The organism is Variovorax paradoxus (assembly GCF_009498455.1).
Taxonomy (GTDB): Bacteria; Pseudomonadota; Gammaproteobacteria; order Burkholderiales; family Burkholderiaceae_C; genus Variovorax; species Variovorax paradoxus_H.
In genome coordinates, this window is sequence record NZ_CP045644.1 from 6,907,031 (window position 1) to 6,962,797 (window position 55,767).

The following is a 55,767-nucleotide window of genomic DNA, read 5'->3' on the forward strand; positions in this document are numbered from 1 at the left end:
GATGGACATGGCGAACAAGATGCAGGGCCCCTCGGCCACGCACTGGCTCGGCACCGATGCCTTCGGACGCGACGTGGCCTCGCTGCTGCTCGTGGGTGCGCGTGCGTCCATCCTCGTCGGCGTGATCGCCGTCGGCATCGGCCTCGTGGTCGGCACCGCGCTGGGCCTGCTCGCTGCTGCGAGACGCGGCTGGGTCGAAGAGGCGGTGATGCGGCTCTCGGACTTCACGCTCGCCTTCCCCGCCATCCTCTCGGCCATCATGATGACCGCCGTGTTCGGCGCCGGCATCGTCAACGCGATCGTCGCGATCGGCATCTACAACATCCCGACGTTTGCACGCATCACGCGCGCCTCGGCCAACGCGATCTGGTCGCGCGAGTACGTAGCCGCCGCACGCGCCTGCGGCAAGGGATCGTTCGCGATCACGATGCAGCACGTGCTGCCCAACATCTCCGCCGTGCTGATCGTGCAGATCACGATCCGCTTCGCCATCGCAATCCTGGCCGAAGCGGCGCTGTCGTATCTCGGCCTCGGCACGCAGCCGCCCCAGCCCTCATGGGGCCGCATGCTCAGCGAAGCCCAGACCCTCATGTTCCAGCAGCCGCTGCTGGCCGTCTTCCCGGGCATGGCCATCGCCTTTGCGGTGCTCGGCCTCAACCTGCTGGGCGACGGTCTGCGCGACCTGCTCGATCCGCGCCTGGCACGCGCAAGGTAGACCGCCATGCCCCTCCTCGAAGTCAACGACCTCCACATCGGCCTGCAGACGCAACGCGGGCCGGCCGAAGCCGTGCGCGGCATTTCCTTCTCGCTGGAGCGCGGCGAAACGCTGGGCATCGTCGGCGAATCGGGCTGCGGCAAGTCGATCACCGTGATGTCGCTCATGGGCCTGCTGCCCTCCACCGCCAAGGTCACGGGCAGCATCAAGCTCGACGGCCAGGAACTCGTCGGCCTGCCCGAGAAGCAGCTGTGCCAGTTGCGCGGCAACCGCATCGGCATGATCTTCCAGGAGCCGATGACGGCACTGAACCCCGTGCACACCATCGCGCGCCAGGTCGGCGAGCCGCTCATGCTGCACCGCGGCTTCAGCAAGGCGCAGGCGCGCAAGGAAGCATTGAACCTGCTCGACCGCGTCGGCATCCCCGACGCCGCCTCGCGCCTCGACGCGTATCCACACCAGTTTTCCGGTGGACAGCGCCAACGCATCGGCATCGCGATGGCACTGGCCTGCGGGCCCGACCTGCTGATCGCCGACGAGCCCACCACCGCGCTCGACGTGACGATCCAGAAGCAGGTGCTCGACCTGATCCAGAGCCTGGTCAAGGAGATGGGCATGGCCCTGATCCTCATCTCGCACGACCTCGGCGTGATCGCCAGCAGCGTGCAGCGCATGCTCGTGATGTACGGCGGCAGTGCGGTCGAAAGCGGCCCGACCGACGCGGTCTTTGCCGACCGCGCCCACCCCTACACGCGCGGCCTGTTCGCCGCGCGCCCCGCGCTCGGCGCCGTGCGCGCGGGGCGCCTGCCCACCATCCGCGGCAGCGTGCCCGAGCTCGTCGACATTCCCCGCGGCTGCGGCTTCGCGGGCCGCTGCGACTTCACGACCGACGCCTGCCACACCACGAAGCCGCCGGTGGTCCGCCAACCCAACGGCCATGCGGTGAGCTGCCTGCATCTCGACGCCGTCGCCGCGCACGCAACATTGGCCGCCGCATGAGCACCCCGATGACTTCGACGTCTTCCTCTCCCCCGCTGCTGCAGGTGACCGACCTCGTGCGGCACTACGCATTGCCGCGCGAAAAGCTCTTCGGCCCGCCGCCCACGGTGAAGGCGCTCAACGGCGTGAGCTTCGAGGTGCAGGCCGGCAAGAGCCTGGGCATCGTCGGTGAATCGGGCTCGGGCAAGTCGACCATCGCGCGCCTCGTGATGGCGCTGGACACGCCGACCTCGGGCAGCGTCGCGCTCGAAGGCCGCAACCTGCACACGCTCTCGAAGCCCGACCTGCGCACCGCACGACGCGACTTCCAGATGGTGTTCCAAGACCCGTACGGTTCGCTCGACCCGCGCCAGACCGTCGCGCGCATCGTTGCCGAGCCGCTCGAAGCGCTGGCCCAATCAAGCCGCGCCGAGCAACGCGAACGCGCCGCCGAAGCGCTCGCCGCCGTCGGCCTGCGCACCACCGACCTCGACAAGTACCCGCACGAGTTCTCCGGCGGCCAGCGCCAGCGCATCGCGATCGCACGCGCCCTCATCACGCGCCCCAAGCTCATCGTCGCCGACGAGCCCGTGAGCGCGCTCGACGTGTCCGTGCAGGCCCAGGTGCTCAACCTCATGCAGGACCTGCAGCAGCAGTTCGGCATCAGCTACCTGCTCATCAGCCACGACCTCGCGGTAGTCAACCACCTGTGCAACGACGTGTGCGTGGTGTTCAAGGGCCAGATCGTGGAACGCGGCCAGCCCGCCGAACTTTTTGCCCACGCACAACACCCATACACACGCACCTTGCTGTCGGCCGTGCTGCACACGCCGTCCCGATAGGCCCGATCGGTCCGAACCGGTCGCCCTGCTTTTGTCTTCCAGGAGAACCACAGAATGTTGAAGCGTCGCACCCTCATGGGCACCGCCATCGCCGCCGCGATCCCCGGCGCCTTTCCGCTGTTCGCGCAGGCCCAGACCGGCAAGAACATGCTGACCATCGGCATGCCGCTGGAACCGCCGGGCCTGGACCCCACGACCGCCGCCGCCTCGGCCATCGCCGAGATCGCGCACTACAACATCTTCGAGACGCTGACCAAGATCAACGCCGACGGCAGCGTCACGCCGCTGCTGGCCGAGAGCTGGACCGTGTCGACCGACCTCAAGACCCACACCTTCAAGCTGCGCAAGGGCGTGAAGTTCGAGAACGGCGAGGCCTTCGACGCCGCCGCCGTCAAGTTCAGCTTCGAGCGCGCGGCCGGCGAGAAGAGCACCAACAAGGACAAGCGCTTCTTCAGCGAGATCAGCCTGAAGACGCCCGACGCCGACACCGTGGTCATCAGCACCGCGCAGCCCAACCCCGACCTGCTGTTCATGCTCGGCCAGGCCACCGCCTGCATCGTCGAGCCCAAGAGCGCCGACACCAACGCCACCAAGCCCGTGGGCACCGGCCCCTACAAGCTCGACAGCTGGCAGCGCGGCTCGGCCTGCGCGCTGGTCAAGTCGCCGACGTACCGCAACCCGGCGCTGGCCAAGGTCAACAAGTTCGTCTTCAAGTTCATGTCCGACTCGGCCGCGCAGACGGCGGCGCTGATGGCCGGCGACATCGACATCTTCCCGCGCGCCGGCACGCGCAGCGTGGGCCAGTTCCGCGCCAACCCGCGCTTCCGCGTGCTCGAAGTGGGCACGCGCAGCAAGGTGATCCTGGCGATCAACAACAAGCGCAAGCCGCTGGACGACGTGCGCGTGCGCCGCGCCATCCTCGCCGCGGTGGACCGCAACGTGGTGATCCAGGGCGCGGCCGACGGCTTCGGCAAGGCCATCGGCAGCCACTACCCGATCGGCGCGCCGGGCTACGTCGACACCACCGCCATCAACCCCTTCGACATCGCCAAGGCGAAGAAGCTGCTGGCCGATGCGGGCGTGAAGACGCCGCTCGAACTGCGCATGACGCTGCCGCCGCCTTCGTACGCACGCCAGGGCGGTGAGGTGATCGCGGCCCAGCTCGCGGCCATCGGCATCAACGTGAAGATCCAGAACGTCGAATGGGCCCAGTGGCTCAGCGGCACCTTCGGCGGCGGGCACGACTTCGACCTGAGCATCGTTGCGCACGTCGAGCCCTTCGATCTCGTGAAGTACACCGAGCCCGACTACTACTGGGGCTACGACTCGAAGAAGTTCCGCGACCTGTACGCCTCTGTCCAGAGCGAGCCCGACGAGAAGAAGCGCAACGCGCTGCTCGGCGAGGCACAGAAGATGCTCGCGAACGACGCCGTCAACGGCTTCCTGTTCCAGGCCGTGTTCCCCACGGTCGCGCGCAAGGAAGTGAAGGGCCTGTGGCCGAACATGCCGATCGTCGCGAACGACCTGGCTGCGATCTCGTGGGGTTGATGCAGTCATGACGAAGCCTTTGTATGCCCTGGGCGTGCAGGAACTGCACGCCGCCTACGCCGCCAGGGAACTCTCGCCGGTCGAGGTGACGCGCGCGGTCAACGAACGCATCGCGGCCTGCGAGCCGCAACTGCGCGCCACCTGGTTGTTCCGCCCCGAAGCCGCACTCGAACAGGCGCGCGCTTCCGAGGCGCGCTGGCTCGCCGGCACGCCGCGCGGCACGCTCGACGGCGTGCCCGTGACCATCAAGGAAAACCTCGCGACCGAGGGCGACCCGATGCCGCTGGGCACCGCCGCCTACGAGCTCGTGCCGATGACGTACGACTCGCCCCCCGCCGCGCGCCTGAAGGCCGACGGCACGGTGATGGTCGCCAAGACCACGATGCCCGACCTGGGCATGCTGTCGTCGGGCCTGTCGAGCTTTCACGACCTCTCGCGCAACCCGTGGGACACCTCGCGCACGCCGGGCGGTTCCAGCGCCGGCGCCGGCGCGGCTGCTGCCGCAGGCTACGGCCCGCTGCACGTGGGCACCGACATCGGCGGCTCGTTGCGCCTGCCGGCGAGCTGGTGCGGCATCTTCACGCTCAAGCCCAGCTTCGGCCGCATTCCGCTGAGCTCGCCCTACATGGGCCGCTGCGCCGGCCCCATGACGCGCACCGTGGCCGACGCGGCGCTGATGATGGCGTCGGTCGCGCAGCCCGACGACCGTGACTACTCCGAGCTGCCGGCACCCGGCATCGACTGGACGGCCTTCGAAGTCGATCCGTCGTTCCTCAAGGGCAAGCGCGTCGCGCTGCACATGGACGCGGGCTGCGGCCTGCCGCTCGATCCGCAGATCGCACAGGCGGTGCGCGATGCCGCTAAGCGCATCGAAGCGGCCGGTGCGCACGTCGAAGAAATCCCGGCCTTCATGACGCCGAAGATGCTGGAAGGCATGGACCACTTCTGGCGCATGCGCTCCTGCCTCGACATGCAGGCGATGAGCGCCGAGCAGCGCGCGAAGATCCTGCCGTACATCCGCGAATGGGCCGAGAGCGCGGCCGGCTTTTCGGGCGCGCACGTCTTCGACGGCTACAGCCAGTTCGTCGCCACGCGCGCCGCCACGGTCGCCGCCACCAAGGCGTACGACTTCGTGATCTCACCGGTGTCGCCGAACATGCCCGCGCCCGCGGACCACGCCTCGCCCACCAACGACCCGATGCGGCCGCTGGAGCACATCGGCTTCACGGTGCCCTACAACATGTCGGAGCAGCCCGCGGCGTCGGTCAACTGCGGCTACTCGGCCGAAGGCCTGCCCATCGGCCTGCAGGTGGCTGGCCGCCGCTTCGACGATCTGGGCGTGCTGCAGTTCAGCCGCGCCTTCGAGCAGATTCGCGACGCACAGAAACCCTGGCCCGAACCGATCTGATCCGACCTGATCCGCCACACGGAGACACACCTTCCATGAACGCCACCCACTACATCGACGGCCGCCGCGTGGCGTCCGAAACCGACGCCACCATCGACGTGATCGACCCGAGCGATGGTCAGAAATTCGGCGCCATTGCACGCGGCACCGCCGCCGACATCGACGCCGCCGTGCGCGCCGCGCGCCAGGCCATGGGCGAACATTTCGACGGCCCCTGGGGCGCCACCACCGCGCTCGAACGCGGCCGGCTGCTCGCCAAGCTCGGCGCCGCCGTGCTGCAGCACCACGAAGAGCTGGCCCAGCTCGAGGCGCGCGACACCGGCAAGGCGCTGCGCGTGGCGCGCAACGACGCGACCGCGCTGGCGCGCTACTTCGAGTACTACGCCGGCGCCTGCGACAAGCTCCACGGTGACACCCTGCCCTACGAGCGCGGCTACACCGTACTCACCGTGCGCATCCCGCACGGCGTGACGGGCCACATCATTCCCTGGAACTACCCGATGCAGATCGCGGGCCGCAGCGTGGGCGCCTCGCTCGCCGCGGGCAATGCCTGCGTGGTCAAGCCGGCGGAAGACGCGAGCCTGTCGCTGCTGCGCCTGGCCGAGATCGCGACCGAAGTCGGCTTTCCGGCCGGCGCACTCAACGTGGTGACGGGCTACGGCAAGGAAGCCGGCGCGGCGCTGTGCGCGCACCCGGGCATCGACCACATCTCGTTCACCGGCTCCACCATGACCGGCCGCAGCGTGGGCCTGGCCGCGGCCGAGCGCCACTGCCCGGTGACGCTGGAGCTGGGCGGCAAGTCGCCGCAGATCGTGTTCGCCGACGCCGACCTCGACGCGGCCGAGCCCGTGCTGCTCAACGCCATCATCCAGAACGCCGGCCAGACCTGCTCGGCGGGCAGCCGCGTGCTGGTCGAACAGTCGGTGTACGAAGAGGTGGTGCAGCGCCTCGCCAAGCGCTTCACGGCCGTGCGTGCGGGCACGCCCGCCGAAGACCTGGACATGGGCCCGCTCATCAACGAGAAGCAGTTCCGCCAGGTGCGCGACATGGTCGCGACCGCCGAGGCGAGCGGCATGAAGGTGGCGGCGCGCGGCACGGTGTCGCCGCAGGCGCCCTCCACCGGCTACTACCAGGAGGCCGTGCTGTTCCGCGACGTGCCGCATGACAGCGACCTGGCCCAGCGCGAGGTCTTCGGCCCGGTGCTGGCCGTGATGCCCTTCGCCGACGAGGCCGAGGCCGTGCGCCTGGCCAACGGCACCGACTTCGGCCTGGTGGCCGGCGTGTGGACGCGCGACGGCGCGCGCCAGCTGCGCATGGCGCACAAGCTGCATTGCGGCCAGGTCTTCGTCAACAATTACGGCGCGGCGGGTGGTGTAGAACTGCCGTTCGGCGGCGTGAAAGCCAGCGGCTTCGGCCGCGAGAAGGGCTTCGAGGCCCTGCTCGGCTTCACGACCCTCAAGACCATCGCCATCAAGCACGGATGAAGACAACCCATGACCACCACTGAACAACAACAAACCCCGCGCAAAGTCGGCCTCGTCGGCGTCGGCCTCATGGGCCACGGCATCGCCAGCAACATCGTCAAGCACGGCCACCAGCTCACGGTGCTGGAGCACGCGGGCAACCAGCCGATCGACGACCTGCTGAAGGCCGGTGCCACCTCGGTGAAAGACGTGGCCGCGCTGGCCGCGCAGGTCGACGTGCTGATCCTGTGCGTCACCGGCACGCCACAGGTCGAAGCCGTGATGCTCGGCGACCAAGGCGCGCTGACCACCCTGCGCCCCGGCACCGTGGTCATCGACTGCTCCACCGCCGTGCCCGCCTCCACCGCCAAGGTCGCCGAGGCGGTGCACGCCAAGAGCGGCCACTTCCTCGACACGCCGATGACCCGCACCGCCAAGGAAGCCGCCGAGGGCCGCCTGAACCTGCTGGTGGGCGGCGATGCGGAAGTGCTGGCCTCGTGCCTGCCGCTGCTGCGCTGCTTTGCCGAGAACGTCACGCACGTCGGCGACGTGGGCGCGGGCCATGCGATGAAGCTGCTGCACAACTTCGTGTCGCTGGGCACCGTGGCGCTGCTGTGCGAAGCCGCAGCCTGCGCGCAGCGCGCCGGCGTGAAGCCCGAGGTGTTCGTGGACGTGCTCGCCAAGGGCGGCGGCAATGGCGTAGCGTTGGAACGCCTCAAGCCCAAGCTGCTGACGGGCAGCACCGATTCGCTGAAGTTCTCGATGGCGAATGCGAAGAAAGATTTGGGTTACTACAACGACATGGCGGAGCAGGCGTCGGCCAGCCATGGCATTGCGCAGGCTGTCGATGCGCTGCTGACGCAGGGCGTCGAGAAGTTCGGTGGCGACCGCATGGTGCTGGATCTGGTCGAAGCACTGCGCTGACGTTCTTCGGGGCGCCAGGCGGCAATTGCCGCCAGCCGCCTCACACACCAGGGACACGATCCGGACGCTTTGCGCCACACCCCGCTCACTGGCTAAACTCCGCTGCTTTTCCTTTTCGCAGAGGAGCGACCCGCGATGGCTGTGTCGGACACCGGTCCCTACTTCCACGGAACGCGGGCGGACCTCCAGGTGGGCGACCTGCTCACCGCAGGCTTCCGCTCAAACTACGACGGCCGCGTCGTCATGAACCACATCTACTTCACCGCGTGGCCCAAGGGAGCCGGGCTGGCGGCCGAAATAGCGAAAGGCGACGGCCGTGGCCGCGTCTACATCGTCGAACCCACGGGCGCTTTCGAGGACGACCCCAACGTCACCGACAAGAAGTTTCCAGGCAACCCCACACGCTCGTACCGCAGCCGCGAGCCGCTTCGGATCGTCGGCGAGCTGGAGACATGGGAGCCGTTCGATGCGGCGTACATCCAGCAGCTGAGGGAGCGCATACGCGTGGGCATGGGGGAGATCATCAATTGAATCGCACCCGCCATGCTGTGCCGGCGAACGCATCGCAGCGAACGCACAGTGTCCCCCTGCGTTTGATCGAGCAGGCATTCGGCCGCGATGAAGTTGATTCGGCCTGCGACGAGATTCTGGCTGCCGCACGCACCGCTTGCAGTGCTCCGCGGCTAAGTTGCAGCTTCTCTTTCGAGTGCGAACACCCCAACCCGTGGTATCACGCCGTGGCTGTCGTCATCGAAGGCATGCAGGATCAAGAGTACGAGCAATTTTTGTTGGCACTCGCCAGGCTCGGCCTGGTCGAAGCGGCCCAGGGTGGCCGGCAGTAGTCGGCCAGAACCGTAAACACAGGAGGAAATGCAATGGGATTACTTTCCGACTTCTTCGTTGCGAGCGAAGAAGAAGCCACGCGCTACGCGGACCGAATGAACGAGGACGATCAGGGCAAGGCCACTGCATCGCATGTGCGCCCGGCTGAGCACAAGGGCCTCACCGACCTTGAAGTAGGCACTCTGTGGGCCATCCTGGAAGGGAAGGAATGGGATGCTGACCTGCACGAGTTGGAAAGCGACGAGGGTGGCGACGACGAAGGCGACGCCTGGCTCTTTCGGTTCCCAGATCGGCTGGTCCAGCTTCTTGCTCACGCCGAACACTCGGCACTTGAGTCCGCATTGCATCCATGGGCCGCAACCGAGGAGCTTCAGGTCGATGCGGACGAACTGCGACCTGTGGTGTTGGATCTTCAAAGACTCGCCAAACAGGCCATTGCAGAACAGAAATCGGTGTATCTATGGGGTAGCTTGTGAACACCTCTCGGGTCTCTCACCATCACTCGAACCGTATCTCGGCCACGGTCGGCGCATTCGGCTCCCGGGTCTTGGCATTCGCAATGGCGCCGTCTTTTTCGTTCCTGAACCAGTAGCGGCACCCGGTTCGAGAAATCATGGTCACGCACATCGAGCCGTCGGTGTTGAGAACCCACGTGCCCGACGCCTTGCCGGGCCCGCTCTGGTTGGCAAAGTCGACGCGGCCGTCTGAATAGAACTGCCAGCGCGAGACCATGCCGCTCGACAGATTGCTGGAAACGATGGGCTTGCCGATCAAGGTGGTCTCGATCTCGGCTTTGCTCAGGAACATGCGGCCATGGATGGGTGCGGGCTCCTCGGAGATGGCGGGCACGGCGGCAATGCACAGCAGCGTGCGAATGGCGTAGCGGGTGAACATGACATTCCCCTCTGACGTAGCGCAGCCGGCATGCGTTCAGCCGTGCGCGTGCGTCCAAGCGCTGGGTTGGCCTGTCGGTAACGCCCCATGGCGTTACATGGCATTAACTAAAAAGCGCTACTTTTCTGCGCGCTGGGTACGGCCGGTGCACGCGAACGAGGCCTGCTTCTTCCTGCGCTCCACTGCCACACCGGGAGGCCGTGGCCCGAGATCGAGACGAGGAAGGCGGCGTTCTTTTTCTGTGACGACACGACGTGTGCTCCGAGGGCCCCTCGGCAAGGTGGCCGAAGGGCGTGGTGGGGTGGCTTGTGCAGACGCTTGGGCAGCGCGCCAGCGACGCCGCAAGAGCACTGTGAAGGCAACTGCGGCGTTGCTTGTATGGCGCTGTGTCGTGTGTACGGCGCTTGTAAGCGGTCGGGTGCTTTCCGCGCAGATGTGTGACCCACGTTTCGGCTGAAGCTCAGCCCTTCCCATACCTCGGAATGCTGGCTTGCGGTCCAGTGCATCGGCACGCGGATCATTGAAGCCCCGGCTTCAGGGTCGGGCCGACACGTGCAGCTCGGGTCGGTCGGAGTCAACTGATCACGCTCACCGACACAGCTCGGCCAACAGCGGTCCTTCGGCGTCGCCGCCATGCAGGCGTTTGTGAGTGGGCCAGGAGAACTGCACCGCACGGACAACCGACAACGGGCTCGTCACCACCGGCACGCAGGTCGCCAGGCGCGTAGACGACGTGTTCATCGATCAGGGCCTCTCGCACCAATCAGATCGCGCACGGCAATGGCCAGCACCAAAAGCGCCAAGCCGGCGGCGGTCAGGGTTGCCGCCGTGTAGAAGCCGATCAGGGCCCAGTAAAAGACGGGCTGCTCGGCTGCAACGATGTCAGGTCCTTTGCGGTTGTTGAGCACCCCGGTGCGCAGGCTTTCCACCACTTCGGTCGCTCCCATAAGGCAACCCCAGCCGATCAAGGCCGCGACGGCGAGGGCCTGCATTGACTGTAGCCACGGCCGTCGGCGGCTCGGGGCATCCGGACGGCCGGTCACGTGCTCACTGCGTTGGCAAAGGTCAAGCGATTCCCAAAGGTATGCCGCACTGTCACCTCACGCGTGCACCAGGTCACGAGGCAGATGGTTCGGGGCAATGTCTTAGGCATGGGTTTGCTGATGCTGGCGGGAAAAACGACTTTACTCGAATGTCCTCTTTCGAATTTAGCGGCCGGCTGCTTCGGGCCCCAATGCGCCGACGTGGCGACAGGCTACAGTCGGCCAAAACCAGCCATTTAGCTGGTCACTTAAATGAAACCCGTAACCCTTGGTCGAGGGCGGGACTTGTCGGTTTGCGCGTTTCGCTGCCCGCCAGCCTGCTCCAAGTACTCTACAAACCCGTCGAAGGCATTCAACAAAGGCTGGAACCTCGCCGCATCGCCTTCCAGTTGGCACAAGGCGTAGCAGGTCGCCTCCAGCGTGGACAGTTGGTCGGGCCCATGGGCTTTGCGGATACGGTAGTGCGAAGGCGGCAGGTTGCGCAGGGCCAAGCGGGGCAACTGTTGAAGTGGCGGGCTTTGGTAGAGCATCTTTCGGCTTTTGCGCCAGGTGCCGTCCAGCACGACCAGGCGCAGGCGCGACGGGGCTTGCGGCCACTCGGGCGGTAGCGGGGGTGGGCCCCGCAGGTCCGGGGCGGTATCTTGCAGACTGTCCGGGTACAGCAGCAGCGTGTGCTTGCCGTCCACCGGCCAGACGGGCACGGCAAATGCCTCACCCACCACCAAGCGGCAGTGCGCCAAGCTGAGGTGCAGCAGGCGGGCACTGCCTTTGGCCTGGTGTACCTCCAGCGGGTGCTGCAGCACCAGTACCTCCACCGCGTGGGCGGTGGGCGCGACCCAGCGGCAAATGCAGGCGCTGAGCGGGCGCAGGCAAGCGGTGCACTGGGGGCGTGGGACCAAAGCGGCGGACATGGATGAATTTTATTCAGCGTGCCTGATCAGTTTGGCAGGGCATGCCACCCTTGCGGCTGTGCAAGCGTGGTCGGCCGTCTTGACCCTGTCAGCTGTCGGGAACGCCGTCGTTCGAATAATTGCCATTTTTGAATGAGGAATCTCAAGATGAACATTGGAATCATTGGGTCGGGCAACATTGGCAGCACACTCGCCCGCAACCTCAAGGCCTTGGGCCACGAAGTGCAAATTGCGAACTCGCGGGGACCGGCCACGCTCGCGGCTTTCGCGGCCGAGACTGGGGTGGTGGCTGCAACGGTCGAGCAAGCGTCAGGTGCTGCGGACTTGGTCATCATCGCCATCCCGCAACTGGCGGTCGCCGACCTTCCCCATGACGTGCTGCGCAAGAACCCTGCTGTCGTCGTCGACGCAGGCAACTACTACCCCACCCGTGATGGTGTCGTGGCGCAGGTCGAGCAAGGGGCCACGGACAGCGAATGGATTGCTTCGGTAGTGGGCAGGCCCGTCGTCAAAGCCTTCAACAACATCCTGGCTGAGAGCTTGGCGACACGCGGCCACTCGGGTGGAAGCGCCGGACGCATTGCACTTTCAGTTGCCGGCGACAACACTGAAGCCAAGCACCTTGTACAAGACTTGGTCCGCGAGTTGGGGTTCGATGCCATTGATGGCGGAACACTCGCTGAATCGTGGAGGCAGCAACCCGGAACCCCCGCGTACTGCAAAGACCTGAACGCCGCGCAACTCAAAGAAGCATTGGCAAGCGCGAGCAAGACGGAGATACCGAGCTACCGCAAAGCCGCTGATAGCGCCGCGGCACCCTACCTGACGCCTTTCAAGGGCTGAGTCCCGAGGGCCATTCGCGATGCCCCCTTCCCGCAGCCCGCAGCCCGCAGCCCGCAGCTCTGCCGCTAACCGCCGGCCTCAGCCGCTCCGCGCCGCGCCTTCTCGCTCGCTTGAAACAACGCCCCCGCCTTACGCGCCAGTTCTGCCGCAAGCCACAGCAGGTTGTCCAGTTGCCGGGGCCCTTCGCCGCTGCACCAGTCGATGTCTTCCCCGTGGCAGACCCACAGCAGGGCTTCGAGTTGGGCGAGTGTGTTTTCGAGGAGGCTCGCCGGGTCTTGGTGGGCGATTCCGTCGGAGGATACCGGCGTGCGAGGCCGGGCTATAGTCTTGGTAGCCATTTTTGTGCGGTCCTTTAGAGGTGTTGCACGTCTTTGGTTAGACGGCTGGAGTGCTCGTAACACCCCGGCCGTCGCCTTTTGATACCTCGCATTTGCATCGCTGCTTTCGCACCGACAACCTGCCGCGAGGCAAGCAGCCTTTCAACATGTCAATGGCTGTGTGTGTGGCGTCTTCCGAGTCCCCTTGGTGGGGTTTTGAGTGGCAGGGGCAGCTACTTTAGAGAAGCGCGCGGCGCCGTGCCGATTTCGTGCGGCACGAAGTCTCGAAGCGCGCCAACAAATGCAGCTTCCGCCATGCGCCCTGCCGGACCGCAGCTGCGCTCAACACGCTCACGTCGATGGGGTGCCTTGCGCAGCGTAATCAAGGAGGAGCCCGAAGGGCGGGGGACATTCGCGGAGCAAGGCTCCCCGTCGGCGGGAGCGTCGCCCTGAAGGACTCTTAAGGCATGCCCCGCGCCAACAGATGATCCACCAACCGACGCTGCGGAAAACTCAACGCCTCCTGCCGCGTACACAGGTACATCCGACGTGAAGCCCACGCATCGGTGAGGTTGATGAAGCGCAGCTTCATCTCCTTGCGGTAAGTCACCGCCGCGCCCTCGGGCAGGATGCCCACGCCCATCCCCGCTTCGATCATCCGGCACACGGCTTCGAAGCTCTTCACGCGCACACGCAGCCGCAGCACCTTGCGCGCGCTCATCGCGGCGTCTTCCATGGTGCGGGAGATGGCCGAGTCATCTTCGAGCCCCACGAAGTCGAAGTCGAGCAGTTCTTCAAACGATACCTCGCGCCCGCGCCACGGATGCTTCTGGCGCACGATGGCCACGAGCCGGTCGGTGCGGTACGGAATGAAGTGCAGGGCCGGGTCGACCGCCTCGCTGGTGATCACGCCCACGTCGGCCTGGCGGTCGCGGATGGCCTGCACGATGTAGACGCTGCGGTGCTCTTCAACGCTCACGCGGATCTCGGGGTAGCGCAGCCGAAAGCTCGCCACGTCGTCGGGCAAGAACTGCCCCATTGCCGACGCGTTGGCATGCAGCCGCACGCGGCCGGTGGCGCCCTGCGCGTAGTCGGACAGGTCGGCGCGCATGCGGTCCACGTCGCGCAGGATCTGGCGCGCATGCATCGCCAGCGACTCGCCCGCGCCCGTGGGCGTCACGCCCTTCGAGGTGCGGTTGAGCAGCCCCACGCCGAGCTGGCTCTCGAGGATGGCCAGGCGCCGGCTCGCGGCCGACAACACCATGTGGCTCTCGGCGGCGGCCTTGGACAGGCTGCCGTGCTCAATGGCGCGCAGGAACAGCGCCAGCGAATCCAGGTCGGGTCTCATCGGGTCCTCGGTCGATCGGGCGGACATTGTCGGGCCTGAGCGCTGGCGCATGCATGACCGAAGGCCTTTCGGCGAATCGACGGTGGCGGCGATGGTTCTTCCGGAATGCGGGTTTCTCCGTCGAAACGAAGAAGCACTTTCGGGCCGGGGTGCGAAAGAATCGTCGCTGTCTCGGCGGCAACCCCGGCGAGGCGTTTCGCGGGCCGGCCCTCTACCGGGGTCACGCTCGCATTCCACGAGTCCTACCCGGAGTCTTTTTTTCTCATGGCAACCCACGAACTCGCCAGCGTTGCGCTGGACGACAAATACACGGCCACCGAAGGCCGGATCTACCTGAGCGGTATCCAGGCGCTGGTGCGCCTCATGCTCGTGCAGAAATGGCGCGACCAGCAGGCCGGCCTGAACACCGCGGGCTTTGTCTCGGGCTACCGCGGCTCCCCGCTCGGCGGCCTGGACGAAGCGCTGTGGAAAGCCCAGCCGCAACTCGAAGCCAATGCCGTCAAGTTCCTGCCCGGTGTGAACGAAGAGCTGGCTGCCACCGCGGTGTGGGGCACGCAGCAGGTGCACCTGACCGGCGAGAGCGCGGTCGATGGCGTGTTTGCCATGTGGTACGGCAAGGCGCCCGGCGTGGACCGCTGCGGCGACGTGTTCAAGCACATGAGCCACGCGGGCACCTCGCCGAAGGGCGGCATCCTGCTGGTGGCGGGCGACGACCACGGCGCGTCGTCCTCTACCCTGCCCAACCAGAGCGACCACCTGTTCGCGGCCTCGATGATCCCCATGCTCTACCCACAGAGCGTGGAGGAATACATCGAGCTGGGCCTGCACGGTTTTGCGATGTCGCGCTTTGCCGGCCTGCCGGTCGGCTTCAAGGCGCTGGCCGACACGGTGGAGTCGTCGGGCTCCATTGCCGCGGGCGCGCTCGACGTGCACACGCGCCTGCCGAAGGACTTCGTGTTCCCGCCCGGCGGCGTGCATGCGCGGCTGTCGACCGACACGCTCGGCGTGCAGGCGCGCAAGCAGGAAGCGCTGATGCAGGACTACAAGATCTACGCCGCCATCGCCTACGCGCGCGAGAACCGCCTGAACCGCGTGACCATCGATTCGCCGCAGGCGCGGCTGGGCATCGTGGCCTCGGGCAAGTCGTACCGCGACGTGCTCGAAGCGCTCGAAGAACTGGGCATCGACGCCGACGAGGCCGCGCGCATCGGCATCCGCCTGTTCAAGGTGTCGATGCCCTGGCCGCTGGAGCCGGATTCGATCCGCGAGTTTGCCGACGGGCTCGAAGAGATCCTGGTGGTCGAAGAGAAGCGCCAGATCGTCGAGTACCAGCTCAAGGAGCACCTGTACAACTGGCGCGAGAACGTGCGCCCGCGCGTGATCGGCAAGTTCGACGAACAAGGCGAATGGGGCGCGCACCCGCGCGGCCAGTGGCTGCTGCCGGCCACGGCCGACTTCTCGGTGGCGCAGATCGCGCGCGTCATTGCCGGGCGCGTGGCGCGCTTTCACACCAGCGACCGCATCCGCATGCGGCTGGCGATTCTCGACGCGAAAGACGTGGTGCTCGGCAAGGCCGTGGCCACGCCTTCGCGCCCGGCCTGGTACTGCGCGGGCTGCCCGCACAACACCTCGACCAAGGTGCCCGAAGGCAGCCTCGCGCTCGCGGGCATCGGCTGCCACGTGATGGCCACGGCGATCTACCCCGAGCACAACCGCACCACCACGCACATGGGCGGCGAAGGCGCGCCGTGGCTGGGGCAGGCGTGGTTCTCCAAGCGCAAGCACGTGTTCGCGAACCTCGGCGACGGCACTTACTACCACTCGGGTTCGCTCGCCATTCGCGCGGCCGTGGCGGCGGGCGTGAACATCACCTACAAGATCCTCTACAACGACGCGGTCGCGATGACGGGCGGCCAGCCGGTCGACGGACCGATCACCGTGCCGCGCATCGCGCATCAGGTCGCGGCCGAAGGCGTGAAGCGCCTCGCGCTGGTGGCCGAAGACCCGACGCGCTGGGCCGACCGCAGCCTGCTGCCGCCCGACCGTGACGGCTTTGCACTGAGCGTGCACCACCGCGACGACATGGACGCAGTGCAGCGCGAGCTGCGCGGCTTCGAGGGCGTGTCGGTGCTGATCTACGACCAGGTGTGTGCGGCCGAGAAGCGCCGTCGTCGCAAGAAGGGCGAGTTTCCGCAAGCCGCACGTCGCGTGTTCATCAACGACGCCGTGTGCGAAGGCTGCGGCGACTGCGGTGAGCAGTCGAACTGCACCGCCCTCCTGCCCAAGCCAACCGACCTGGGCCTGAAGCGCAGCGTGGACCAGAGCGCGTGCAACGCCGACGAGTCGTGCATCAAGGGCTTCTGCCCGAGCTTCGTGACGGTCGAAGGCGTGAAGCCGCGCAAGCATGCGCCCGTGGCCGCGAAGGCCGCCGAGGAACCTGCCCTGCCCGCGCCGGTGCCGCTCGCGCTGGAAGGCATGCACAACATCCTCATCACCGGCATCGGCGGCACGGGCGTGATCACCATCGGGGCGCTGATCGGCATGGCGGCGCACCTCGAAGGCAAGGGCGTGAGCGTGCTCGACATGACGGGCATGTCGCAGAAGAACGGCTCGGTCACGTCACACGTGCGCATTGCGCGCGATGCGGCGCAGCTGAAGGCGCAGCGCATTCCCACCGGCGAGGCCGACCTGATTCTTGGCTGCGACATGCTCACGGCCGGCGCGCCCGACGCCATCGCACGCATGCGGCCGGGCCGCACCTACGCACTGGTCAACACCTTCGAGCAACCGACGGGGCACTTCGCGCAGCAGCCCGACTGGGAGTTTCCGGCCGCGCAGGTGCGTGCGCTCATCGAAGAATCGGTCGAAGGCCGCGCCGACTTCATCGACGCCACGCAGCTGGCCACGCGCCTCATGGGCGACGCCATCGCGGCCAACCTGTTTCTGCTGGGCTTCGCGTTCCAGAAGGGGTTTGTGCCGCTGTCGGCCGAAGCGCTCGACAAGGCCATCGAGATCAACGGCGTGGCCGTGAAGGCCAACCAGGCCGCGTTCCGCTGGGGCCGCAAGGCCGCGCTCGACCTTGCGGCGGTCACGCGCCAGGCCGCACCGGCGCAGGTGGTGTCGCTGCAGAAGCCGCAGAGCTTCGAGGCGCTGGTGGCCGACCGCACCGCGTTCCTGACGTCGTACCAGAACGCCGCCTACGCACGCAGCTACGCGGACCTCGTCGAACGCGTGCGCGACGCCGAGCAACGCACGCGCGGCAGCACGGTGCTCGCCAAGGCCGTTGCTTCGGGCCTCTTCAAGCTCATGGCCTACAAGGACGAGTACGAGGTGGCACGCCTGTACGCCGACCCGCGCTTCCTGGAGAAGCTCGGCGAGCAGTTCGAAGGCAAGCCCGTGCTGCGTTTTCACCTGGCGCCGCCCGTGCTGGGCCGGCGCGACGCCGAAGGCCGCGCGGTGAAGACCAGCTTCGGCCCGTGGATGCTCGGTGCCTTCCGCGTGCTCGCGAAGCTGCGCGGCCTGCGCGGCACGGCGCTCGATCCGTTCGGCCGCACGGCCGAGCGCCGCATGGAGCGCCAGCTGGTTGCCGACTACCGCGCGATGGTTGAAGACCTGCTCGCGCGCTTCGAGCGCATCGACTTCGACACGGCCCTGTCGTTGGCGCGCCTGCCGGAGCAGATCCGCGGCTTCGGGCATGTGAAGGAAGAAAGCATCGTGTCGGCGCGCGTGCGGTGGGAGATGCTGCGCGGGCAGCTCGATGCTGTGGCGCCTGCGCGGGCCGCTCGGGCGGAGCCGATGGCCGCTTGAGTGGTCGGGGCGGCCGTGTGCCGCCCCTTGCCATACGGCACGCGCCTCAGAGCATCTTCCACTTCTTCCGGTCGATGACGCGGCGGCGCGTGTCCATGTGCAGCTGCGACAGCTCGATGCTCACCTGGTCTTTCGTGATGTCGACGAGCCCCCAGTTGCATTGCAGCGCGCCGATGGTGACGGCCGTGCGCAACGCAGCGCCGGACGAGGTGACCTCGAACAGGCTCCAGGGGCCGGTCGGCCATGGCACGGCGAAGCGGTTCTCGTGGACGTCGCCGCTGAGGATGAGGATGCGGCGCGTCGCTGCGAGCTTGAGGATCGCGGCGTGCTCTGCCACGCAGTCCATCCAGGTCTCGCCGTGGCGGGCTTCGAAGGTGAGGCCGCTGGCAATCAGGTGCACCGTCTTCTCGTCCGAGGCTTCGATGGCCTTCGTCAACTTCTTCATCTGGGCCTTGCCGAGCACGGCGTCCTCGCCACCCTTGGTCTTGTAGCTGCGACCGTCGGTGAGGTGAAGCATCACCGCACCATCCGGGTCGTTGGCGTTGCTCAGCATGAGGGTCCGGTAGCCGGGTTCGGCCACGCCCAGGTTCCAGCCATCGGCGGGCTTGGGAAAAGTCTTCGGGTCGTGGGAGTCCAGCGCGTCGCGATAGGCCCGGAACGCCGCGCGGGTCGGGTCCAGCAAGTGCCGGTACGACGGCTGCCCCTCGATCTGCGCACCGCAGGCGCCATTCCACAGAAAGTCGTGGTCGTCCCAGATCGGATGAATGCGCAAGCTCGTGTTGCGCACCAGCTTGGCGAACTCCTTCTGGTTGAGCTGGTCGCGCAGCCGGCCGAAGGCATGCAGCGCGAAGTCATGGGCGCCCATCGCCTTGACCGCGCCCATGTCGGAACCGTCGGCGTCGTAGTAGGCCGAGTCGCCCAGCAGCACCAGGTGCGTGGCGCCGGAGGCGCCGACCTGGGTCCATACGGGCTGCTGTTTGAAGCTCTGGGCACTGAAGCAGGAAGTAAAGGCGATCTTCATCAGGGGCTCTCCTCGTTGTGGGTGGCGGATGCTAGGAGCCGCCCCGAAACGCCGCCTCCCCCATCCATGGGAGCGCTTCTTCCGGCCGCTCGAAGCCCCTCGAAAAGCCCCGGGAATACCCTCTGAACCCCCTGAAGTCTTCTTGCCTACAGTCCTTGTATGCAAGAAAAAGCGATCCTTGCATGCAAAACCTCGACACGACAACGACAGGAGATTTCCATGCCTCGCTTTGCCAAATCGCTCTTCGGACAGGTGGTCATCGCACTGGTGGTGGGCGTGCTCGTCGGCCTCTTTGCGCCCGAGTTCGCCGCCAAGCTCAAGCCGCTCGGTGACGGCTTCATCAAGCTGATCAAGATGATCATTCCCGTGCTGGTGTTCTGCGTGGTGGTGCATGGCATCGCCGGCGCAGGCGACCTCAAGCGCGTGGGCCGGGTCGGCGTGAAGGCGCTGATCTACTTCGAGGTGCTGACCACCATCGCACTGGCGATGGGCCTGGTACTGGCCTTCGTGTTCGAGCCGGGCGTGGGCATGAACGTCGACCCCAAGGCACTCGACGCGAGCGCCATGAGCGCCTACGCCTCCAACGCCGACAAGCTCACGAGCGGCGGCACGGTCGAGTTTTTGATGAAGCTCATTCCGACCACGGTGGTGGCTGCCTTCGCCACAGGCGACGTGCTGCAGGTGCTGCTGTTCGCGGTGCTGTTCGGCTGCGCGCTCGCGCTGCTGGGCGACCGCGGCGCGCCGGTGGCGGCGGTGGTCGATGCGCTCTCGCTGGTGCTGTTCAAGATCATGGGAATCATCATCAAGCTGGCGCCGCTGGGCGTGCTGGGCGCCATTGCCTTCACGGTCGGCAAGTACGGCATCGGCTCGCTCAAGCAGCTGGGCATGCTGGTCGCGCTCTTCTACGGCGCGGTGCTGATCTTCGTGTTCGTGGTGCTCGGGCTGGTGATGCGCATGTCGGGCTTCAGCCTGTGGAAGCTGCTGCGCTACCTGCGCGAAGAGCTGGCCATCGTGTTCGCCACCACCTCGTCGGACAGCGTGCTGCCGCAGATCATGGCCAAGCTGCGCCGCATGGGCATTCGCGACTCGACGGTGGGCCTGGTGATTCCCACGGGCTACTCGTTCAACCTCGACGCGTTCTCGATCTACATCACGCTGGCGGCCGTGTTCATTGCACAGGCCACCAACACGCCGATCTCGATGGCCGACCTGTTGACCATCCTGGCGATTGCGCTGGTCACCTCGAAGGGCGCGCACGGTGTGCCGGGCTCGGCCATCGTGGTGCTGGCCGCCACGCTGCATGCGATTCCGGCGATTCCCGCCATCGGCCTGGTGCTGGTGCTGTCGGTCGACTGGTTCATGGGCATTGCCCGCGCGCTGGGCAACCTGATCGGCAACTGCGTGGCCACCGTCGCCATCGCCGCCTGGGAAGGCGACATCGACCGCGAGCGCGCACATGCGGTGCTCAATGGCACCTACTCGCCCGACGACGAGCCGCTGGCTGAAGCACCCGTGGCGCCCGTGGTAAACACCGGCACCGCCGCTTCCACCGCCCACTGAAAAAATGCCCGCCGACGTCAGCCCCACCGCCATCGCCGAACGCGTCGTCGAGGCCATCCTCGCGCAGAAGCTCGCGCCCGGCGACCGGCTCGGCGAGCAGGCGCTGGCCGAGAACTTCTCGGTCAGCCGCACGATGGTGCGCGAGGCGCTGATGCAGTTGCAGGCGCGCGGTTTCGTCGAGGTGCAGTCGCGCCGCGGCTGGTACGTGGTGGAGCCTTCGGCCGAGGAAGCGCGCGACGCGTTCTCGGCCCGCCGCATCGTCGAGGCCGGCATCCTGGCCGCGAGCGAGGGCCGCCCGCTGGGCCAGGTGATCCGCAAGCTGCGCGACCACATCGCCGACGAGCAGCGCGCCATCGAAGGCGCCGACGCCGCCACGCGCGCCTTCCTGCTGGCCGACTTCCATGTCTGCCTGGCCGAGCAGATGGGCCACCAGCTGCTGGTCGATGTGCTGCGCGACCTCACGGCGCGCACCACGCTGGCCGCCACGCTCTACCAGTCGAAGCACGAGGCCGGGCAGTCGTGCGCGGAGCACGGCGCGATCGTCGAAGCGCTTGAGGCCGGCAACATCGCGCAGGCGCGCCAGCTCATGCTCGACCACATCGGCAATGTCGAACGGGCGCTGGAGGTCGACGCGACCACCGAGCCCGATGCACCGAGCCGCCTGCGCGCCACGTTGGCGCCCGTGGCGCTGCCGCGCGCAGCCAAGCGATAGCACTGTGTCGCTGTGCACTTGTGCCAGCCTCAGCTATCAATTGCGTAGCTGACACACGCCGCCGGCCTTGCGCCTGCGGCGTTTTTCTTGGGCAAGCCTGCTGCATCGCACAAGGGCGCGCCGGCTGACACGGCGACGGGTTCCGGCTCGGCTACAGTCCGAGACACCTATGAACTCTCCCCAACTTCAGCGCGGCGTCTTCCTCGCCCTGCTTGCTGCTGTCACCGTCGCCTTTCTGTGGGTGCTGATGCCGTTCTTCGGCGCGGTGCTCTGGGGGGTGGCGCTGGCGATCCTGTTCACGCCGCTCTACAAGTGGCTGCTCCGGAAGATGCCCGGCAAGCGCAATGCGGCCGCGCTGTCGACGCTGGCCATTTGCCTCTTTATCGTGATCCTGCCGCTGGCGATGGTGGGCGTGTCGCTGGTGCAGGAGGTGGCACTGATCACGCAGAACATCCGCTCGGGCCAGATCAACTTCGCGGCCTACTTCCAGCAGATCCTGAACGCCGCGCCGCAGTGGCTGCTGAGCCTCGTGGAGCGCTTCAGCCTGGGCGACATGGCGGCCTGGCAGGCGCGCATCTCGGCCATCGCGGGCCAGGCCAGCCAGCTCATTGCCAGCCAGGCGCTGGCCATCGGGCAGAACACGTTTGATTTCGTCATCAGCTTCTTCGTGATGCTGTACCTGCTGTACTTCCTGGTGCGCGACGGCGCGACGCTCTCCAAGACCATGCGCGACGCCGTGCCGCTGGCCAAGCCGCACACGCACTACCTGCTGAACAAGTTCACCACCGTGATCCGCGCCACCGTGAAGGGCAACGTGGCCGTGGCCATTGCGCAGGGCACCATCGGCGGGCTGGCCTTCTGGTTCCTCGGCGTGCAGGGCGCGCTGCTGTGGGCGGTGCTGATGGCCTTCCTGTCGCTGCTGCCGGCCGTGGGCGCGGCGCTCATCTGGGGGCCGGTGGCCATCTACTACCTGGCCACGGGGCACTTCTGGCAGGGCGGCGTGCTGATCTTCATCGGCGTGTTCGTGATCGGCCTGGTCGACAACATCCTGCGCCCCGTGCTGGTGGGCAAGGACACGCAGATGCCCGACTACATCGTGCTGATGTCGACCATCGGCGGCATGGCGATCTTCGGCATCAACGGCTTCGTGATCGGCCCGGTGATCGCGGCGCTGTTCATGGCCGCCTGGAGCCTGTTCGCGGACGTCGGCCATGTGGGCCCGGGCCACGAAGCCGAGGACACGACCGACGCCGCGAAGGCGGGCCAGAAGAAGCTCTGACCGCAGCCGCGGCCCTTTCCTCGGGTCACAGGCCGCGACGTTCGCTCCGCCTGCGCGCATTTCGCGCGCGCATTCACGCATTCCGTCGCATGACGCTGGGCACCGCCCGGCGACTGCGGGATCGTCGGGCCCTCCACCCACACCGAGGCCTGCCATGCACCTTCCCGCTTTGCTCTCCCGCCCCGCCGCGCGCGCCCTTCTCACGGCTGCCGCGCTCGCCCCGCTCGGCGCCCTGGCCGCCGACCTGAACCTGCGCATTGCCGACGGCCCGGCCGCCGGCGCCACGCTCTACGTCGCGCTGTACAACGACGCCGCCGGCTACACCGAGAGCAAGCCCGTGGCTTCGCAGACCGGACCGGCACGCGACGGCAAGGCCCGCTTCGTCTTCACCGACCTGGCACCGGGGCGCTACGCGCTGCGCGTGTTCGCCGACGAGAACGGCAACGGCAAGCTCGACACCAACCTCGTGGGCATGCCGATCGAGCGCTACGGCTTCTCGAACGACGCCAAGGGCAACCGCGGCGCGCCCGACTTCGAGGCCGCCGCCCTCCGCGTCGACGCCGACGCGCAGGCCGTCATTCACCTGCGCTGAGGAGTAACCGCCATGGAACGACGCGAACTCCTGCGCCTGCTGGCCACCGCCGGCGCCCTGCCCCTCTTCAGCCCGCTGGCGCGTGCCGCCGGCACCACCGACGACAACTGGCAGGCCCAGTTCGAAGCCGCCGATGCGCCGTGGAAGATCGGCTTCGCCACGCCTCCGGGCGACCTGCCGCTGACCCGCGCCACCGTGCGCGGCCGCTTTCCCGACGCCGTGGCCGGCACGCTGTTCCGCATCGGCCCGGCCGGCCACGACCTGGGCGGCGAGCGCTACCACCACTGGTTCGACGGCGACGGCATGGTCCACCGTTTCGTGATCGAGGGCGCCGACGTACGTCACCAGGGCAGCTACGTCGCCACGCCCAAGCGCGTGGCCGAAGTGAAAGCCGGCCGCCACCTCACCGAAGCCTTCGGCACCATGCCGCCGGGCGTGGAGCCGCCCACCTCGGCCGATGCCATCAACGTCGCCAACACCAGCGTGCTGCCGATGCAGGGCGAAGTGCTCGCGCTGTGGGAAGGCGGCTCGGCCACGCGCATCGATGCGCGCACGCTCGACACGCTGGGCGTGAAGACCTGGCGCGCCGACCTCGCCGGCATGCCCTTCTCGGCCCACCCCAAGGTCGACCCGGACGGCACCGTGTGGAACTTCGGCGTGAGCTCGGGCCAGAGCCTGCTCGCGCTGTACGAGATCGCGCCCGGCGGCGCGCTGCGCCGCGCAGCCGTCGTGCCGGTGCCCGAGCTTCCGATGGTCCACGACTTCGCCGTGACCGCGCGGCACCTGGTGTTCCTCATGCCGCCGCTGGTCTACGACAGCAAGCGCAAGGAGGCGGGCGCGAGTTTTCTCGATGCCCACGTCTGGCGACCCGAACTCGGCATGCGTGCGCTGGTGGTCGACAAGCAGAACTGGGACAAGCGCCAGCTGTTCGAGCTGCCGGCCGGCTTCCTGTTCCACGTCGGCAATGCGTGGGAGGAAGACACGCCGCGCGGTGCGCGCATCCACGTCGACTACGTCCGCACGCAGAACGCCGAGTCGGTGTTCACCAGCAACCGCGAGGTGATGCGCGCAAGCCGCGTGCGCCGCAACGAGCCGCGCCTGACCGTCGCCACGCTCGACCTGGGCACCGGCAAGGCCACGCAGCGCGAGCTGCCGCTCGAGGCCGAGTTCCCCCGCATCGATCCGCGCCGCGTCGGCCTGCGCCACCGCCAGGTGGTCCACGCCACGCAGACGCGCGCCGACGTACCGGGTTTCGGCGCGGTCGCGCGCACCGACATCGAGAGCGGACGCAGCCAGCGCTTCAGCTATGGCGCGCAAGCGATCGTGGAAGAGCACGTCTTCGTGCCGGATGGTGCGAAGCCGGGTTGGGTGCTGGGCACGGCGCTGGACTTCGGTCGGCAGCGGACGGTGCTGTCGTGCTTTGCGGCGGACCACCTGGCGGCCGGTCCTGTGGCTCAGGCGACGCTGCCGTATGCGCTGCCATTGGGGTTGCACGGGGCCTTCCTGAAAGCCTGAGCGTTGTTGTTCAGGGCGACACTCCCGCCGACGGGGAACCTTGCTCCGCGAATGTCCCCCGGGCTTCGCCCTCCTCCTTGATTTCGCTGCGCAAGGCACCCCATCGACGTGAGCGTCATCAGAGCAGTGGTTGATCGGACCAGCACACCGACAGCGCTCGGTGGGCCCAGGACATTGGGTGCTTCCCGCAGCGAAATCAAGGAGGAGCGAAGCGGGGGACATTCGCGGAGGGAAGTACCCGATGGCCTGGGCACGCGCCCTGAATGACCCGCGTCAGGCCTCCCACCACCCTTCATCAAACCGCCCCTGCAGAAACGCCACAAACCCCGACACCTTCCCCGGCACCAACTTCGGCGAAGGAAACACGGCGTGAATCTCCTGCTCAGGCAACGCATGGTCCCCCAGCACGGCATTCACCTTGCCAGCAGCCAACGACTCACTCGCCACATAGCGCGGCATCAACGCAATCCCCAACCCGTCACGCGCCGCAGCCAGCACAGCCGACAGGTTGTTGGAGCGGAAGCGCCCCGACACAGGCACCGTCACCGGATCGCCCTTCGGTGTGTGCATGCGCCAGAACTCGTCGCCGACCACGCTGCTGTAGATCAGCGCCACGTGCGCGCTCAGGTCTTGTGCGCGCTTGGGCGTACCGTGCTTCTTCAGATAGGCCGGCGACGCCACCATGACCCACGGATTTGCGCCGAGGTAGCGCGCGCCCAGTGACGAATCGGCCAGCTTGCCCATGCGGATCGCCACGTCGATGCCCTGCGCGATGAGGTCGACGTAGCGGTCCTCAAAGCTCAGGTCGAGCTGCACCTGCGGATGCCGGCGCATGTACTCCAGTGCCAACGGCACCACCACGCGCCGCCCGAAGGCCACCGAGGTGCCCACGCGCAGCAGCCCCTGCGCCTGGTTCTGCCGCAGCTGCACGATGCTGTCGGCCTCCTCGGCGTCACGCACGATGGTCTTGCACTTCTCGTAGTACAGCGCGCCCGGCTCCGTGAGGCTCACGCCGCGCGTGTTGCGGTTGAGCAGCCGCACCTTCAGCCGCGCTTCCGTTGCCGCGACCTGCTTGGTCACGGTGGGCTGCGTGGTGTTGAACTCGCGCGCCGCCTTCGAGAAGCTGCCGGTCTCGACGACCCGCACAAACATTTCCATAGCCAGTAGTCGGTCCATGGCCGGATGGTAGCCAGTTATTCCATGGCGGAATAGGTTTTATGGTCCCCAGCCGTCTTCTTGGAATGCGCCCCGCTTCCTACAGTGAGGCCACCTCAAGGAGACTTTCAATGGCAAAGATGACAGCGGTCCAGGCCGCAGTTCTGGTGATGGAAAAAGAAGGCGTGACGCAGGCCTTCGGCGTGCCGGGCGCAGCAATCAACCCGCTGTACTCTGCGATGCGCCAGCGCGGCAGCATCGCGCACATTCTGGCGCGCCACGTCGAGGGCGCCTCGCACATGGCCGAGGGCTACACCCGTGCCATCGCCGGCAACATCGGCGTGTGCATCGGCACCTCGGGCCCGGCGGGCACCGACATGATCACGGGCCTGTACTCGGCCTGGGCCGACTCCATTCCCATTCTTTGCATCACCGGCCAGGCGCCGCGCGCACGCCTGTACAAGGAAGACTTCCAGGCGGTCGACATCGAGTCGATCTCCAAGCCCGTCACCAAGTGGTCGGTCACCGTGCGCGAACCCGGCCAGGTGCCGCAGGTGTTCCAGCAGGCCTTCCACCTCATGCGCTCGGGCCGCCCGGGCCCCGTGCTCATCGACCTGCCCTTCGACGTGCAGATGGCGCAGATCGAATTCGACATCGACGCCTACGAGCCCCTCAAGCCCTACAAGCCGGCCGCCACGCGCGCCCAGATCGAAAAGGCCATCGGCATGATGCAGGCCGCCGAGCGCCCGCTGATCGTGGCCGGCGGCGGCATCATCAATGCCGATGCGTCCGACCTGCTCGTGCGCTTTGCCGAAGCCACCGGCGTGCCGGTGATCCCCACGCTCATGGGCTGGGGCACCATTCCCGACGACCACCCGCTGATGGCCGGCATGTGCGGCCTGCAGACCAGCCACCGCTACGGCAACGCCACCGTGCTCGCGTCGGACTTCGTGCTCGGCATCGGCAACCGCTGGGCCAACCGCCACACGGGCTCGGTCGACGTCTACACCAAGGGCCGCACCTTCGTGCACGTCGACATCGAGCCCACGCAGATCGGCCGCGTGTTCACGCCCGACTTCGGCATCGTCTCCGACGCCAAGGCCGCGCTCGAACTCTTCGTCGAAGTGGCCGAGGAAATGAAGGCCGCGGGCAAGCTCGCCGACCGCGGCGCCTGGGCCGGCGAATGCCGCGAGCGCAAGAAGACCTTGCTGCGCAAGACCAACTTCGACACCGTGCCGATGAAGCCGCAGCGCGTGTACCAGTGCATGAACAACCACCTGGACCGCGACACCTGCTACGTGAGCACGATCGGCCTGTCGCAGATCGCAGCCGCGCAGTTCCTGCACGTGTACAACCCGCGCCACTGGATCAACTGCGGCCAGGCCGGCCCTCTGGGCTGGACCATTCCTGCCGCACTGGGCGTGCGTGCCGCCGACCCGACGCGCAAGATCGTCGCGCTCTCGGGCGACTACGACTTCCAGTTCATGATCGAAGAGCTGGCCGTGGGCGCGCAGTTCAAGCTGCCCTACCTGCACATCGTGGTCAACAACTCCTACCTCGGCCTGATCCGCCAGTCGCAGCGCGGCTTCGAGATGGACTACTGCGTGCAGCTGGCGTTCGACAACATCAACGCACCGGCCGACGCCGGCATCGAAGGCAGCTACGGCGTCGATCACCTCAAGGTGGTCGAGGGCCTGGGCTGCAAGGCGATCCGCGTGCACAAGCAGGAAGAGATGGCACCCGCCATCGCCCGCGCCGAAGCGCTCATGGCCGAGTTCCAGGTGCCGGTCGTCATCGAGGTGATGCTCGAGCGCGTGACCAACATCGCGATGGGCACCGAGATCGACGCCATCAACGAATTCGAACCGCTGGCCGAAAGCATGGCCGACGCACCGACCGCACTTGCCGTGGCGATGCTGGACTGATCGAGGAGACGAAAGACATGCCCAAGTTCGCAGCCAATCTCACGATGCTCTTCACCGAGCTGCCGTTCATGCAGCGCTTCGAGGCGGCCGCCAAGGCCGGCTTCGAGGCGGTGGAGTACCTCTTCCCCTACCCCTTCGACAAGAAGGAACTCGTGGCCGCCTTGCGCGCCAATGGCCTGCAGCAGGTGCTGCACAACCTGCCGGCCGGCGACTGGGACAAGGGCGAGCGCGGCATCGCCTGCCACCCGGACCGCACCGGCGAGTTCCGCGAAGGCATCGCGCTGGCCATCGACTACGCGACGGCGCTGGGCTGCCCGCAGCTCAATTGCCTGGTCGGCAAGGTGCCGGCGGGCGTGAGCACGGAAGCCGCGCACAAGACCGTGGTCGAGAACCTGCGCCTGGCAGCGCGCGAGCTGGAAGCCGCGGGCCTGCGCCTGCTGATCGAGCCGATCAACACCTTCGACATTCCCGGCTTCTTTCTCACGCGCACCGACCAGGCGCTGGCGCTGATCGACGAGGTGGGCTCGGACAACCTGCGCGTGCAGTACGACATCTACCACGCACAGCGCATGGAAGGCGAGCTGGGCAACACGCTCACCAAGCAGCTGGCGCGCATCGGCCACATCCAGCTGGCCGACAACCCGGGCCGCGGCGAGCCGGGCACGGGCGAGATCAACTACCCGTGGCTGTTCCAGCACATCGATGCGCTGGGCTACGACGGCTGGATCGGCTGCGAGTACAAGCCCCGCGCCACCACGGTGGAAGGCCTGGGCTGGCGCGAAGCCCTCACGAAGAAGCAATGAACGTTCACGAAGGAAACAGAGACATGACCACTGCAGCAGCACAAAAAATCGGATTCATCGGCCTGGGCATCATGGGCGCGCCCATGGCGGGCCACCTGCTCGACGCAGGCCACGAGCTCTTCGTGAACACGCACGGCAACACACCGGAGCCTTTCGTTTCGAAGGCCACCATCTGCGGCTCGGCCGCCGAAGTGGCGCGCAAGGCCGACATCATCTTCATCATGGTGCCCGACACCCCTGACGTGGAGAAGGTGCTGTTCGGCGTGCCGGGCGCGGAAGGCGTGGCCGACGGCCTGAAGGGTTCGCAGGGCAAGATCGTGGTGGACTGCAGCTCCATCGACCCGATCGCCACCAAGGAGTTCGCGCGCCGCATCGTCGCGCTGGGCGCCGGCTACATCGACGCGCCGGTCTCGGGCGGCGAAGTGGGCGCCAAGGCCGCGAGCCTGACGATCATGTGCGGCGGCGACGAAGGCACCTTCGGCCGCGTGAAGCCGCTGCTCGACAAGATGGGCAAGAACGTGACGCTGGTGGGCGGCGCGGGCGACGGCCAGGTCTGCAAGGTGGCCAACCAGATCATCGTGGCGCTGAACATCGCGGCCGTGAGCGAGGCGCTGGTGTTCGCCTCGAAGGCCGGCGCCGACCCCGCGAAGGTGCGCCAGGCGCTGATGGGCGGCTTTGCCAGCTCGCGCATTCTCGAAGTGCACGGCGAACGCATGATCAAGCGCACCTTCGCGCCGGGCTTCCGCATTTCGCTGCACCAGAAGGACCTGAACCTCGCGATGCAGAGCGCCCGTTCGCTCGGCGTGGCGCTGCCGCAGACCGCGAACGCAGCGCAGCTGATGAACGCCTGCGCGGCGATGGGCTACGGCCAGCTGGACCACTCGGCGCTGGTGAAGGCCCTTGAGGCCCTCGCCCAGCACACCGTGTCACCCGACTGAAACTAGGTCTTTGCCGTTTCCAGCGATTCCTTCAGATTGCGCCGGCGCCATGCCCAGGTCTTCACGGCCTGCGGCAGGATGCCGATGCACGACGCGTAGTACGTCACCTTGAAGCCCCAGAAGCGCGGCCCGATGGGCGTGTTGCGGAACAGGTCGCCGGCCAGGATGGACAAGAGCGCCTCCTGCATGCGCCAGATGTTGCGCGGCGCCATGAACAGGCGGCGAATCGCGGGCGAGGTGATGCGATAGATGAACCACGAGAACATCTTCGGGCCGTGCTTCATCACCTTCTCGTAATGCCGGAAGGCCTTCTCGGCCTCTTTCGCCTCGCCCTTGAGCCAGAGGTCGGCGCAGGTCGCGGCCTCGAAGCCGCTGTTCATCGCCAGGTACACGCCCGACGAGAACATCGGGTCGACGAAGGCATAGGCGTCGCCCACCATCATGAAACGATCGCCGCGGCAGAACTTGGAGTCGTAGGCGTAGTTGCCGGTGGAGGTGGCGCCTTCCATCAGCGTGGCGTTCTTCAGGCGCGCGGCCAGCTTGGGCGCGAGCGCGATGGTTTCCATGAGGAAGTCTTCGAGCGAGCCCTTGCGGCGCTTGAAGTAGGCCGGCGAGGCCACCGCGCCGACGCTCACGGTGCCGTCCTTCAGCGGGATGTACCAGAACCAGCCGTGGTCGAACCAGAACAGCGAGATGTTGCCCTCGAAGCGGCCCGGACGGCGCTCGGCATTGGCGAAGTGGCCGTACAGCGCCGCGCTCGCATGCTTGCGGTTGCGCTGCTTGGCATCGAACTGGTTCGACAGCAGCGTGTCGCGCCCGCTGGCGTCGATCACGAAGCGCGGGCGCCATTCGGTCTCGGTGCCGTCGTCGGCCTTGACCTTCACGAGCGGGCGGTTGTCGGGCGTTCCCTTGCCGGCGTCCATGTCGACGCCGGTGACGCGCCGGCCCTCGAAGGTGCGCGCGCCGCGCTTGCCGGCATGGCGGAACAGCAGCTCGTCGAACTCCGAACGGCGCACGTGCACCGCATAGGGAAAGCTCTTGTCCATCGCCTGGCCGAAGTCGAAGTGGCTGGTGTGGTCGTGCCAGGGCGAGACGAACTCGGCGCCGTGCTTGCGCAGGCCGATGGCCTCGACCTCGGTGCGCACGCCGAGCCGGTCGAACAGCGGCATGTTCATCGGCAGCAACGATTCGCCGATGTGAAAGCGCGGATGCTGCGCCTTCTCGAGCAGCACCACGTCGTGGCCCTTGTCTGCGAGCAAGGCAGCCACCGTGGAGCCCGACGGGCCTCCGCCGATGACCACGACGTCCGGCTCGGTGCCGGTGAAAGGTCCGGGTGTCATTCGATGTCCCTCCGTGTTGTTCTGTCGCTGTGTCGTTCCAGGACGATGGTTCGTCGCACCGCCCGCGCGGCACGGATTTGTCCCCCTGAAACGGGGGTGTTGAAGTTTAGCCAGTCGGCAGACCCTCTCGATACGGCCGAAGATAGAGGGTCTCGTCGTTCCCCCCGAGAGAAGAGGCCCCGCTTTTGCGGTAGCCTCATTGCCCGCCAGAACCAAGGAGACTTTTCAAATGGCTGCATCCCTGTCCCCCGCTGAAGAAGCACTTCGAGAAGCAGCGCGCGAATACCACCGCTCGCCCGTCAAGGGCAAGATCTCGATCACCCCCACCAAGCCCCTGCTGAACCAGCGCGACCTGTCGCTGGCTTATTCGCCGGGCGTGGCCTACCCCTGCCTCGACATTGCGGCCGACCCGTCGCTCGCGGCCGAATACACCGCCCGCGGCAACCTCGTGGGCGTCATCACCAACGGCACCGCCGTGCTGGGCCTGGGCAACATCGGCCCGCTGGCCTCCAAGCCCGTGATGGAAGGCAAAGGCTGCCTGTTCAAGAAATTCGCCGGCATCGACGTGTTCGACATCGAGCTGGCCGAGAACGACCCCGACAAGCTGGTCGACATCATTGCGGCGCTGGAGCCCACGCTGGGCGGCATCAACCTTGAAGACATCAAGGCGCCCGAGTGCTTCTACATCGAGAAGAAGCTGCGCGAGCGCATGAACATCCCGGTGTTCCACGACGACCAGCACGGCACGGCCATCATCTCGGCCGCAGCACTGCTCAACGGCCTGGAACTGGTCGGCAAGAAGATCGAAGACGTGAAGATCGCCGTCTCGGGCGCGGGCGCTGCCGCCATCGCCTGCCTGGACGTGATGGTCGGCCTGGGCGCCAAGCCCGCCAACATCTACGCCTGCGACTCCAAGGGCCTCATCTACATGGGCCGCGCGGGCGGCTTCGACGAATCGAAGTCGCGCTACGCCCAGAAGGACACCGGCGCCCGCACCCTGGCCGACGTGGTGAAGGACGCCGACGTGTTCCTGGGGTGCTCGGCCCCCGGCGTCATGAGCGCCGAGATGGTCAAGACCATGGGCACGCAGCCGATCATCCTGGCGCTGGCCAACCCCGAGCCTGAAATTCGCCCCGAGCTGGCCAAGGCCGTGCGGCCCGACTGCATCATTGCCACGGGCCGTTCGGACTACCCGAACCAGGTCAACAACGTGCTGTGCTTCCCGTACATCTTCCGCGGCGCGCTCGATTGCGGCGCGAGCAAGATCACGGAAGAAATGAAGCTGGCCTGCGTGCGCGAGATTGCCGACCTCACCAAGGCCGACATCAGCGAAGAAGTGGCCACCGCCTACGCCGGCCAGGAGCTGGCCTTCGGCCCCGACTACATCATTCCGAAGCCCTTCGATTCGCGCCTGATTTTGCGCATCGCGCCGGCCGTGGCCAAGGCGGCCGCCGCCTCGGGCGTGGCCGCGCGCCCCATCGAGGACATGGAGGCCTATCGCCAGCACCTGACGCGCTTCGTCTACCAGACGGGCATGTTCATGCGCCCGGTGTTCAGCGCCGCAAAAATCTCCACCACCAAGCGCGTGGCCTACGCCGAAGGCGAAGACGAGCGCGTGCTGCGTGCTGCGCAGTGGGCGGTCGACGAAGGCCTGGCCCAGCCCATCCTGGTGGGCCGCCCCGCCGTGATCGAGGCACGCATCCAGAAGGCCGGCCTGCACATCCGCCCCGGCACCGACTTCGAGATCGTGAACCCCGAGGACGATCCGCGCTTTCGCACCTACTGGGAGAGCTTCCACAAGCTCATGGGCCGCCGCGGCGTGACGCCCGAGGCCGCCAAGACGATGGTGCGCCGCTCCAACACGACCATCGCCGCGCTGATGCTGCACCTGGGCGACGCCGACGCGATGATCTGCGGCCTGGTCGGGCGCTTCGACGTGCACCTGGAGCACATCCGCAACCTGATCGGCCTGAAGCGCGGCGCGCCCGGCTTTGCCACGCTGAACGCGCTCACGCTCGAGAAGCGCACGGTGTTCATCACCGACACCAACGTGAACGAAGACCCGAGTGCCGAGCTGCTGGCCAGCATCGCCGTGATGGCCGCCGAAGAGGTGCGCCGTTTCGGCCTGCCGCCGAAGGTGGCGTTCCTGTCGCACTCGAACTACGGCACCTCCAGCCGCGGCTCGGCGCGCAAGATGCGCCTGGCGCGCGAGCTGTTCTCGCAGATGGCCCCCGACATCGAGTGCGACGGCGAGATGCACGGCGACGCCGCGCTGTCCGACGAGATCCGCCGCACCGCCCTGCCCGAGACCACGCTCAGCGGCGAGGCCAACCTGCTGGTGTGCCCCAACCTCGACTCGGCCCACATCCTCTACAACGTGCTGAAGATGACCGGCGCGAACGGCATCACGGTGGGCCCGATCCTGCTGGGCGGCGCAAGCTCGGCCCACGTGCTGACGCCCTCGGCAACGGTGCGCCGCATCATCAACATGACGGCGCTGGCCGTGGCGAAAGTGAAGGCCCAGGACTGATGGCGCTGACGTAGTCACCGCGCCCCACCGGCTCCGTCGCGAGCCGCACGCCCCGCCGCGTTCACCGCAGCGGGGCTTTTTTTCGTCCGCCGCTCCCTGAGGCGCCCGGTGCGCAGGTGCGCCAAGGCGGTGCTTCCGGGCATCCGATCGCCCGTTTCCGACGCGTTCAACCACCATTTCGACTGGCACGCAATCTGCTAATACCCTGAGCGGATATTTCACATATCTTACTAATATATTTAGAAACCAAGCCTTCAGACCCTGGTTCCACCCGCTGTCCGCAGCGCCCTTTCTCTTCTTTTTCGAGGTACACGTTCATGAGCAATCCCCGCTGGCAAGGCATCTTCCCCGCCATCACCACCAAGTTCCACGCCGACGAAAGCATCGACGCCGAGGGCACCGCCCGCCACATCGACTTCCAGATCCGCAACGGCATCCACGGCCTCGTCACCTGCGGTTCGCTCGGCGAAGCCAGCACGCTGACGCTCGAAGAAAAACTGCAGGTCGCGAAGATCGCCCTGGAAGCCGCCGATGGCCGCATCCCCGTGCTGGCCAACGTGTCGGAAACCAGCACCCGCGAAGCCCTGCGCTACGTGGACGGCGCCAACAAGCTGGGCGTGGCCGGCTACATGGTCATGCCCTCGGTGATCTACGTGGCCGACGCGCGCGAAGCCATGCTCAACGTGCGCACCATCGCCAACGCGGCCCAGAAACCCATCATGGTCTACAACAACCCGGTGGCCTACCGCGTGGACCTGAAGCCCGAGCACATGGTCGAGCTGGCCGACTGCGAGTGGATCGCGGCCATCAAGGAGAGCACCGACAACATCCGCCGCATCACCGACCTGCGCAACACGGTGGGCGACCGCTACCAGCTGTTCCTGGGCGTGGACGACCTGGCCTACGAAGGCCTCGCCCTGGGCTGCGACGGCCTGCTGGCCGGTGTCGGCTGCGCCTTCCCGCGCGAGACGGTGGCGCTGTACGACCTGATGAAGGCCGGCAAGTTTGCCGAGGCGCTCAAGCTCTACCAGTGGATGACGCCGATGCTGCATCTGGACGTGTCGACCAAGCTGGTGCAGAACCTCAAGCTCATCGACCTGCTGGTCGGCGTGGGCACCGAGCACATGCGCCGCCCGCGCCTGCCGCTCATCGGCGAAGAGCGCGCCTTCATCGAGAAGGTCGTCGCCAAGGCGCTGGCCACGCGTCCCACGCAGTACCAGTCGGTCGCCTGACTCTTTCGCACGACGCACCGAAGGCCCAGAACACCATGCAAGAAAACGCCTTGAAAGAACGCGGCGGCCTGTCCCGCCGCGTGCTCGACGCGTCGGACTTTGTCCTGCGCTGCGAGCGCCACCTGCTCAGCAGCCTGATGGGGTTGCTCATCGTGCTGGTGCTGCTGAACGTGGTCACGCGCTACGGCGGCTTTCCGATCTACTGGGTGGACGAGGCGTCGGTGTACTGCGTGGTCTGGCTCACCTTCATCGGTGCGTCGGCGATGACGCGGCTGCGCCTGGACTTTGCGGTGACGCTGCTCACCGACAAGCTCGGCGCCCGGGCCGTGCGCATCGCCAAGGCCGGCGCCTCGGGCTGCGTGCTGCTGCTCGGGCTGGCCCTGCTCGCGATGTGCTGGCTGTGGATGGACCCGGCCGGCATCGTGCGCCACGGCTTCGACGCGAAGGAGTTCGCGGCCGAGAGCTTCAACTTTCTCTACACCGAGCGCACGCAGACGCTCGACTGGCCGACGTGGCTGGTGCAGCTCATCCTGCCGATCTTCTCGCTCACCCTCAGCGTGCATGCGCTGGCCAACCTCCTCGAAGACCTCGGCCTGCAGCCCAAGCGCACGCATGACGAGTTCCATGTCGCCAACGCGGACGCCGTGAACTGAAATGCTGACCTCTGCCTTTTTCCTGCTGATCATGCTGGTCGGCGTGCCGATCGGTGCCTGCCTGTGCCTGTCGGGCATCGTCTACATCCTCAACTCGGGCGACACGGTGCTGTTCCAGTCGTTCCCGGTGCAGATGTTCGGCGGCGTCGACAGCTACAGCCTCATTGCGATTCCGCTGTTCATCCTCATCGGCGAGATCATGAACGGTGGCGGCATCACAAAGCGGCTGGTCGACCTCGCGCTGGCCTTCATCGGCTCGGTGAAGGGGGGCCTGGCCTACGTGAACATCCTGGCGAACATGCTGGTGTCGTCGATCATCGGATCGGCCACCGCGCAGGTGGCGATCATGAGCCAGATCATGGTGCCCGAGATGGAGAAGCAGGGCTACGACAAGACCTTCGCGGCCGGCATCACGGTGTACGGCGGCATGCTCGGCCCGATCATTCCGCCCTCGGTGATGTTCGTGGTGTACAGCGTGCTCGCGCAGGTGGCGGTGGGCGACATGCTCATCGCCGGGATCATTCCCGGCGTGATCCTCACGGTGCTGTTCTTCATCGTCATCGCCTGCATGGGCCTGATCTACAACTACCCGCGCACCGAGAAGCGCACCGTCAGGCAGCGGCTGCACACGATCCTCACGGCCTGCCCGACGCTGCTCATTCCGATCGTGATCGTCGGCTCCATTCTTGGCGGCCTGGCCAACCCCACCGAATCGGCGGCGGTGGGCGCGGTGGCCGCGGTGCTGGTGGGTCGCTACGTGACCAAGGAATTCCGCTTCGCGATGATTCCGCAGATCCTGCTGAAGTCGGCGATCTACTCGGCGGTGGTGCTGTTCCTGGTGGCGGCGGCCGCGGTGTTCTCGTGGCTGCTGATCTACGGCAAGGTGCCGCAGGCCACCGCCGCGTGGATCCAGACCGTGGCCAAGGACCCGATTGCCTTCCTGCTGCTGGTGAACGTGATCCTGCTGGTGATCGGCACCGTGATCGACGGCATCCCCGGGCTGATCATGACCGTGCCGATCCTGCTGCCCATTGCGACCGAAATCTACGGCATCGACCCGCGCCACTTCGGCGTGGTGGTGGTCATCAACCTCGTGCTCGGGTTGATGACGCCGCCGGTGGGGCTGAGCTTCTTCGTGGCGTCGGCGGTGACGGGTGCCAAGCCCGGAAAGATGTTCATCGTCACGCTGCCCTTCTTCCTGATCTGCTGTGCGGCGCTGGTGCTGCTGTCGCTGTTCCCGAGTCTGTCTCTCGCGCTCCTCAAGTAAGCGCCGATCCGCTTTCCCGTTCCTTCACTTCACCTCACCCACCGGAGCTTCGCATGCCTCTCTCCCGCCGCCAGTTCGTCCAGGCCGCCGCCGGCACCGCTGCCGCATCGACCGCCCTCTTCGGCACCGTGTCGCGTGCCGCCGCCGCCAAGGAATTCCGCCTGGGCCTCATCACGCCCGCGGGGCACTCGTGGAACCGCGCCGCGGTGAGCTTCGGCGAGGCGCTGAAGAAGGCCACCGACGGCCGCCTGAGCGCCACGGTGTTCCACTCGGGCCAGCTCGGCAACGAGTCGGCCATGATGCAGCAGCTGCAGTCGGGCGCGCTCGACATGGGCTGGATCCAGGCGGCCGAACTCGGCTCGCGCGTGGCGAGCGTGGCGGCCATCAACGCGCCCTACCTCGTGCGCTCGACCACCAACGTCGCTTCGCTCGTGCGCACGCCCGCGGCGCTCAAGCTGCTCGACGTGCTGCCGCGCGAGACCGGCACCATCGGCCTGGGCTGGGGCATCACCGGCATGCGCGTGGTGTTCGCGACCAAGGACATCGCCTCGCCCACCGACCTGAAGGGCATGAAGCTGCGCATCAACCCCACGCCGGTGTACCGCGACTTTTATCAACTGCTGGGCGCCGCGCCCACGCCCATTCCCACGCCGGGCGTGTTCGACGCCATGTCCAACGGCCAGGTCGACGGGCTCGAAGCCGACATCGAGTTCTCGTGGAACCAGCGCTTCGACCGCGTCGCGAAAACCCTGCTGCCGATGAACGCGCTGTTCATGCCCTTCGCGCCGCTGGTGTCGGGCCGCATCTGGCAGACGCTCGACGCGAAGGACAAGGCGCTCATCACCGACCTCGTGAAGCAGCAGCTCGACGCGCAGATCAAGGACATCGTGACCACCGAGCTCGGCCTCATCGACAAGTTCAAGGCCAGCGGCATCGCGTTCAAGAGCGCCAGCAACTACAACCCCGCGCCGGTCATCGCCGAGTTCGACAAGATCTGGCTGCCCAAGGCGCCACAGATCGCCGAGCTGCGCAAGATCGGCGCGGCGCTCTGACGACGGCTCAAGGCCCCGATTCCCAAGAGCGGTGCACACCGCACACGCCTTGGGCGGGCCACGCACCTCAGTGATTCACCGGAAGGGTTCGCACCAATCGCGTGCGGGCACCGTTTTTGCTTGAATGCCGAAGCATTCACATTTCGGAACCTTCATGAACAAGCGTCACCTGCTCCAGTCCTTCCTCGCCGCCTCGGCCCTCAGCTTTGGCCTGTCTTCGGCCTTTGCCCAGAGCCCGACGCCGATCAAGTTCCAGCTCGACTGGCGTTTCGAAGGTCCGGCCGCGCTGTTCCTGCATCCGGCGGCCAAGGGCTACTTCAAGGCCGCCGGCCTGGACGTGACCATCGACGCCGGCAACGGCTCGGGCGGCACCGTGACGCGCGTGGCCTCGGGCGCCTATGACATGGGCTTTGCCGACCTCGCGGCGCTGATGGAGTTCCACGCCAACAACCCCGACAGCCCGAACAAGCCGGTCGCCGTGATGATGGTCTACAACAACACGCCGGCCTCGGTCATGGCGCTCAAGAAGAGCGGCATCACCAAGCCGGCCGACCTCGCCGGCAAGAAGCTCGGCGCGCCGGTGTTCGACGCGGGCCGCCGCGCGTTCCCGATCTTTGCGAAGGCCAACAACGTCGGCGCCGTGAACTGGACCGCCATGGACCCGACGCTGCGCGAAACGATGCTGGTGCGCGGCGACATCGACGCCATCACGGGCTTCACCTTCACCTCGCTGCTCAACCTGGAAGCGCGCGGCGCCAAGGCGTCCGACGTGGTCGTCCTGACCTACCCCGACTACGGCGTGAAGCTGTACGGCAACGTCATCATCGCCTCGCCCAAGCTGCTCAAGGACAACCCCGCGGCGGTGAAGAAGTTCCTCTCGGCCTTTGCCAAGGGCGCCAAGGAAGTCATCGCCAACCCGGCAGTGGCCATCGAGTCGGTGAAGGCGCGCGACGGCATCATCGACAGCAAGCTCGAGACGCGCCGCCTGCAGCTGGCCATCGACACCGTCATCAACAGCGCCGACGCGCGCAGCGAAGGCTTCGGTGCCGTCAATGCGGGCCGCATGTCGCTCATGGCTTCGCAGGTGTCGGACGCCTTCAACACCAAGACGCGCGTGAGCCCCGACGCCGTGTGGACCGCAACCATGCTCCCGCCCGCGGCTGAGCTCAGCGGAATCCTGCGCAAGTGATGGCGGCCGGCGCAACGGCACCCGACGCAGCCGCCCCCTTCGTCGATTTCCAGGACGTCTGGCTCGCCTACAACGAAGAGCTGCTGCGCGCCAACCACTTCGCGGTCGAGGCCATCGACCTGAAGGTGACACGCGGCGAGTTCATCGCCATCGTCGGCCCCTCGGGCTGCGGCAAGTCGACCTTCATGAAGCTCACCACGGGGCTGAAGATGCCTTCGATGGGCAAGATCCGCATCGACGGCCAGCCCGTGACCGGGCCGCTGAAGATTTCCGGCATGGCCTTCCAGGCGCCCTCGCTGCTGCCGTGGCGCACCACGGTCGACAACGTGCTGCTGCCGCTGGAAATCGTCGAGCCCTACCGCTCGAACTTCAAGGCCAAGCGCAAGGAGTACGTCGAACGCGCCCGCCGCCTGCTGCAGAAGGTGGGCCTGGGCGGCTACGAGGACAAGTTTCCGTGGCAGCTCTCGGGCGGCATGCAGCAGCGCGCGAGCATCTGCCGCGCGCTCATCCACGAGCCCAAGATGCTGCTGCTCGACGAGCCCTTCGGCGCGCTCGACGCATTCACGCGCGAAGAGCTGTGGTGCATCCTGCGCGACCTCTGGACCGAGCAGCAGTTCAACGTGATCCTGGTCACGCACGACCTGCGCGAGTCGGTGTTCCTGGCCGACACGGTGTACGTGATGAGCAAGAGCCCGGGACGCTTCGTGGTGAAGCGCGAGATCGACCTGCCGCGTCCACGCGAGCTGGAGCTGACCTACACCAAGGAGTTCACCGACATCGTGCTTGAGTTGCGCAGCCACATCGGCGCGATCCGCGGCAACGCCGCCACCTCCGCTGCGGCGGCCACGCACTGAGGACGCGGCAATGAACAACAGCAAACAACTCGAACGCTGGTCGCCCTGGCTGCTGCTCGTGGCGGTGCTCCTGCTGTGGCAGGTGATCTGCGCGGGCTTCGGCGTGTCGGACTTCATCTTTCCAAGCCCGCTGCGCATCTGGGAGCAGTTCTGGGAGTTCAAGGCCATCATCGCGGGCCACGCGTGGCGCACCTACTGGGTCACGATGGCGGGCTTCGGCCTGGCGATCGTGGTGGGCGTGCTCATGGGCTTCGTCATCGGCAGTTCGCGCCTGGCCTATGCAGCGATCTACCCGCTCATGACGGCCTTCAACGCACTGCCCAAGGCGGCCTTCGTGCCGATCCTGGTCGTGTGGTTCGGCATCGGCATCGGGCCGGCGATTCTCACGGCGTTCTTGATCAGCTTCTTCCCGATCATGGTGAACATCGCGACCGGCCTGGCCACGCTCGAACCCGAGCTGGAAGACGTGCTGCGCGTGCTGGGCGCCAAGCGCTGGGACGTGCTCATCAAGATCGGCCTGCCGCGCTCCATGCCCTACTTCTTCGGCTCGCTGAAGGTGGCGATCACGCTGGCCTTCGTCGGCACCACGGTGTCGGAGATGACGGCCGCCAACGAGGGCATCGGCTACCTGCTGATCTCGGCCGGCTCGGCCATGCAAATGGGCCTGGCCTTCGCGGGCCTGATGGTGGTGGGCGCGATGGCGATGGTCATGTACGAACTCTTCAGCCTGATCGAAAAGCACACGACCGGCTGGGCGCATCGCGGGTCGCAGAACCAATAAATAATGGGGGCATGACTCCCGAACAGATCACCCGCGCGCTGCGTCGCGCCGACGCCGTGGCGCGACGCGCCATGGCCATGGGCCGCCACCCCTTCGGCGCCGTGCTCGTCGCGCCCGACGGCGAGACCATCCTCGCCGAGCAGGGCAACATCGACACGGTGCATCACGCGGAGGCCACGCTCGCGCGCCACGCGGCGCAGAACTGGCCGGCCGCGTACCTGTGGCAGTGCACGCTGGTGACCACCTTCGAGCCCTGCGCCATGTGCGCGGGCACGAGCTACTGGGCCAACATCGGGCGCATCGTGTACGGCGCGGAAGAATCCGCGCTGCTCGCACTCACCGGCGACCACCCCGAGAACCCGACGCTGAGCCTGCCCTGCCGCGAGGTCTTCGCGCGCGGGCAGAAGCCGGTCGAGGTGATCGGCCCGGTGCCCGAGGTGGCCGAGGAGATGATCGCGACGCACCGGGGGTTCTGGGAATCGCGCTAGTGGGCCCGCACCGCCTGTTCGCGCGGCGCGGATCGCCGGTCAGGGCTCGGACGCATGTCTGATCCCCACTCTTACCTTGACGTCCTCGCACGGGTTCTGGCGCTGCCGCTGTCCGAAGGGTTTGTGTCTTCCGACGAGCGCTTTCATGCGGCATCGGCGGGTGCGGACGCGCTGATCGTCGACGTCGAGCAGCGCCGCTACCACCGCGTGTTTGATGCGCGGCCGCTGGGCTTCGAGGACACGGCGCACGACGGCGTCGCGCAGGCCTCGCTGCAGATTGAACACAGCGATGGCGTTCGCACGATCGCGCTGGCCGCGCAGGACGACAGCTTCTGGACGCCCCTGCCCGAACCGCGCGTGACCGGCCTGCCGCGCATCGTGCAGCGGCACGACACGTCGTGGACGTCTCCGGCGCCGCCGCCTTCAGATGCCCCCCAGCGAACCAGCATCACCGACTGGCTGGGATCGCTGGTCGCGCTGGCGGTGCTGGCCTTCTTTGCCGCCTTCGGCTTCAACGCGCTGCGCTGGTCGTTGGAGGGCGGTTGGAACCTGCTGTGGCTGCTGGTGGGGCTGCCGGTGTTTCCGATCTTCGGCGTGCTGACGCTGGTGGCCGTCTACACCCTCGTGCGAAGCGCCGTGCCGCAGCCAAGGCGCCGGGCGCTCGAAGCGATTCACATCAGTCGCGATGAAAGCTTTCGCCTCGGCGAACCGATGGCGTTCCGGGTCGATGCCGTGGTGCCGGCATCGGTGGACGGCCAACCCACGCAGGCACCACCGCAGATCATCGCGGACCTCATCGTCCAGACCCTGAACGATCCGGTGGATGGCGATTGGTCGTTGAAAGATCAGTTCTGGGGCGCGGGCCGCGCTGACGTCGTTCCATCCACGCTCACCGGCACGGGCGAACGCCGCGTGCACTATGTCGGCACCGTGACGGCCACGCGCAGGACACCGCGCGAGGCGCAGGAACGCTGGTACCTGGCGTTGTCCACCAGCCGGGAAATGGGTGTCGCGCCCTTTCACATCGCCAACGTCGCCACGCCTGCGTTGGTCGTCCCCTACCAGATGGTGCAGCCGCCGGACCGCCACGCACAAATCGACGCCTTGCTGCTAAACACAGGATCGGACCTGATCCACAAGGCCTACAACGGCGAAGACGGCACAGCGCTGTGCGACGACTTCACGCCCGAGGAGTGCCGCGCAGTGTTCACGATCGACGCTCATGCGCTGGTGGATCACGCGATGGCCACCCGTTGGTACGAAGGCAGGATCAGGACCGAGCGAGTCAGCAGCGATGGCTGCTTCTACATGCTGAAGGAAGGCCCGACCTACCAGCTGATGTACACCGAACGCCACGACACCGTGACGGTGTACGAGTCCCCCGATCTGCGCAGCGTGGTGGGGCGCTACCTGGTCGCAGAGCATCTGTTTGTCGACCAGCTGCCGGGTGCGGAAACGATGAAGGTGCTGCGGCCCCGCTTCTACTGATCCAGCAGCAACGACGCCTCATCCCGCCAATAAGCCACCGCCGCCAGCCACCCTTCCCACACGCACCCATTGCAGCCACGCCCGCAACAGGTGGTCGGCTCCGGCGGCGGCGCACGCATCGCAATGCCTTCGGCATCAAGCATCGCCTGCACGCGCGCAATCAACGCTTGCGCACCGACAAGGTTCGTGGGTTCGGGCAGCCGGTCGATGGCATTCATGGCAGACGGTTCTTCTTCACGCATCGAGATTCATCAACTCGAGCCGCATCTTCGCGCCGCCCGATTCGCACGACCCGATGCTCAACTGGCCACGGTGCAGCCGCGCCACCTCGGCCACGAGGTGCAGGCCCAGCCCGGCGCCGCGGCCGCGCGGCACGAGCCGGTGGAACGGCGCCACCACGCGCTCGCGGTCGGCCTCGGGAATGCCGGGGCCCGAGTCGCGCACCTCGATGCACGAGGGCTCGCACAGCCGCACCTGGATGTCGCAGCCCGGCCCGCCGTGTTCGATGGCGTTCTGGATCAGGTTGGTGAGCGCGCGTTCGAGCGAGGGCGCGTCGCCGCGCACCGTGAGCGGCTGCGGCGCATCGACCGACATTGTGCAGCGGCTGCGGATCGCCAGCGGCGCGATGTCGGCCGCCACGCGCTCGCAGAGCGACTTCAGTTCGACCTGCTGGTCCAGCGACAGGCCGTGGTCGAGCCGCTGCAGATCGAGCAGCTGCTCGGCCAGCGTGGCGAGCCGCGCCGAGGCCTGCATCAGCTTCATCTTCAGCGGATCGTTCGGCAGGCCTTCGAGATGGATCTGCAGCGTGGTGATCGGCGTGCGCAGCTCGTGCGCGGCATCGGCCAGAAAGCGCTCCTGCCGGTCGTAGCCTTCGTTGAGCCGGTCGAAGGCGCGGTTGACCGCATTGACCAGCGGGCGGATCTCGCTTGCCACGTTGGCCAGCGGCAGGCGCGTGGTGCGCTCGTGCACATCGATGCCTTCGGCATGCTCCGCCGTGGCCACGACGCCCTTCAGGCCGCGCTTCACCACGAAGGGCGTCGCCAGGATCACGCCCAGGCAGGTCACGAGCGCCATCGGCGCCACCAGGAAAAGGAAGGCGATGCCGGTGCCCTTGAGCGTGTTCTCCAGCGTGAGCGGGCCGCCGGTCTGCGCCATGACGGCCACGGGGCCCGCGCGCGATTCGACGCGTTCGAAGCGGGCCTTGGGCCGCGTGCCGTCGGCCTCGGGGTCGATGGCCATGCGGTCGGTGCCGTCGAGCGCACCGAGCAGCCGCAGGTAGGCGGGCGGCACCTCGCCGTGGCGCAGCTGGCCCCCGCGCGGGTCGCGCACGATGAACCAGAACTGCGGATCGGCCTTCTGCAGCCGCTCCAGCGCGCTCGTGGGCTCGGCCACCAGGTGGCCGGCGGCGTCGCGCGTCAGGGCGCGCTGGATCGATGCCACCGTCTCCTGGCCGTTCTCGTCGACCACGCGGCCCAGCGCCCAGGCCAGCCAGAGGAAGCCGCCCATCACCAGCAGGCCGACCACGACCTGCAAGAGGATGAGGCTCCAGATCAGCCGCCAGCGCAGCGAAAGCAGGCTGAAGCTCATCGGAATGCCTTCGTGCTTCGCACGGCGGTGCGAGCTTGCTTGGGGCGGCCCGGCGCTGCACTCATGCAAACGACGGCGCACACATGAGGTAGCCCACACCGCGGATCGCATGGATCTCGACCTGCGCGCCGGCCTTGTCGAGCTTGGAGCGCAGGCGCGAGACATGCGTGTCGAGCGCGTTCGACTGGATGTCGTCCTTGTGGCCGTACACGCGGTCTTGCAAGGCTTCACGCAGCACGGTGCGGCCACGGTGTTCGAGCAAGGTCTCGAGCACGAGCAGTTCGCGCCGCGGCAGCGTGAGGCAGGCCTCGCCGACGTGGGCCTGGCGCGTGTGGTGGTCGAAGCGCAATTGCCCGAGCGTCATGATGAAGTTGGCGCGCACCGCGGGGCGCCGCGCCAGTGCGCGCACGCGCGCCAGCAGCTCGTCCATCGAGAAGGGCTTGGCCAGGTAGTCGTCGGCGCCGCCGTCGAGGCTCAGCACGCGCTCGGCCACGTCGGTCATGGCGGTGAGCACAAGCACGGCGCAGGCGATGTGGTTCTGGCTCAAGAATGAGACGAGCGAAAGGCCGTCGCCGTCGGGCAACCCGCGGTCGAGCACGACCACGTCGTAGGGCGCGCCGAGCGCGGCCTCCTCGGCCGCGCGCAGCGAGCTCGCCACATCGACCACCGCCTGGTTCTGGCGCAGCGCCGACGCGAGCGCCTGCGCCAGGTCGGCTTCGTCTTCGACAAGCAGGATTCTCATTTGGGGGGATCGACAAGGGACGGGACAGGCGCATGATTCTAGAGAGCCCTCACACGAGCCCACGCAATGTTCACGCAATGCAGGCGCCTACGCTGTGGCGCTTCCCTCTCCTGAAAGCGCCTCGGTGACGACCCTCCGCCCGAACTCCGCCGCCCTTCCCGTCACGCCCTGGCACCTGGCGCTGGGGCAGCGGTTCGCCACGCTGTGGGTCGTGAAGATGATCGGCACCACGCTCGGCATCTCGGGTTTCTTCGTCCTGTACTTCTGGGTGATGCACCACCCGCCTTCCGTGCCGACGGTGATGCCGCTCACGGCCATCGACCACTGGGTCGGCGTGAGCGACGACGCGATGCTGCTGTACAGCTCGCTGTGGGTCTACATCTCATTGGCACCGGCCTTCACAAAGAACAAGGCCGAGCTGTGGGCCTGCGCACGCGGGGCCGCGCTCATGGCGGCCATCGGGCTGGCGGTGTTCTGGTGCTTTCCGACGGTGGTGCCGAGCTTTGCGATCGACTGGTCGCAGTACCCGGCGCTGCAGTTCCTCAAGAGCGCCGATGCGGGCGGCAATGCCTTCCCGTCGCTGCATGTGGCCTTCGCCGTGTTCGCGGCCGTGTGGCTCGGCCGCCAGCTGCGCAGCGTGCGGGCGCCCGCGTGGACGCTGTGGGTGAACGGGCTGTGGGCCGTGGGGATCGTCTATTCGACGCTGGCCACGCGCCAGCACGTGCTGCTCGACGTGCTCGGCGGTGTGCTGCTGGCGGGGCTGGTGTGCTGGCGTCGCACGCCGCGTACGCGGCTGGTGCTGGCCGAGGCGTGAGCGCCGTCGGTTACCAAAAGATCCAGAGGGCGAGGCCGCCGAAGATCGTCCACTTGACCAGGTAGTACGCGCGCTTGTCCCAGGCCTTCAGGCGCTTGCCGACCACGCGGATCTGGTAGATGTACTTGAAGGCGCGGTTCAGGCCGCCCGTCTTGTCGCCTGCGTCGTTGGGCGACGCGGCAGCGGCCAGCAGGTTCTTCGCGAACCAGCGGTTCACGACGCTGGCCCAGCGGTACTTCAGCGGGCGCTCGATGTCGCAGAACAGGATCACGCGGTCGTGGTCGGTGGTGTTCTCGGCGTAGTGGATGTAGGTCTCGTCGAACACCACGGCCTCGCCGTCGCGCCAGTGGTAGCGCTGGCCGTCCACGTCGATGTAGCAGCCCTCGACGCCCGGCGTCCACAGGCCCAGGTGGTAGCGCAGTGAGCCCGCAAACGGGTCGCGGTGGCGCACGAGGCGGCTGCCCGGGGGCAGCTCGGCGAACATCGCGGCCTTGATGGTGCCGATGCCCTTGAGCAGTTCGGTGGTGCGCGGGCACAGCACGGCGGCCGAGGGGTGCGCCTCGTCGTACCACTTCAGGTAGAAGCGCTTCCAGCCGCTCTTGAAGAAGGAGTTGAAGCCCACGTCGTTGAACTGGCTCGAGGCCTTGATGCTGCCGCCGTTGCGCATGGCGAGCGCTTCTTCGCGGATCACTTCCCAGTTTTCCTCAAGGATGCGCATCTCGGGGAACTCGGCGGGCGACAGGTACGGCGTACCGGGCACCTTCGAGAAAAGGTACATGAAGACGTTCAGCGGCGCCAGGAAGGTCGAGTGATCAGAGAGCTGTCTGAAGAACTTGTGCCGGACCTGGCCGCGGAAGTGAACGTAGAGTGCGCTGAGCACGAAGATGGCAAGAATGACCCACTTCATTGGTGAAAGTGTCCTGTAGACGAGCGCCGGGGGAGCCGGCTAGTGTAAATCGTTGCCCCGGAACAGGCCCGGCCGGGGCCTTTCCCCCGGGCTCAGGCGCTCACCAGCAAGGGCTGCGGCACGTCGGCCTGCGCCAGCGGCAGCCGCACCCTGGCCCGCAAGCCCCCGCCCAGGGCCTCGTCGAGCACGACGTTGCCGCCATGCCGGTCGACCACCGACTTGACGATCGCCAGGCCCAGCCCGCTGCCACTTTGCGTCTGGTCGGGGTTGCGGAAGAAGCGGTCGAACACGCGCTCGCGCAGCGCGGGCGGAATGCCCGGTCCGGTGTCGGCCACGGTCAGCAACGCCTGGGCGCCCTCGCGCGCCACCTGCACCATCACGGTGGCGCCGCAGGGGCTGTACTTGATGGCGTTGTCGATCAGGTTGTCGATCATGGAGACCAGGCTCTCGCGCTCGCCGAGCACCGGCACGGCGTCGTCGCACACCAGCTCGAGTTCCACGCCGCGTGATCGCGCCACGCCCTCGATCATGGCCAGCCGGTCCTGCACCAGCCCGTCGAGCGACAGCATCACGGGCAGTGCGTTGGTGGCCACCGCGTCGCTGCGCATGAGCTGCAGCAGCTGCCCCACCAGCCGCGCCGCGCGGTCGTTGCTGCGCAGCAGGTTGGCCATGAGCTCGCGCTGGCCCTCGTCGGTGCTCTGCTCTTTCATCGCCTCGACGTTCACGCGCATGGCCGCCAGCGGCGTGCGCAGCTCGTGCGCCGCATCGGCGATGAGGCTGCGCTCGCGCGTGGTGCTGTCGCGCACCCGCAGCAGCAGGCTGTTGATGCTCTGCACCAGCGGCTTGAGTTCCTTGTGCGGCGGCATGTACGACAGCGGCGTCAGGTCGTCGGGGCCGCGCTCGGCGGTTTCGCGGCTCACCTGGCGCCACGGCCGCAGCGCCAGCCGCACCGACAGCCACGCGGGAAAGATGAGAAACGGCAGGCTGATCACCAGCGGCAGCAGGTAGTAGCCGCGCGACAGCACGGTGACGGCCAGCCGCCACACGCTGGGTTCGGCCAGCACCACGCGGGTGTCGGCGATGGGCGAGACCACCGTGCGCGCGCGCCATTCGCGGCCGCCCGCGAGCAGCGTCTCGTTGCGGTCGGGCGCCGAATTCAGCAGCACGGGCACATTGGCGCGCGAGTTGTAGATCAGCTTGCCGTGCTGCCACACCTGCATCACCCCCAAGGCTTCGGTTTGTTCGTCGCCGTCGCTGAGCGCTTCGATGAGCGCGGTGTCGAAGGCTTCGAGCGCCTTGCGTTGCTGCTCGGGCCGGTCCTCCAGCGTCTGCGCGATGGACATCGCGGCATTGAAGATGGTGGTGAACCTCAGCAGCCCGGGGTCCCTGTACGAGTCGTACAGCAGCAGGCCCACGGCCGAGGTCCAGAGCAGCGCAACCACGGTCATCTGCGCCACCAGCAGGCGGCGCATCAGCGACGGCTGGTTCCAGTTCTTCCAGCGCCGCGCCAGCTGGCGCATCATTTCGAGGGGCTCCGCACCAGCGACTGCGTGTCGATCACGTAGCCGATGCCGCGCACCGTGCGGATGTAGCCCTGCCCGATCTTCTTGCGCAGGTTGGAAATGTGCACTTCGAGCGAGTTGCTGCCGTTGGCCTGGCCGCCGGGCAGCACCTGCTCTTCCATCACGCGGCGCGTGACCACGCGGCCCGTGCGCTTGAGCAGCAGCGCGAGCAGGTCGAACTCGCAGCGCGACAGCTCGACCGGATCGCCGTCGACGATCACGCCGCGCGTGGGTTCGTGCAGCGCCAGGCCGCGCATGCGGATCGTCTCGTCGTTGAAGCCGTAGCTGCGGCGCGCCAGGGCCCGCACGCGCGACAGCAGCTCGGCCAGCGCAAAAGGCTTCACGAGGTAGTCGTCGGCGCCGTCGTCCAGGCTGCGCAGGCGGTCGTTGAGCGCATCGCGCGCACTCAGCACCAGCACCGGCAAGATCTGGCGGGTGCGGCGCAGGCGCAGCAGCAGGTCGAGCCCGTCGCCGTCGGGCAGGCCCAGGTCGAGCAGCACCATGTCGAAGGCGCCGTTGTCGAGGGTGCGCAAGGCGTCGTCGAGCCGGCGGACCCACACCACGTCCATGCCCTGGTTGGCGAGCGCGATGCGCACGCCGTTTCCAAGGTCAAGGTCGTCCTCAACAAGCAAAAGATTCATGGGAAGGATTCCAAGCGAACACGCCGGTTCCGGGAGTTCCGGGAAGTGGCCGAAGTATCTGCCACGCCCCTTCGCCCTGCTTCAGGAAGCCTTCATGAAAACCGCTGCGTCGCCGGCCCGACGCCGATGCCCGATACCGCCGCGCCGGCAAGGCCTAGTGCCGCAGCAGCTTGATCAGCGCCGCGAGTTCCTCGCCGCCAAGCCCCGCCGCATCGGCGCGCCGGAACAGGCCCGCGGCAAAGGTCGGGAACTCCGTGTTGATGCCCGCTTCTTGCGCGGTCTGCAGGATGCGCTGCGTGGCCTCGACCGAAATGCGCATCGGGCTCTGCGTGATCGCGAAGTCGCCCGACTGGATGACCGCGCCCTCGTGCTGAAGAAAGCCCGCGAAGGTCGGCATGATGCCGGCCACGATGCGGCCGTACTCCGCCACGTCGAACCCTTCGTGCTCGGCAATGCGTGCGCCGTGCAAGAAGCCGAGCATGGTGCCGTAGATGCTGGAGAGCGTGGCGAGGTCCATCGCCGCGGCGGCGCTGGCCTTCTCGCCCAGGTAGACGATGCCGCCGGCCAGCACTTTCAGCAAGGGCTCGGCCTCGGCAAACACGGCCTGCGCGCCCGACACCAGCAGCGGCGTGTCGGCGCGGCCCATCTGGTCCGGCGCAGCCTGGATCGCGCCTTCGAGGTACGCGGCCCCGTGGCGGTGCGCCCAGGCCTCGGCCTCGCGCGCATCCTTCGGGCTGCCGGTGGTGAGCTGCGCGAGCAGGCGGCCGTCCATGGCGGCCGCCACGCCGTCCATCGCGAAGATCGCGTCGGCGGCGCGGTAGTCGTACACGCACATCACGGCCATGCGGCTCGCGCGCAATGCCTCGGCCGCGCTGTGTGCCAGCACAGCGCCGCGAGCGACCAGCGCGTCGGCCTTGTCGGCCGAGCGGTTCCACAGCGTGACCTTGTAGCCCTGGTCGAGAAAGAGCCGCGCGATGACGACGCCCATCGCGCCCAGGCCGAGAACCGAAACTTCCTTCTTGTTGCTCATGGCAATCCGATGCAGTGGTTGATGACGCCTGCATCGTAGGAATTACACTCCCATAGGGTCAAGTACCTACGATAAAGTAAGGTACTTACCAAATTGGAAGTATTGGAACCACAAGGAGCACCGGATGGCAGCGAAGAAGCCCTACAACTGCGGCATCGGCCCCGCGTTCGAGGTCATCGGCGGCAAGTGGAAAGCCGTCATCCTGTGGGAGCTGCATGCGCAGCCCTACCGCTTCGGCGAGCTGAAGCGGCTGCTGCCCGAGGTCAGCGAAAAGATGCTGATCCAGCAGCTGCGCGAGATGGAAACCGACGGCCTCGTGCACCGCGAGGTGTTCCACGAAGTGCCGCCGCGCGTGGTCTATTCCGAAACGAAACTCGGCGCCACGCTCAATGCGGCGCTGGGGCCGCTGGCCGATTGGGGCGACCGCCATGCCAAGCGCGTGGAGGCGGCGCGCAAGCTGGCCGAGGCGGCGAAGTAAAAAGAGGCCGCAGCCTCAGTCAGCCCAGCCGGTCTCGATTTCGGTCTTCACCTCGGTCATGAGCTTGTGCACCGGGCACTTGCCCGCCACGCGCAGCAGCTCGTCGCGCTGCGCGTCCGTCAGGTCGCCGGTCAGGCGCAGGCCCGACTTCAGGCGGTAGATGCCCTTGCGTTCCTCGCTGTCGTCGCGATCGACCACGACCTCGATGTCTTCCACCGGAATGCCCTTGCGGCGCGCGTAGAGCAGCACCGTGAGCGCCTTGCACGCCGCGAGGGACGCGTCGTACAGGTCGTGCGGCTCGGCACCGCCGTCGCTGCCGCCGCCCGCGGGCGAGGCATCGACCGGGATCTCGTGGTTGCGGATCTTGAGGATGTGGCGCGTGCCGGTGGTGCCGTCGCGGCGGATCGAGAGGGTCATGCCGGTTTCCTTTTGGGCGAGATGAAAAGAGGATTCGGGGCGCGAACCAATGGTAGCCACGGCGTCTGGGCGGCACTCACCGGTCCACCGCCAGCATCAGCGTTTCCTTGATCTCTTCCATCACCACGTAGCTGTGCGACTCGGCCGCCACCGGCAGCTTCTTGAGGATGTCGCCCAGCAGGTGCCGGTACTCGCTCATGCCGCTCAGGCGCGCCTTCACGAGGTAGTCGAAGCTGCCCGACACCAGGTGGCATTCGAGCACCTCGGGCATGTGCAGCAGCTCCTGCTTCACCTTGTCGAACACGTCGCCCGACTTGGCCGAGAGCTTGATCTCCACGAACACCAGCAGCGTCTTTCCCAGCGCCTCGGGCGACACGTGCGCGTGGTAGCCGGTGATGACGCCGTCGCGCTCCATGCGCTTCACGCGCTCGGCGCAGGGCGAGGCCGACAGGCCGATGCGCTCGGCCAATTCGGTCATGGCGATGCGGCCCTGGCGCTGCAGCAGATCGAGGATCTTGCGGTCGATTCGGTCGAGTTCGGACATTTCACTCCGCGCGGGGCATTGGACGATTTTTGGCAGCGATTTTCACCGTCAAACGTCAAAAAACAATGGAATCCACTTCATTGTGCACTTTAGATTCACATCATTCCACTCAGATACGCGAATACACCATGAAAGTCATCGTTCTCGGCGGCGGCGTGATCGGCACCACCACGGCGTACTACCTCGCGCGCTCCGGCGCCGAGGTCACCTTGCTCGACCGGCAGGCCGGCGCGGCCGAGGAAACGAGCTTCGGCAACGCCGGCCAGGTGTCGCCCGGCTACTCAACGCCGTGGGCCGCGCCCGGCATTCCGCTGAAGGCGATCAAGTGGATGTTCCAGAAGCACGCGCCGCTGTCGATCCGTCCCGACGGCACGCTGTTCCAGCTGCGCTGGATGGCCGCCATGCTGCGCAACTGCTCGCCCGAGCGCTACGCGGTCAACAAGGAACGCATGATGCGCGTGGCCGAATACAGCCGCGGCTGCCTGCAGCAGCTGCGCGCCGACACCGGCCTGCAGTACGAACATCGCACCGGTGGCACGCTGCAGCTGTTCCGCACGCAGGCGCAGCTCGACGCGGTGCAGCGCGACATCGCCGTGCTCGAGGAATGCGGCGTGCCTTACGAACTGCTCGACCGCGACGCCCTGGCGCGCGTCGAACCCGGCCTGGCCGGCGCGCGCGACCGCCTCACGGGCGGCCTGCGCCTGCCCAACGACGAAACCGGCGACTGCCACCTGTTCACGCGCGGCCTCGCCGAAATCGCACGCGGCCTGGGCGTCGACTTCCGCTTCGGCCAGACCATCGACGGCCTCGAAACCGACGGCGGCCGCATCACCGGCGTGCGCACCCGCGCCGGCAAGATCCTTACGGCCGACCGCTACGTGATGGCCTTCGGCAGCTACTCCCGCGCCGCCATCGCCTCGCTGGGCCTGGACATTCCGGTGTACCCGGTCAAGGGCTACTCGCTCACCGTGCCGCTGCTCGACGAATCGCTCGCACCGCAATCGACGGTGCTCGACGAAACCTACAAGGTCGCCGTCACGCGCTTCGACAACCGCATCCGCGTGGGCGGCATGGCCGAACTCGGCGGTTTCGACCTGCGCCTGAACCCGGCACGGCGCGCCACGCTCGAAAAGGTCGTGAGCGACCTGTTCCCGGGTGGCGACCTACCGAACGCCAGCTTCTGGACCGGCCTGCGCCCCATGACGCCCGACAGCACGCCCATCGTCGGTGCCACGCGCTACCCCAACCTGTTCCTGAACACCGGCCACGGCACGCTGGGCTGGACCATGGCCTGCGGCTCGGGCAAGCTGATCTCGGACCTCGTGACGGGTCAGCGGCCGGAGATTCGCACGGATGGGTTGGCGATGGACCGCTATGCGCAGGGGCCGTCGCGTGCGGCGCGTCCGAATCCGACGACTGCGCCTGCCTGAGGCTTTGCATTCAGGGCGACGCTCCCGCCGACGGGGCACCTTGCTCCGCGAATGCCCCCGGCCTTCGGCCTCCTCCTTATATTGACCTCAGCCGACAGGCGTCGGCATGCCACGAAGGGCGTTGGCAAGGCACAAGATGGCGGACTCGATCTCATGCGCAGTGAGCGATGCGTAGCCCAGCAGCCAACCCGGCTGCTTGTGCTCGCCAGCGTACAAACGGCTGAGTCCTGGCAACACCACCCCGGCAGCAGCTGCCCGGCGTATGGTGTCTTGCTCCGACCATCCAGGCTCCAGCAGACACGGAACCTGCAGCCCACCCTTTGGACGTGGCGCCGTCACGATTCCCGCCAGGTGTTTGCCGATGGACTCAAGGATGACCTCGCGGCGGCTCGCGTACAGCTTGCGCATGCTTCTCACATGCGCGTTGTAGTGGCCGTCTTCCATGAACCTGGCCAACGTCAGTTGCAAGACCTGCGGGGTGTGGCCATCCATGATGCTTCGTGCGTGAGTGAATGCCTTGACCAACTCTTGCGGCAGGACGATGTATCCCATGCGCAGGCCGGGATAAAGCGTCTTGCTGAATGTGCCGATATAGATCGTCCGTGCGTACTTGTCCAAGCCCTGGACGCAGGCGGTCGGCATGCCGTCATAGTGGAACTCGCTGTCGTAGTCGTCTTCGATGATCCAGCGACCGTTCTCCGCAGCCCAGTGAATCAAGTCCAGACGCCGCTCCAGTGACATGGTGGCCCCGGTGGGGTATTGGTGTGACGGAGTCACATACACGCAGGTTGCGCCGCTGCGGTCTGCTCGCAGCAGATCCGTGCGGATGCCTTGTGCGTCCACGTCAATCGGCGTGATTCGGGCTTCTGCCGACTCGAAAGCCTTCTTGGCCCCAAAGTACCCTGGATTCTCCAGAAGGATCGGCTTGCCTGCATCCACCAGCAGTTGGGCACACAGAAACAGTGCCTGCCGGGTACTGCTCAGCACCAGGATCTGCTCGGGCGAGACCTTGGCGCCACGCTCCAGGTTGAGGTAGGTCGCAATGGCTTCGCGCAGAGGCTTTGCTCCTTGCGGGTCGCCATGCAAAAGCACGCTGGTGCGATAGTCCTTGAGGGCCTGGCGCTGCAAGCGCTCCCACACATCGGTTGGGAAGGTTCGCGTCTCTGGAAGACCCGTGGCAAATGCTTTGATGGTCTGCTGGTCCGAGATTCCCCCGCTTTCGAAGATGAGGTTCCCGCGCCGGCTCAGGCCTCCCCCCGGTGCCTGCGCGCGTCCTTCATGCGCTTGGTATTTCATGCGCCGCCGAGAGTGCCCTCGCAATTCCGCGCCTATGGTCTCTGAAACGTAGCTCCCCGAACCCTGCTGCCGAACGATGAACCCGTCTCGGTGCAGTTGCATGTACGCACTCTCGACCGTGTCGCGCGCGATCCCGAGTAACTCGGCCAGCGCGCGCGTCGCCGGCAGTTTCAGCCCGGGAGGCAAGGCGCCATCAAGGATCAGCTCGCGCATGGCGCGCTGCACCCGTTGGTGCAGATCGAGCAACCGGAACTCCGCATCGTTCATCCGGATGCGCAGCGTCTCCAGTTCGAATGTTTTGCTCATGCGGTCTGCTCCTTGAGGGTCAATGTCCGATACCTGGAGCAGTCCATCTTATGGGCGACATTTTACAAATGGTCTGACGCAGATCAAAGAAGTGTACGGATCACATAGTCCATTTGAAATCTATAAAGGCGGCTTGCATTGAAGCTGTAAAGAGGAGTTCAGAAACGCCATGTCCCCGTCCGAGTCACATCCACCCCTTCGAATCCGTGATCTCATCCATCCCATCGTGGCCGGTCTGATCTCGGTCCTCGTCAATTACGGCGGCACATTCATCCTGGTGTTCCAGGCCGCCAAGGTTGCGGGCTTGAGCCCGGAACTGACAGCCTCCTGGGTGTGGTCGATTTCCATCGGCGTGGGCGTGACGGGGATCATCCTGAGTTGGATGACCCGCGAGCCGGTCATCACCGCCTGGTCCACGCCTGCGGCGGCCTTCCTCGTCACCGCGCTGGCGACCACGCCCTATGCCGAGGCGGTAGGCGCTTACCTGATTTCAGCAGCGGCCTTTGTGGTGCTGGGCCTCTCGGGCTGGTTCGAGCGCTTGATCCGGCTGATTCCCCCGGGCGTGGCCGCAGGTTTGCTCGCGGGCATCCTGCTTCAATTCGGCATCAAGGCTTTCGGCGGCATGAGCATCGATCCGGTGCTGGCCGGCTTGCTGATCGTGACCTACGTGGCGCTCAAGCGCTTCAGTGCACGCTATGCCGTCATCGGCATCCTGGTGTTGGGGCTGCTCCTTCTGCGCATGCAGGACCGGATCGACCTGACAGGGCTGACGTTGAAGTTCGCCACTCCGGTCCTCACCATGCCGACGTTCTCGCTCAATGCGTTGCTGAGCGTCGCCTTGCCCCTGTTCCTCATCACGCTGACCGGCCAGTACATGCCCGGCATGCTGGTGCTGCGCAATGCTGGCTTCAAGACCAGCGCCAACCCCGTCGTGACGGTGACCGGCCTGGGCTCGCTGTTGATGGCGCCATTCGGCTCGCATGCCTTCAACATCGCGGCCATCACGGCCGCCATCGCCACGGGCCGGGAGGCACATGAAGACCCCTCCAAGCGCTGGATCGCGGGCATCGCCGCAGGCGTGTGCTACATCCTCGTGGGTGTGTTCGGCGTGACACTGGCCGCCGTCTTCATGGCCTTCCCGGCGACCTTCATCACCACGCTGGCGGGGCTGGCATTGTTGGGCACCATCGGAGGCAGCCTGGCCACCGCCTTGGCCGACGTGAAGACGCGCGAAGCCTCGTTGATCACCTTTCTGGCCGCGGCAGCCAATATCACGCTGCTGGGCATCGGTGGTGCGTTCTGGGGCCTAATGATCGGCTTGGTGGCCCATGCCGTGCTCAATGGCGCGCTGCCGCGCCGCGCACGACCGGCCATCGCGGCTTCGGCCGCCGAGCCTGCGATCAAGAGGGGGGAAGCCAATGCTTGAGCCATCGGACACCCCAACCCGTCACGACCTGCACGGCCGCTATCCGCAAGCGGCCTCAGTCGAGGATTTCCGGCACAACCTGGCAGCGGTGCGCGCCCGCATGGACGCCGCCTGCCACCGCACCGGACGCAATCCGGCGAGGGCGCGCTTGCTGCCGGTGAGCAAGACCAAGCCCGAGGTCAGCCTGCGCCTGGCCCTGAACAGCAACGCTGAAACCGCTCAAGCAGCCTTCGCAATCGGAATCGTCATCCCGCGATAGACCTCCGCCTCCCCATGCTTGGCCAGCAGCTGCATCAGGTGCTTGCGAATCAGCATCCCCGGCCGGTCGG

At 66.9% G+C, this 55,767-nt stretch carries 54 protein-coding genes and 1 pseudogene (2 of these 55 only partly in view); 35 read left to right on the forward strand and 20 right to left on the reverse strand.

Features of this window, described 5'->3' with window-relative positions:
* From GFK26_RS32060 to GFK26_RS32105, 10 genes are all read left to right on the forward strand, one after another.
* Nucleotides 1-715, forward strand: the 3' portion of a protein-coding gene (locus GFK26_RS32060) for an ABC transporter permease (RefSeq protein WP_153285522.1). It extends 170 nt beyond the left edge of the window; only the last 715 of its 885 coding nucleotides appear in the window; its start codon lies beyond the left edge, outside the window; the stop codon is at nt 713-715.
* Between the two features lie 6 nt (nt 716-721).
* Nucleotides 722-1,714 (forward strand): ABC transporter ATP-binding protein, encoded by a 993-nt coding sequence (locus GFK26_RS32065; RefSeq protein WP_153285523.1) that lies wholly within the window; start codon nt 722-724, stop codon nt 1,712-1,714.
* A gap of 8 nt (nt 1,715-1,722) precedes the next feature.
* Nucleotides 1,723-2,535, forward strand: a complete 813-nt coding sequence (locus GFK26_RS32070) for an ATP-binding cassette domain-containing protein (protein WP_153285524.1) — start codon at nt 1,723-1,725, stop codon at nt 2,533-2,535.
* A gap of 54 nt (nt 2,536-2,589) precedes the next feature.
* The gene (locus GFK26_RS32075; RefSeq protein ID WP_153285525.1) at nt 2,590-4,083 is read left to right on the forward strand and encodes an ABC transporter substrate-binding protein; all 1,494 of its coding nucleotides are present in this window, start codon (nt 2,590-2,592) and stop codon (nt 4,081-4,083) included.
* Between the two features lie 7 nt (nt 4,084-4,090).
* Nucleotides 4,091-5,491, forward strand: coding sequence for an amidase (locus GFK26_RS32080; protein WP_153285526.1), 1,401 nt, complete (start codon nt 4,091-4,093; stop codon nt 5,489-5,491).
* Between the two features lie 35 nt (nt 5,492-5,526).
* The gene (locus GFK26_RS32085) at nt 5,527-6,975 is read left to right on the forward strand and encodes an aldehyde dehydrogenase family protein (protein WP_153285527.1); all 1,449 of its coding nucleotides are present in this window, start codon (nt 5,527-5,529) and stop codon (nt 6,973-6,975) included.
* 9 nt (nt 6,976-6,984) lie between these two features.
* Nucleotides 6,985-7,878, forward strand: coding sequence for an NAD(P)-dependent oxidoreductase (locus GFK26_RS32090; protein WP_153285528.1), 894 nt, complete (start codon nt 6,985-6,987; stop codon nt 7,876-7,878).
* Nucleotides 7,879-8,013: 135 nt separating this feature from the next.
* Complete coding sequence (gene arr, locus GFK26_RS32095; RefSeq protein ID WP_153285529.1) at nt 8,014-8,409, forward strand: NAD(+)--rifampin ADP-ribosyltransferase; 396 nt, start codon at nt 8,014-8,016, stop codon at nt 8,407-8,409.
* On the forward strand, nt 8,406-8,720 hold the full coding sequence (locus GFK26_RS32100; protein WP_153285530.1) for a hypothetical protein: 315 nt from the start codon (nt 8,406-8,408) through the stop codon (nt 8,718-8,720). The genes arr and GFK26_RS32100 overlap by 4 nt, the downstream gene beginning before the upstream one ends.
* Before the next feature lie 33 nt (nt 8,721-8,753).
* Complete coding sequence (locus tag GFK26_RS32105) at nt 8,754-9,197, forward strand: hypothetical protein (protein WP_153285531.1); 444 nt, start codon at nt 8,754-8,756, stop codon at nt 9,195-9,197.
* A gap of 22 nt (nt 9,198-9,219) precedes the next feature.
* Here the strand turns inward: GFK26_RS32105 and GFK26_RS32110 are convergent, their stop codons facing one another.
* The 4 genes from GFK26_RS32110 to GFK26_RS32125 form a co-directional block, all read right to left on the reverse strand.
* Entirely contained in the window at nt 9,220-9,615 is a 396-nt protein-coding gene (locus GFK26_RS32110) for a hypothetical protein (protein ID WP_153285532.1), read from the reverse strand.
* A gap of 588 nt (nt 9,616-10,203) precedes the next feature.
* A complete protein-coding gene (locus tag GFK26_RS32115; protein WP_153285533.1) occupies nt 10,204-10,356 on the reverse strand; it encodes a hypothetical protein in 153 nt (50 codons plus the stop codon).
* A complete protein-coding gene (locus GFK26_RS32120) occupies nt 10,353-10,607 on the reverse strand; it encodes a hypothetical protein (RefSeq protein ID WP_153285534.1) in 255 nt (84 codons plus the stop codon). Before GFK26_RS32120 ends, GFK26_RS32115 begins: the two co-directional genes overlap by 4 nt.
* Before the next feature lie 299 nt (nt 10,608-10,906).
* Nucleotides 10,907-11,569 carry a tRNA-uridine aminocarboxypropyltransferase gene (locus GFK26_RS32125; protein ID WP_153285535.1) on the reverse strand — a complete coding sequence of 221 codons (663 nt, stop codon included), beginning with the start codon at nt 11,567-11,569 and terminating at the stop codon, nt 10,907-10,909.
* Between the two features lie 147 nt (nt 11,570-11,716).
* On the opposite strand from GFK26_RS32125, the gene GFK26_RS32130 reads away from it, so the two are divergent.
* Nucleotides 11,717-12,412, forward strand: a complete 696-nt coding sequence (locus GFK26_RS32130; RefSeq protein WP_153285536.1) for an NADPH-dependent F420 reductase — start codon at nt 11,717-11,719, stop codon at nt 12,410-12,412.
* A 65-nt stretch (nt 12,413-12,477) separates the two neighbouring features.
* On the opposite strand, the gene GFK26_RS32135 is transcribed toward GFK26_RS32130, so the two are convergent.
* Nucleotides 12,478-12,750 carry a hypothetical protein gene (locus GFK26_RS32135; RefSeq protein WP_153285537.1) on the reverse strand — a complete coding sequence of 91 codons (273 nt, stop codon included), beginning with the start codon at nt 12,748-12,750 and terminating at the stop codon, nt 12,478-12,480.
* Between the two features lie 439 nt (nt 12,751-13,189).
* The gene (locus tag GFK26_RS32140) at nt 13,190-14,077 is read right to left on the reverse strand and encodes a LysR family transcriptional regulator (RefSeq protein ID WP_062472076.1); all 888 of its coding nucleotides are present in this window, start codon (nt 14,075-14,077) and stop codon (nt 13,190-13,192) included.
* Between the two features lie 264 nt (nt 14,078-14,341).
* Between GFK26_RS32140 and GFK26_RS32145 the strand changes: the two genes are divergently transcribed.
* Nucleotides 14,342-17,884 (forward strand): indolepyruvate ferredoxin oxidoreductase family protein, encoded by a 3,543-nt coding sequence (locus tag GFK26_RS32145; protein ID WP_153285538.1) that lies wholly within the window; start codon nt 14,342-14,344, stop codon nt 17,882-17,884.
* 46 nt (nt 17,885-17,930) lie between these two features.
* On the opposite strand, the gene GFK26_RS32150 is transcribed toward GFK26_RS32145, so the two are convergent.
* Nucleotides 17,931-18,905, reverse strand: coding sequence for a hypothetical protein (locus GFK26_RS32150; protein ID WP_153285539.1), 975 nt, complete (start codon nt 18,903-18,905; stop codon nt 17,931-17,933).
* A gap of 219 nt (nt 18,906-19,124) precedes the next feature.
* Here GFK26_RS32150 and GFK26_RS32155 point away from each other — a divergent pair, with 219 nt between their 5' ends.
* The 5 genes from GFK26_RS32155 to GFK26_RS32175 all read left to right on the forward strand — a co-directional run bounded on the left by GFK26_RS32155 (nt 19,125) and on the right by GFK26_RS32175 (nt 24,563).
* On the forward strand, nt 19,125-20,465 hold the full coding sequence (locus tag GFK26_RS32155) for a C4-dicarboxylate transporter DctA (protein ID WP_153285540.1): 1,341 nt from the start codon (nt 19,125-19,127) through the stop codon (nt 20,463-20,465).
* Between the two features lie 4 nt (nt 20,466-20,469).
* Nucleotides 20,470-21,177, forward strand: coding sequence for a GntR family transcriptional regulator (locus GFK26_RS32160; protein WP_153285541.1), 708 nt, complete (start codon nt 20,470-20,472; stop codon nt 21,175-21,177).
* 169 nt (nt 21,178-21,346) lie between these two features.
* On the forward strand, nt 21,347-22,456 hold the full coding sequence (locus GFK26_RS32165; RefSeq protein WP_153285542.1) for an AI-2E family transporter: 1,110 nt from the start codon (nt 21,347-21,349) through the stop codon (nt 22,454-22,456).
* 154 nt (nt 22,457-22,610) lie between these two features.
* On the forward strand, nt 22,611-23,048 hold the full coding sequence (locus GFK26_RS32170; RefSeq protein WP_153285543.1) for a DUF2141 domain-containing protein: 438 nt from the start codon (nt 22,611-22,613) through the stop codon (nt 23,046-23,048).
* 12 nt (nt 23,049-23,060) lie between these two features.
* Nucleotides 23,061-24,563: a carotenoid oxygenase family protein gene (locus tag GFK26_RS32175; protein ID WP_153285544.1), complete on the forward strand. Its 1,503-nt coding sequence runs from the start codon at nt 23,061-23,063 to the stop codon at nt 24,561-24,563.
* A gap of 273 nt (nt 24,564-24,836) precedes the next feature.
* Here GFK26_RS32175 and GFK26_RS32180 read toward each other — a convergent pair whose 3' ends face one another.
* Entirely contained in the window at nt 24,837-25,739 is a 903-nt protein-coding gene (locus tag GFK26_RS32180; RefSeq protein ID WP_062473378.1) for a LysR family transcriptional regulator, read from the reverse strand.
* Between the two features lie 110 nt (nt 25,740-25,849).
* Here GFK26_RS32180 and gcl point away from each other — a divergent pair, with 110 nt between their 5' ends.
* Genes gcl through GFK26_RS32195 form a run of 3 tightly spaced genes read left to right on the forward strand, consistent with a single transcriptional unit; the run spans nt 25,850 to nt 29,384 of the window.
* Entirely contained in the window at nt 25,850-27,643 is a 1,794-nt protein-coding gene (gene gcl / locus GFK26_RS32185) for a glyoxylate carboligase (RefSeq protein WP_153285545.1), read from the forward strand.
* Nucleotides 27,644-27,660: 17 nt separating this feature from the next.
* Entirely contained in the window at nt 27,661-28,446 is a 786-nt protein-coding gene (gene hyi, locus GFK26_RS32190; RefSeq protein WP_153285546.1) for a hydroxypyruvate isomerase, read from the forward strand.
* Nucleotides 28,447-28,469: 23 nt separating this feature from the next.
* Nucleotides 28,470-29,384, forward strand: coding sequence for a 2-hydroxy-3-oxopropionate reductase (locus tag GFK26_RS32195; RefSeq protein ID WP_153285547.1), 915 nt, complete (start codon nt 28,470-28,472; stop codon nt 29,382-29,384).
* A gap of 2 nt (nt 29,385-29,386) precedes the next feature.
* On the opposite strand, the gene GFK26_RS32200 is transcribed toward GFK26_RS32195, so the two are convergent.
* Nucleotides 29,387-30,724 carry an NAD(P)/FAD-dependent oxidoreductase gene (locus GFK26_RS32200; RefSeq protein ID WP_153285548.1) on the reverse strand — a complete coding sequence of 446 codons (1,338 nt, stop codon included), beginning with the start codon at nt 30,722-30,724 and terminating at the stop codon, nt 29,387-29,389.
* A 229-nt stretch (nt 30,725-30,953) separates the two neighbouring features.
* On the opposite strand from GFK26_RS32200, the gene GFK26_RS32205 reads away from it, so the two are divergent.
* The 10 genes from GFK26_RS32205 (at nt 30,954) to GFK26_RS32250 (ending at nt 42,258) form a co-directional block, all read left to right on the forward strand.
* Nucleotides 30,954-33,254, forward strand: a complete 2,301-nt coding sequence (locus GFK26_RS32205; RefSeq protein WP_153285549.1) for an NADP-dependent malic enzyme — start codon at nt 30,954-30,956, stop codon at nt 33,252-33,254.
* 317 nt (nt 33,255-33,571) lie between these two features.
* Nucleotides 33,572-34,486, forward strand: a complete 915-nt coding sequence (locus tag GFK26_RS32210) for a dihydrodipicolinate synthase family protein (RefSeq protein WP_153285550.1) — start codon at nt 33,572-33,574, stop codon at nt 34,484-34,486.
* Between the two features lie 35 nt (nt 34,487-34,521).
* A complete protein-coding gene (locus GFK26_RS32215) occupies nt 34,522-35,139 on the forward strand; it encodes a TRAP transporter small permease (protein ID WP_153285551.1) in 618 nt (205 codons plus the stop codon).
* A 1-nt stretch (nt 35,140) separates the two neighbouring features.
* A complete protein-coding gene (locus GFK26_RS32220) occupies nt 35,141-36,406 on the forward strand; it encodes a TRAP transporter large permease (protein ID WP_153285552.1) in 1,266 nt (421 codons plus the stop codon).
* Between the two features lie 53 nt (nt 36,407-36,459).
* The gene (locus GFK26_RS32225; protein ID WP_153285553.1) at nt 36,460-37,458 is read left to right on the forward strand and encodes a TRAP transporter substrate-binding protein; all 999 of its coding nucleotides are present in this window, start codon (nt 36,460-36,462) and stop codon (nt 37,456-37,458) included.
* Between the two features lie 154 nt (nt 37,459-37,612).
* Nucleotides 37,613-38,647, forward strand: coding sequence for an ABC transporter substrate-binding protein (locus tag GFK26_RS32230; RefSeq protein ID WP_153285554.1), 1,035 nt, complete (start codon nt 37,613-37,615; stop codon nt 38,645-38,647).
* Nucleotides 38,647-39,501, forward strand: coding sequence for an ABC transporter ATP-binding protein (locus GFK26_RS32235; RefSeq protein ID WP_153285555.1), 855 nt, complete (start codon nt 38,647-38,649; stop codon nt 39,499-39,501). The genes GFK26_RS32230 and GFK26_RS32235 overlap by 1 nt, the downstream gene beginning before the upstream one ends.
* A gap of 10 nt (nt 39,502-39,511) precedes the next feature.
* Nucleotides 39,512-40,282, forward strand: coding sequence for an ABC transporter permease (locus GFK26_RS32240; RefSeq protein WP_153285556.1), 771 nt, complete (start codon nt 39,512-39,514; stop codon nt 40,280-40,282).
* A gap of 11 nt (nt 40,283-40,293) precedes the next feature.
* Nucleotides 40,294-40,770, forward strand: a complete 477-nt coding sequence (locus tag GFK26_RS32245) for a nucleoside deaminase (RefSeq protein WP_153285557.1) — start codon at nt 40,294-40,296, stop codon at nt 40,768-40,770.
* A 54-nt stretch (nt 40,771-40,824) separates the two neighbouring features.
* Nucleotides 40,825-42,258, forward strand: a complete 1,434-nt coding sequence (locus tag GFK26_RS32250) for a hypothetical protein (RefSeq protein WP_153285558.1) — start codon at nt 40,825-40,827, stop codon at nt 42,256-42,258.
* On the opposite strand, the gene GFK26_RS32255 is transcribed toward GFK26_RS32250, so the two are convergent.
* From GFK26_RS32255 to GFK26_RS32265, 3 genes are all read right to left on the reverse strand, one after another.
* Nucleotides 42,252-42,476, reverse strand: a complete 225-nt coding sequence (locus GFK26_RS32255; protein WP_153285559.1) for an oxidoreductase-like domain-containing protein — start codon at nt 42,474-42,476, stop codon at nt 42,252-42,254. The genes GFK26_RS32250 and GFK26_RS32255 overlap by 7 nt on opposite strands.
* Before the next feature lie 16 nt (nt 42,477-42,492).
* Nucleotides 42,493-43,845, reverse strand: coding sequence for a sensor histidine kinase (locus tag GFK26_RS32260; protein ID WP_153285560.1), 1,353 nt, complete (start codon nt 43,843-43,845; stop codon nt 42,493-42,495).
* Nucleotides 43,846-43,906: 61 nt separating this feature from the next.
* Nucleotides 43,907-44,587 (reverse strand): response regulator transcription factor, encoded by a 681-nt coding sequence (locus tag GFK26_RS32265; protein ID WP_153285561.1) that lies wholly within the window; start codon nt 44,585-44,587, stop codon nt 43,907-43,909.
* A 124-nt stretch (nt 44,588-44,711) separates the two neighbouring features.
* Here GFK26_RS32265 and GFK26_RS32270 point away from each other — a divergent pair, with 124 nt between their 5' ends.
* The gene (locus tag GFK26_RS32270; protein ID WP_228121829.1) at nt 44,712-45,401 is read left to right on the forward strand and encodes a phosphatase PAP2 family protein; all 690 of its coding nucleotides are present in this window, start codon (nt 44,712-44,714) and stop codon (nt 45,399-45,401) included.
* A gap of 10 nt (nt 45,402-45,411) precedes the next feature.
* Here the strand turns inward: GFK26_RS32270 and lpxO are convergent, their stop codons facing one another.
* The 4 genes from lpxO to GFK26_RS32290 all read right to left on the reverse strand — a co-directional run bounded on the left by lpxO (nt 45,412) and on the right by GFK26_RS32290 (nt 49,541).
* Nucleotides 45,412-46,308 (reverse strand): lipid A hydroxylase LpxO, encoded by an 897-nt coding sequence (lpxO, locus tag GFK26_RS32275; protein ID WP_153285562.1) that lies wholly within the window; start codon nt 46,306-46,308, stop codon nt 45,412-45,414.
* Between the two features lie 92 nt (nt 46,309-46,400).
* Entirely contained in the window at nt 46,401-47,831 is a 1,431-nt protein-coding gene (locus GFK26_RS32280; protein WP_153285563.1) for a sensor histidine kinase, read from the reverse strand.
* Nucleotides 47,828-48,511, reverse strand: coding sequence for a response regulator (locus GFK26_RS32285; RefSeq protein ID WP_101489285.1), 684 nt, complete (start codon nt 48,509-48,511; stop codon nt 47,828-47,830). The genes GFK26_RS32280 and GFK26_RS32285 overlap by 4 nt, the downstream gene beginning before the upstream one ends.
* Nucleotides 48,512-48,665: 154 nt before the next feature.
* The gene (locus GFK26_RS32290; protein ID WP_153285564.1) at nt 48,666-49,541 is read right to left on the reverse strand and encodes an NAD(P)-dependent oxidoreductase; all 876 of its coding nucleotides are present in this window, start codon (nt 49,539-49,541) and stop codon (nt 48,666-48,668) included.
* 124 nt (nt 49,542-49,665) lie between these two features.
* Here GFK26_RS32290 and GFK26_RS32295 point away from each other — a divergent pair, with 124 nt between their 5' ends.
* The gene (locus GFK26_RS32295; protein ID WP_153285565.1) at nt 49,666-50,019 is read left to right on the forward strand and encodes a winged helix-turn-helix transcriptional regulator; all 354 of its coding nucleotides are present in this window, start codon (nt 49,666-49,668) and stop codon (nt 50,017-50,019) included.
* 15 nt (nt 50,020-50,034) lie between these two features.
* On the opposite strand, the gene GFK26_RS32300 is transcribed toward GFK26_RS32295, so the two are convergent.
* Together GFK26_RS32300 and GFK26_RS32305 are read right to left on the reverse strand one after the other, a co-directional pair.
* Complete coding sequence (locus GFK26_RS32300; RefSeq protein ID WP_153285566.1) at nt 50,035-50,436, reverse strand: OsmC family protein; 402 nt, start codon at nt 50,434-50,436, stop codon at nt 50,035-50,037.
* A 76-nt stretch (nt 50,437-50,512) separates the two neighbouring features.
* Nucleotides 50,513-50,980, reverse strand: coding sequence for a winged helix-turn-helix transcriptional regulator (locus GFK26_RS32305; protein ID WP_153285567.1), 468 nt, complete (start codon nt 50,978-50,980; stop codon nt 50,513-50,515).
* Between the two features lie 128 nt (nt 50,981-51,108).
* On the opposite strand from GFK26_RS32305, the gene GFK26_RS32310 reads away from it, so the two are divergent.
* Entirely contained in the window at nt 51,109-52,410 is a 1,302-nt protein-coding gene (locus GFK26_RS32310; RefSeq protein WP_153285568.1) for a D-amino acid dehydrogenase, read from the forward strand.
* Nucleotides 52,411-52,497: 87 nt separating this feature from the next.
* Here GFK26_RS32310 and GFK26_RS32315 read toward each other — a convergent pair whose 3' ends face one another.
* On the reverse strand, nt 52,498-54,012 hold the full coding sequence (locus GFK26_RS32315; protein WP_153285569.1) for a PLP-dependent aminotransferase family protein: 1,515 nt from the start codon (nt 54,010-54,012) through the stop codon (nt 52,498-52,500).
* Between the two features lie 169 nt (nt 54,013-54,181).
* Between GFK26_RS32315 and GFK26_RS32320 the strand changes: the two genes are divergently transcribed.
* Complete coding sequence (locus GFK26_RS32320; protein WP_153285570.1) at nt 54,182-55,438, forward strand: benzoate/H(+) symporter BenE family transporter; 1,257 nt, start codon at nt 54,182-54,184, stop codon at nt 55,436-55,438.
* Nucleotides 55,431-55,634: pseudogene (locus tag GFK26_RS32325) on the forward strand (YggS family pyridoxal phosphate-dependent enzyme); the annotation flags it as partial. The gene GFK26_RS32320 and the pseudogene GFK26_RS32325, both read left to right, overlap by 8 nt.
* Nucleotides 55,635-55,657: 23 nt before the next feature.
* Here GFK26_RS32325 and GFK26_RS32330 read toward each other — a convergent pair.
* Nucleotides 55,658-55,767 carry the 3' portion of an aromatic ring-hydroxylating oxygenase subunit alpha gene (locus tag GFK26_RS32330; RefSeq protein ID WP_153285571.1) on the reverse strand. Its footprint extends 964 nt past the window's final position, so 110 of the gene's 1,074 nt are visible here — the last part of the coding sequence; the start codon falls outside the window, past its right edge; its stop codon occupies nt 55,658-55,660.

Bases quoted from the DNA above. Each gene is read 5' to 3' on its own strand.
- GFK26_RS32065 (WP_153285523.1), top strand. From the start codon at position 722: ATGCCCCTCCTCGAAGTCAACGACCTCCACATCGGCCTGCAGACGCAA.
- GFK26_RS32070 (WP_153285524.1), top strand. From the start codon at position 1,723: ATGACTTCGACGTCTTCCTCTCCCCCGCTGCTGCAGGTGACCGACCTC.
- GFK26_RS32075 (WP_153285525.1), top strand. From the start codon at position 2,590: ATGTTGAAGCGTCGCACCCTCATGGGCACCGCCATCGCCGCCGCGATC.
- GFK26_RS32080 (WP_153285526.1), top strand. From the start codon at position 4,091: ATGACGAAGCCTTTGTATGCCCTGGGCGTGCAGGAACTGCACGCCGCC.
- GFK26_RS32085 (WP_153285527.1), top strand. From the start codon at position 5,527: ATGAACGCCACCCACTACATCGACGGCCGCCGCGTGGCGTCCGAAACC.
- GFK26_RS32090 (WP_153285528.1), top strand. From the start codon at position 6,985: ATGACCACCACTGAACAACAACAAACCCCGCGCAAAGTCGGCCTCGTC.
- arr (WP_153285529.1), top strand. From the start codon at position 8,014: ATGGCTGTGTCGGACACCGGTCCCTACTTCCACGGAACGCGGGCGGAC.
- GFK26_RS32105 (WP_153285531.1), top strand. From the start codon at position 8,754: ATGGGATTACTTTCCGACTTCTTCGTTGCGAGCGAAGAAGAAGCCACG.
- GFK26_RS32110 (WP_153285532.1), bottom strand. From the start codon at position 9,615: ATGTTCACCCGCTACGCCATTCGCACGCTGCTGTGCATTGCCGCCGTG.
- GFK26_RS32115 (WP_153285533.1), bottom strand. From the start codon at position 10,356: ATGAACACGTCGTCTACGCGCCTGGCGACCTGCGTGCCGGTGGTGACG.
- GFK26_RS32120 (WP_153285534.1), bottom strand. From the start codon at position 10,607: ATGCAGGCCCTCGCCGTCGCGGCCTTGATCGGCTGGGGTTGCCTTATG.
- GFK26_RS32125 (WP_153285535.1), bottom strand. From the start codon at position 11,569: ATGTCCGCCGCTTTGGTCCCACGCCCCCAGTGCACCGCTTGCCTGCGC.
- GFK26_RS32130 (WP_153285536.1), top strand. From the start codon at position 11,717: ATGAACATTGGAATCATTGGGTCGGGCAACATTGGCAGCACACTCGCC.
- GFK26_RS32135 (WP_153285537.1), bottom strand. From the start codon at position 12,750: ATGGCTACCAAGACTATAGCCCGGCCTCGCACGCCGGTATCCTCCGAC.
- GFK26_RS32140 (WP_062472076.1), bottom strand. From the start codon at position 14,077: ATGAGACCCGACCTGGATTCGCTGGCGCTGTTCCTGCGCGCCATTGAG.
- GFK26_RS32145 (WP_153285538.1), top strand. From the start codon at position 14,342: ATGGCAACCCACGAACTCGCCAGCGTTGCGCTGGACGACAAATACACG.
- GFK26_RS32150 (WP_153285539.1), bottom strand. From the start codon at position 18,905: ATGAAGATCGCCTTTACTTCCTGCTTCAGTGCCCAGAGCTTCAAACAG.
- GFK26_RS32155 (WP_153285540.1), top strand. From the start codon at position 19,125: ATGCCTCGCTTTGCCAAATCGCTCTTCGGACAGGTGGTCATCGCACTG.
- GFK26_RS32160 (WP_153285541.1), top strand. From the start codon at position 20,470: ATGCCCGCCGACGTCAGCCCCACCGCCATCGCCGAACGCGTCGTCGAG.
- GFK26_RS32165 (WP_153285542.1), top strand. From the start codon at position 21,347: ATGAACTCTCCCCAACTTCAGCGCGGCGTCTTCCTCGCCCTGCTTGCT.
- GFK26_RS32170 (WP_153285543.1), top strand. From the start codon at position 22,611: ATGCACCTTCCCGCTTTGCTCTCCCGCCCCGCCGCGCGCGCCCTTCTC.
- GFK26_RS32175 (WP_153285544.1), top strand. From the start codon at position 23,061: ATGGAACGACGCGAACTCCTGCGCCTGCTGGCCACCGCCGGCGCCCTG.
- GFK26_RS32180 (WP_062473378.1), bottom strand. From the start codon at position 25,739: ATGGACCGACTACTGGCTATGGAAATGTTTGTGCGGGTCGTCGAGACC.
- gcl (WP_153285545.1), top strand. From the start codon at position 25,850: ATGGCAAAGATGACAGCGGTCCAGGCCGCAGTTCTGGTGATGGAAAAA.
- hyi (WP_153285546.1), top strand. From the start codon at position 27,661: ATGCCCAAGTTCGCAGCCAATCTCACGATGCTCTTCACCGAGCTGCCG.
- GFK26_RS32195 (WP_153285547.1), top strand. From the start codon at position 28,470: ATGACCACTGCAGCAGCACAAAAAATCGGATTCATCGGCCTGGGCATC.
- GFK26_RS32200 (WP_153285548.1), bottom strand. From the start codon at position 30,724: ATGACACCCGGACCTTTCACCGGCACCGAGCCGGACGTCGTGGTCATC.
- GFK26_RS32205 (WP_153285549.1), top strand. From the start codon at position 30,954: ATGGCTGCATCCCTGTCCCCCGCTGAAGAAGCACTTCGAGAAGCAGCG.
- GFK26_RS32210 (WP_153285550.1), top strand. From the start codon at position 33,572: ATGAGCAATCCCCGCTGGCAAGGCATCTTCCCCGCCATCACCACCAAG.
- GFK26_RS32215 (WP_153285551.1), top strand. From the start codon at position 34,522: ATGCAAGAAAACGCCTTGAAAGAACGCGGCGGCCTGTCCCGCCGCGTG.
- GFK26_RS32220 (WP_153285552.1), top strand. From the start codon at position 35,141: ATGCTGACCTCTGCCTTTTTCCTGCTGATCATGCTGGTCGGCGTGCCG.
- GFK26_RS32225 (WP_153285553.1), top strand. From the start codon at position 36,460: ATGCCTCTCTCCCGCCGCCAGTTCGTCCAGGCCGCCGCCGGCACCGCT.
- GFK26_RS32230 (WP_153285554.1), top strand. From the start codon at position 37,613: ATGAACAAGCGTCACCTGCTCCAGTCCTTCCTCGCCGCCTCGGCCCTC.
- GFK26_RS32235 (WP_153285555.1), top strand. From the start codon at position 38,647: ATGGCGGCCGGCGCAACGGCACCCGACGCAGCCGCCCCCTTCGTCGAT.
- GFK26_RS32240 (WP_153285556.1), top strand. From the start codon at position 39,512: ATGAACAACAGCAAACAACTCGAACGCTGGTCGCCCTGGCTGCTGCTC.
- GFK26_RS32245 (WP_153285557.1), top strand. From the start codon at position 40,294: ATGACTCCCGAACAGATCACCCGCGCGCTGCGTCGCGCCGACGCCGTG.
- GFK26_RS32250 (WP_153285558.1), top strand. From the start codon at position 40,825: ATGTCTGATCCCCACTCTTACCTTGACGTCCTCGCACGGGTTCTGGCG.
- GFK26_RS32255 (WP_153285559.1), bottom strand. From the start codon at position 42,476: ATGAATGCCATCGACCGGCTGCCCGAACCCACGAACCTTGTCGGTGCG.
- GFK26_RS32260 (WP_153285560.1), bottom strand. From the start codon at position 43,845: ATGAGCTTCAGCCTGCTTTCGCTGCGCTGGCGGCTGATCTGGAGCCTC.
- GFK26_RS32265 (WP_153285561.1), bottom strand. From the start codon at position 44,587: ATGAGAATCCTGCTTGTCGAAGACGAAGCCGACCTGGCGCAGGCGCTC.
- lpxO (WP_153285562.1), bottom strand. From the start codon at position 46,308: ATGAAGTGGGTCATTCTTGCCATCTTCGTGCTCAGCGCACTCTACGTT.
- GFK26_RS32280 (WP_153285563.1), bottom strand. From the start codon at position 47,831: ATGATGCGCCAGCTGGCGCGGCGCTGGAAGAACTGGAACCAGCCGTCG.
- GFK26_RS32285 (WP_101489285.1), bottom strand. From the start codon at position 48,511: ATGAATCTTTTGCTTGTTGAGGACGACCTTGACCTTGGAAACGGCGTG.
- GFK26_RS32290 (WP_153285564.1), bottom strand. From the start codon at position 49,541: ATGAGCAACAAGAAGGAAGTTTCGGTTCTCGGCCTGGGCGCGATGGGC.
- GFK26_RS32295 (WP_153285565.1), top strand. From the start codon at position 49,666: ATGGCAGCGAAGAAGCCCTACAACTGCGGCATCGGCCCCGCGTTCGAG.
- GFK26_RS32300 (WP_153285566.1), bottom strand. From the start codon at position 50,436: ATGACCCTCTCGATCCGCCGCGACGGCACCACCGGCACGCGCCACATC.
- GFK26_RS32305 (WP_153285567.1), bottom strand. From the start codon at position 50,980: ATGTCCGAACTCGACCGAATCGACCGCAAGATCCTCGATCTGCTGCAG.
- GFK26_RS32310 (WP_153285568.1), top strand. From the start codon at position 51,109: ATGAAAGTCATCGTTCTCGGCGGCGGCGTGATCGGCACCACCACGGCG.
- GFK26_RS32315 (WP_153285569.1), bottom strand. From the start codon at position 54,012: ATGAGCAAAACATTCGAACTGGAGACGCTGCGCATCCGGATGAACGAT.
- GFK26_RS32320 (WP_153285570.1), top strand. From the start codon at position 54,182: ATGTCCCCGTCCGAGTCACATCCACCCCTTCGAATCCGTGATCTCATC.